The sequence below is a fragment of the Bacillus sp. AFS037270 genome (assembly GCF_002585305.1).
Genome location: NZ_NUNF01000026.1, coordinates 1 through 57,671, shown reverse-complemented (window position 1 = coordinate 57,671; position 57,671 = coordinate 1). Strand labels below are relative to the sequence as shown.

The window sequence follows — 57,671 nt, the reverse complement described above, 5'->3', positions numbered from 1 at the left end:
AGTCTTTGCATCATGGCTTTCATATTGTCAGAGCCAAAGCGGCGCATCAATTCGTCTTCCATTGATAAGTAGAACTGGGTAATACCAGGGTCCCCTTGACGCCCAGAACGTCCACGGAGCTGGTTATCAATCCGCCGGCTTTCGTGACGCTCTGTACCAATTACAGCAAGACCGCCTAGTTCGATGACACCTTCACCAAGCTTAATATCCGTACCACGGCCGGCCATGTTGGTTGCAATCGTAACAGCGCCTTTATGACCTGCTTCAGCGATGATTTCCGCTTCACGTTCATGGTTTTTCGCATTCAAGACATTATGCGGAATCCGTTTCTTTGATAAATAGTTGGAAATCAATTCTGATGTTTCAATTGCCACTGTACCAACCAAGACAGGTTGTCCTTTTTGATGGCGCTCTGCAATATCCTCGACAACTGCACGGAATTTGCCGTCCATAGTAGCGTAAATTAAATCGGCACGGTCATCACGGGCGATTGGCCGGTTCGTTGGGATCACAATAACATTCATATTATAGATGTTACGGAATTCTTCTTCTTCCGTTTTCGCTGTACCGGTCATACCAGCTAATTTTTCATACATACGGAAGTAGTTTTGGAACGTAATTGTTGCCATTGTCATGCTTTCATTTTGAACTTCAAGGCCCTCTTTTGCTTCAATCGCCTGATGCAGGCCTTCGCTATAGCGGCGCCCTTTCATCAAACGGCCAGTAAATTGGTCAACAATGACAATTTCGCCGTCTTGCACGACATAGTCCACATCAAGGTGCATGCTGACATTCGCTTTTAATGCCTGATTAATATGATGGTTTAAGGTAACATGCGCCATATCAAAGAGGTTTTCAATACCAAACGCTTTTTCCGATTTACTAATCCCTTCTTCTGTGAGCATAACGCCCTTCGTTTTCTCATCATAGGTGTAATCCACATCTTTTGTTAGCATTCTTACAAAAGCATTGGCTTGGATATAGAGTACAGCTGATTTTTGTGCTGAACCTGAGATAATCAAAGGTGTACGGGCTTCGTCAATTAGGATGGAGTCAACTTCGTCAATGACCGCATAAAAAAGCGGGCGCTGAACTTTTTGCTCTTTATAAAGGACCATATTGTCACGAAGATAGTCAAAGCCAAATTCGTTGTTGGTCCCATAGGTAATATCAGCAGCATAGGCAGCCTGCTTTTCTTCACTATCCATACTGTTAAGGTTTAAGCCAACAGTAAGCCCTAAAAATTCGTATAACTGGCCCATTTCCGTGGCGTCACGGCTAGCCAAGTATTCGTTGACAGTAACAACGTGAACACCCTTGCCAGAAATGGCATTTAAGTAAACCGGCATGGTCGCTGTTAAGGTTTTACCTTCACCAGTCTTCATCTCGGAAATGTTACCTTCATGTAGAGAAATACCACCCATTAACTGAACGTGGTATGGATATAAGCCAAGTACACGGCGGGCGCCTTCACGGACAACCGCAAATGCTTCTACAAGCAAATCATCAAGTGTTTCGCCTTTTTGATAGCGCGCTTTAAATTCTTCTGTTTTTTCGCGAAGCTGATCATCTGTTAATCTTTCTGTTTCGGTTGCAAGCTCGTCAATCTTGGCAGCCAGCTTGTCTAACCGTTTTAGTTCGCGTTTGTTCAAATCAAATACTTTATTTAAAATCCCCATACCTGATGAACGCTCCTTTATCTGAGACTAATTCACAAAAAAAATCATGTCAAAATGTTCGATAATTTTCCTTTTCATCTTACCATTTACTCATTACAGTGACAACAATGTTAAAAACAGTGTAAAAATGGTGATTCTACTATTATATATTATCTGTCATTGAACTACTAATAAAGCGGTGCTAATGATTCGATTTTCTGTCAATTTTGACAGACTGATGGCTTTTAGGTGAAAGGAAAAGGAAATATACCTAGCTCTGAATGCATCTTGCATAAATAGGGTTATAAATGTATAAAAATACCTATTTTTATTGTTTAACACCACAACGATAGTATTAATAAAACCTTGTGATAACAACATTTTTATGTTGTTTTTAGGTATAAACTTAACCTCTGAAAGTATGAAAAAATATTCACAAATTGTACATTGGAATATACTCTTGCAATGTTAGATACTACCTTTAGAGAGGTTAATATGGAAAATAAATAGATAAAAAGTCCGAAATGGGAAGGGTGAGTTAAGTGGCCATTTGGGGGAAAAAGAAAAATAGAGAAACAGATCCCGAATCTAGAGAAAAAAGAAAAAAGACGGGCCCAATACGTAAACTCTGGCAAAAGTTCAGAGCCATTGACTGGAAGAACCCAGTTAATAGATGGAAGTTATTATTCGTTTCATTAGTTGGTTGTATTGTTATTTTTGGCGGAGGATATGGGGTGCTTTCCTTTACCAATTCACCGTCATTTTGTTCAAGCTGTCATGAAATGCAGCCAGAGTATTCTTCTTATACAGCTAGCGCCCACAATCAAATTTCATGTGTCCAGTGTCACATTAAACCGGGTACGGTTAATATGCTGACACACAAAATGAAGTCATTGAAAGAAGTTTACTACCACGTTACAGGAGTACCAGAACAGATTGTTCAAACAGAAGAAGAAGCAGTGTCAAACCAAAACTGCTTACAATGTCACTCTAAAAACCGCCTTGTTACAGCGTCAGGTGACTTAAAGGTGAACCATAAAGGACATATCGAAGAAGGCATTCCATGTGTTACTTGTCACGCAGGTGTCGTTCACGCGAAAATGGCCACGCGCGGTATCAATACAGAAGAAGTTCGCGGTGAATGGACAAAGGAAAGCGCTGAAAAATTAATGGAAGAAAAATATTTGAGACCTAATATGGGAACATGTATTGACTGTCATGACAAAGTAAATAATGGCGAAAAGCCATGGAAAGATCCAGCTTACAGCGTTCCGCCTAATCCGGAGGAAGCAGCGAAAACACTGGAGGAAACGAAAACTGCTTCTGCAAGTGAAGAAAAAGCTGCTGTAAAGACAGAAACTACAAACGAGAGTACAACATCTGAAACTGTTGCAACCGCCCATGATGAAAAAACACAATCTATTATTTTGCAAGCAATTGGTAAGGAAAAGAAAGATGTTAAGCTTTCAATGGAATGTACAACCTGCCACAAGCAGACAGAAGTTCCAAAAACTCATAAAAATCTAGATTGGAATAATAGTCACGGAACTACGGCTGTACAAAAGCTAGATACATGTATGAATTGTCATCAGGATTCAAAATGGGTTAGAGAAATTCCAAAAGAGGACATTATTTCACTTCTTAAGATGGGAAATCAAAAAGTAAAGTACACACCAAACGCAAATCTTGCAAAAGAACAGGCAAGAACAAACAAATTCTGCAGTGCGTGTCACACGGATCGTCCTGCTAGTCATGGAAATAGTGATCAATGGTTAACGGCCCACTCTGCTAAAGCAAAAACCGCTGATCAAAAAGCCGGATGCTTTGTCTGCCATGATAATCAAAAACCAGTTGAAGGTTCAACGACTCCAAAAGCACCAACAGATGTTTATTGCCAATACTGTCATAGAACTGGCTTTAAATCCGCTGTGAAAAACTAGTTAAATCTCAATCTGGAGGGACGCTTTTATGGAAGAGGAAAAAGAAACGCGATCGGCCCCTCCGCGTAATCGCTACAAGTTAATAAAAATAATGACTCTTATTGTGTTGTTTCTAGCCCTGTTTTTCGCCTTAGGTGCATTTGGGCTAGAAGCATCTTCGAGTTCATCCTTTTGTTCATCCTGTCATGAGATGAAGCCTGAATACTATACCTGGAAAGCTTCTTCGCATAGTGAGGTTGAATGTGTTAGCTGTCACGTACAGCCGGGGGCCAAAAATATAGCAAAAGATAAGGAAGAAGGCATAACAAAGATTTTTGAAAAAGAAACAAATGCCTATACAGCACCAATACAAATGCCTAAAGAGATACCTAATTCTGCATGTGAACAGTGTCATGATATGAGCAAACGTCAAGTAACATCAACAGGCGATTTAATCATTCCACATGATAAACACCTTGCAAAAGATATTAAATGTACACAGTGTCACAGCGGTGTAGCACACGGGAAAATTTCCGAACGAAATGTAACGTTTAAATCAGATTATGATAAATGGGATACGTCACTTGGAAAATCGATGATGAGTGATATAAAGTTTACAAGTCCAAAAATGGAAACTTGTATAGAGTGCCATGAAGCAAGGGAAGTATCAACTGAATGTAAGACATGCCATTCGAGCGAAATGTATCCTAAATCTCATAAACAAGCATCATTTAAAGCAGGAGAACATGGAAAAGCAGCCAAGAAAGACATAGAAAAATGTAATAGCTGTCATCAATATATGTCGGATGAAGTGATACAAGGTCTGCAGAGTGTATCGCCAACTCAACAATTTTTATCTACAGGATCGATTACTACTAAGTCGATTTCAGCAGAGGAATATGCAAGAGAAAATACATTCTGTAAGGATTGCCATAATACAAGACCAGCAAGCCATGTCAAAGGATTTGTAAATTTACACGGTCCATTGGCGGAAACGAACAAGCAAAAATGTTTAACGTGTCATGATTATCAAAAAACAGGATTCAATCAAACTAGCAATGTTACATGCAGCAGCTGTCATCCTGCCAGTCATGCCGAAAAGAATTATAAACAAGGGCATCCAATTCCGTTATCAGCTACGCAAAAGCCAGTAGACATGTGTTATACCTGTCACTACAAACCAAAGTGTACAGCATGTCATAAACAATAATTGCAATTTTACTAGATTAGGAGGGCTAACATGGAAAGTGTCGTTCAACCTAATGCCCAAGAACCTTCAAGAGAAAAAGTAAAAAAAATGAAGAAGGATAAATTTACTTGGTGGCAATCGTTGATTATCCTAGCGGTCACCTTAGCTATCTGCTTATCTGCTGGTTACTATATTAGCGATAAATACCTTTGGAACAAACAAGCTGACCAGCTTGATAAACAATTAACTTATTACAAAGAACAAGTAAATGAAAAACCGAATGATCCAAAACTAAGAGTACAGCTTGGCTACACCTATTTCTTAAAAGGTGATGATAGTGCGGCAATTAAAGAATACACAACTGCGAAAAGCTTAGATAAAAACTATTATGATGCTTATCTCAATATGAGCATCGTCTATGACAAAGAAAAACGTTATGATGATGCACTGCAAATGGCTATTAAAGCAGTGAAGATCTCACCAAGGGACTATAAAGGACAATTGTTAAAAGGCCGGAGCTATAGAAAATTAAAAATGTATGATAAAGCAACAGAAGCATTACAGGAAGCGTACCGATTAAAAAATGGTAATACCGATGTTATTTATGAAGCTGGATTAGTAGCAGTAGCTCAAGGAAAGAAAAAAGAAGCAGAGCAGCTGTTCAAGGAGTCACTTTCCTTTGATCCAACCTATAAACCTGCATTGCAGGCCTTGGACAAATTAAATTCGAAAAACAAATAAGAACAGGAGATGGATTCCTTGAAGAAGAAAACCATGTATATATGGATGGGCACCATCGTTGGTCTTACTGCTGTGTTATTTGCTGTCATCTACTTTTTCAATCTTCAGGATGACGCTGTTAAGGTGGCAAGTACTGTTAAGGGCGGGCCTCCAACATTAAATTACTATTTACAGGGAGACATGGAAACACCGCTTAGCAAACCAATGGACGTTACAAAAATCGGTGAATTTGTTTATGTGTCCGATACCAATCACAAGCAGATTCAAGTGTTTGATACATCTGGAACACCTGTCTTTAAATTTGGTAAACAAGGGACTGGAGAAGGAGAATTCCAATTCCCATATGGCATTACCGGGGATAAGGACGGAAATGTTTACGTAGCTGACCTTTACAATGGTAAAATCTCTATTTTTACAGCAAAAGGTAAATTCATTAAATACTTCACTGATGAAAATAAAAGTACAGAGTTCACTAAGTCTCCTGGCGGGCTGAGAATTTATAACAAAAAGTTATATATAACCGATATTCAACAAAATAAAGTTATGGTTTATAGCCTAGAAGGAAAAAAATTGCTTGAACTTACAACAGCTTCTAGCAAAGATGATCCTTTAAATGCACCAAATGCTGTAACCATTGATGATAACCAAGATATTATTGTGGCTGACACTGGAAATCAACGTCTGGTTATTTTTAATAAAGATGGTAAATTCACTAGGATTATTAATGGCTCTACAGATGGTAAGGGTGAGTCTAAATTTGTAAATCCACGTGGCGTTGGTGTTCTGGGTGATGGGACACTGCTAATGGTGGATAACATGACTCACAATGTTTATGGGTTCGATAAGAATGGGAAACAAGTTTATCAGTTTGGCGCAATGGGAGCAGATAAAGAACAATTCTATCTGCCAAACGGATTATTTGTAGACGATAAAGGTGAAGTTTTTGTAACCGATACGGTTAACCAAAGGGTCGGCCTTTACTATTAATATTTAGTTAACATTTAAGGAGGTGATGCCCTAGAAGAACAATCCAGAGATTTTTATAAAAAAATAGAGAGAGAAAAAAAGAGATTTAAAAATGGGAGGTTTTTTGGGATGAGTAAGATTAAAATGAGTTTCTCACTAATTCTTGCAATCTTTTTAGTGGGAATCCTTAGCACTGCTGCATTCGCGAAGGATCCATATGGATTAAAACCTTATCAATCTGGTTTAGATTTAGTGGTTCCATTTAATGCTAATACGGCGAATGGAGAAACAAAGGATTCAAGTTACGATTTGGCACTAAAATTAGGAGATACAGTTGTAAAAAAATATGAAGATATTCATGTAGATGCTACAACTCTTAAGGCTAGTGTAACTATTCCTGCCTCAGTTGTTACTCCAGGAACTGTTTATACAGTAGAACTTTATGCTAGATGGGGATCAACTCCACTTTCTAAATCTACTGGGTTAGTAACGGATTCACACAATACAGGAATGTATCAAGTTCCGGATACTCATGTAGACGTAGACGGATCTGGACTTCAAAACGCTAACCAAACTGGTTACAACAATACTAGAAAACAAAGAACTGGTCAAAAAGTTCACGGTTTCTATACTAACAACACTAACTCTTGTGCAAGCTGTCACCAAACACACACAGCTGCTGACGGCGAATACTTATTATTCAAGGACGGTACTTACAGCACATGTTCTGCATGTCATGACGGTACAACAGGTGCATATAACTCATTTGCTCCAGTTTCAGAAGAAAACGCTAAGAGTATTTCAGGAACATTCAACGTTCAAACTGCAGGACACAATGGTTCCCTTCATGATGCAGACGGCTCTTTACAAGTAAGTGCTGCACCAGGTGGAAACAGCAATCCTGATACAACAAAAGGATCTGTAGGTGCAAGTACTTGGGGGGCAGAATTTGATTGTGCAAGCTGCCACGCTGCTCACGGTTCTGGTACTTCAAGTGAGAATAACTTGAACTTAGACCCAATGGGCTGGGCACAAGTAGCTTATTCTACAGCAACTAAAGATACTCAAAATGGTAAATTGTTCAAAAACCTAACCATTAATGCAACAGTTCCAACTGAATTCAGCACACCTTACATCTTAGTAAAGAAAACTCTTGCTGCCAGTGATATCTCTACTGATAAAACTAAATACGGCTACTTATATTCTCGTGCTAAATTAGCTGCTGGTGACAAAGTTATCCAAACTTACAGATGGGATGGAAGTAAATATGTTGCTGACTATTCTCTTTGGTTAAGAGATAAAGGCCACGTGGGTGCTCCATTTAGTAATGCGGATACATTCTTTAAAGATGCAGCTGGATCTGACATTACAAACACATTAACCGTTGTTTGGAAAGATGGTTTTGCATCTGGTGCAGCAGTAGATACCGTTTCAACTGCTCAAATCGCCATCGGTGTTGATGTTGAAACGACAGATGACATCGCTTCTTTATTTGATACTGCAAATGCAAACTATGTTGTAGACAGTGGTCTACAAATGAGCAAATATTGCTCTGCTTGTCACACAGACTATCTATCTACAACACGTACGAATGACACTGGAGTTTATACAACAGCTCACCGTCATAAAACAGGAGCAGACAATTTAACTTGTGTACGCTGTCACTTCGCGCACGGTTCAGAAGCTCAATTAATGAGTGATGCAAATGATCAAAACTACTTTGAAAAAGTAGCAGCAGGAATGACTCCTACTACTGCACTTGATTACTTAAAAGATCCTAACCCATCATCTGCATTAAAACGTTATACTGGTATGTCAGTATGTTATGCATGTCATGGTCAAGGTGAACAATTCTTAGGTAACCCTAACAACAAGGAAAGACCTGTTTCTGGTCAACCTGGTGCAGCAAGAGGAACTAACTACTAAAAAAAGTCACCAAATATCTGCCAATATTTGATGACCGAAAGAAAAGTGATATACCCCAAAAACAAGGTAGCAATAGTAATATTGTTACCTTGTTTTTATGGATTTTACCATAATCCTTCTATTATCCTCTCTTGTCGGAAATTTGTCAAAAAATTGCTCTATTTCCGCCCCAAATAGCCGCGTCATCATTGCTATAATTGACTTATAAACATTATTGATAATTGAAGTAACATATCCAACATAACTAAATTAACAGAAAAAGAGATGAAACGAATGAATCCTATCACAAGGTATAAAAAGGTATCTGCTAATGGTTTATTGATTTTATTATTTTTATTGATAGGCTGCGCATTCATCTCTCTGAGTAATGTGGTCTTTGCAGATGATATATCTGAAACAGGGATTGTATTCCCAGATAATACGGTACAATATGGCGAGGATTTAACCAATATCCCTAAAAATGCTAAGATAAAATTTACTATTGTGGATCAAAATCCTATTCTCCAAATAGATAAGGATAAAGCTATTAAAGTGATGCAGGGTAATACAGAAATTACAGGGACAACAACATTAAATAACCTTGAAATTCCGGGTATGTTTGCTTATAGTATCACCTTTGACCCAGATGATGACTTTAAGCTAAACCAATCCTTTATTGCAAGCATTGATCCTAGCTCAATAGGTGACCCAGCAATAAATAAAATAAATAAAAAATCATTCAAATTTACCACGAGGACAAATACTGAATGGGAGGATTTTGACGATGATTCTCATCAAACAAGTTCCAATCCGCACGGTCATTACACCTTAAATACTAATATGTGTTCGACTTGTCACAGTACCCATAAAGGGTCAACAGATACCCTTGAAGTAAAACCAAGTGACGATGCCACGCAGAACTATTGTATGGCATGTCACGATGGAACCATCAATGCACCGGCAATTGATAATCGTGATAGTAAAAATCACCATACGGCTGGAGTGGACAAAACCCAACAAGCTTCCTGTACCACTTGTCATAACCCACACCTGGATTGGAGTAAAGATAATCCTAATCTATTGAAAGACCATTATGTATATAATCACAAAACAGAAGACCTTAATAAAAGAGGATTAACTACTTTGAAAGTAGATAGTATAGAAACCTCTTGTATAAATTGTCATGAAGAATATACTGTGCTGGATACGTTATCTAGTACAACTAAGAGTATCTTTGACACGAAAACCTTTTTGAACGGTTATTATGAGTTCCTCCAGTATAAAAAATCATTAACTGCAAGCGGCAGCATGGATGATTATTCGTTATGTCTCTCTTGTCATACCGATATAAAAAAATACTATACTGATGGGGTAACAACACAGCATTCGATTACAGCACAAGACGGCAGTAAATTACAAGGTTTCTTGCCTTGTGCTGAATGTCATGAGACACATGGTTCGAATAATTCATTTCTCTTGAAAAGTACATTTGGTCACGACAATCCAACAGGTGGATTTACATTCACGGGTGATATAAAAGATTGGGATGTAAATACAGAAAAACAATTTTGTATGAAATGCCATAATGGTTCTACCTCTTTATACGGTGTAACAGCGAAGTTACCTAGTCCAGAGAATCATCCTAGTCAGACAGCAGCCTGCTCAGTGTGTCACGGAACAGGTGGTTTAAATCAAGACCGAATACTAAGTGCTGCCCATGGACCAAAGTCTGTCCCATTATCCGATCCTGTAGCAGCAACTCCATCTAGTACAACGACTGGAACAGCAGAATCAAGTACACCAGATTCTTCAACAGCGATTGAACCGACGGCAAGTACCAATTCACAAACAGATACTGGTGATACACCATCGTCCAGTTCTGGTACAACAACTTCTGGTTCTGGTACAACAACGACTGATTCCGGCTCAGCATCAGTTGATACTAGTTCACAGCAGACGGATACTAGTTCAACACCAGTCGATGAAGGTAAACCAACGACGGGAGCGTCAGAAGTAATAGCTCCATAAAAAAACGAGAGGGTTTTCCCTCTCGTTTTTTATTTCCCCTTCAACCACTTCTCCAACCCATCAACTTTCTTCCACAAATGCAAATGCATATCCGCATAAACAATCGCTTCGTTTTCATCCCCAACACCATAAAAATCAGGAGGGTAGGCAGGCAATCGTTTTTTGCCGGTTAAATAAGGAATCACAAACTTGTTTTCCTTTTTAGCACCTTTCAAGAGCATCTCGGCATTAGCTGTAAAACCATGCTCACATAATTCCAATAATAGCCGGTTATATAGGTTCTGAGCAGTCGTTTCTTCATATTCTTTAAGAATACCATGAGCCTTTTTAAACTCACCCAAATCCATATAAGCAACAAATAAGGAGAAACGGACACCCTGGTTGTCCATTGGGTTTAATTCAAGCAATTCTTCGTATTGCCGGGCTGCCTCTGCTACTTTACCCTGAACCGAAAGGGCCTCGGCATAATGAAGTTTTGCCCGCATGAATGGTCTTGTTTCGAGCAATCCCCAAAAATAACCCTTGTTCTCCTTGAAAAAGTTCTTACCTAGGTCTCGCTCGCCGGCTTGAATTCCTTTTTCATATAATAATATCGCTTCCTCTAAGCTCTTAGTTTTTTCGGCAAGAATCACGTAGGCGTCAACACAATTCGGATTCAGCTTTAACGCTTCTTCTGCCAATTTATACCGCTGCTTACCATCAGTTTGGAAGGCGTCATAAATCAAGTTGCGTGCATGTTCCTCATCACGCCTTGATACTTTTCGCACGTTGGTTTTCTTCGTGTGCTTATCTGCAGCACTTGGGAGTGTCTTAACAGTAGAGGTGCTATCCGTTTTCTTCGCATCTTGAGCCGCTTTATTTGCAGGGAATTCTATCACAGGTGCTATTTGAACGAGAGGTGTCTCAATTGTATCATCTTCCCCATAGAGGATTCCGATTAACTCAGCCATTTCCTCTGCTAATTCGAATTCTAAATCAGATACAACCGAGGAAATACTTCCGGCGGAAACTCCATATTGTTTAGCTAGATCCTTTTGAGTAAATTGTTCTATTGGAGCAACCATTGCCAATAAATAATGAAGCGCGGCTACATATATATTTGGATTTTGGATTCGCTTTTGTTTTTTTTGACAAAAATGATGCCAAAGAATCAAGCCTGTATCTAAGACTTGTGGCGGCAGCTGCATTTGCAGCTTGTCCTTAAAAAGATCTGCTACTTCCTTGTAAATAGGAGCGGGCCAATCCATTTGGTCGACTTCCACTAAACCGCCAACCATTGGCAGCTCGCTTAGCACCAACATAAAAAGATTTGTCATATACTCTTGAGGTGTGTCGTACTCTTCCTCAAAACTGCAATCCTCGATGTAGGAAATAGCAAGCTCTGGTTTGAGCCCCTCTAGTTCTAATGGTGCCGGGAAAAATACATATTGATGTTCAAATGGGAGCAGAATCCCCGTAAAAAACGAGCCTTCTTTTACTTGAATGAAGTCTGTTAAATTAATGGTCTCAAGTTGTTCCGATGTGAAGCCGTCTTCAATTGTCAGCGTGTTATTGTCGACAGACAAAACTTTCCCGGCGATGGTTCTTGCATCCGTCCATGTTTGTAAAATATGTCTTAATTTAGGACGTTTCATTTTTCCAGCTTCGGCACGAATGAATTTTTCTATAATTGTTTCCCCATCATCCAACTCTTCAAACAAGGAAAACCATACGGAATGAATCATTTCATAGAATTCCCGTTCTTGGTCTGTTTCGATGTCTAGCATCTCTTCAAGCAGTTCAAAATCCTCAGCCATTTCATGACCAAAGTGATAGTAAGCAAAATGGAGGAACTGTTTTTGCAGTTCCTCTATTTCATTGACAAGCACCTCAGTGATGGAAATAGCGTCATTCGCTCCGCAGCACTTTTTATACTTTTTTCCACTCCCGCAAGGACAAGGTTCATTACGATTTATTTTCTCCATTCGCCTTTGCTCCTTCTCAATAAATTGGCTCCCGTACTGTAGTTAGTTATTTATTTATGTATGAGTTTCTAGTTAAAATCCGGATTGTTCCTATTTAATAGTACCATCTTTGACACAATGAAATATATAAATACTAAGGATATTTAATGGAATTTTATGATTTGTAATGGAGTGATTTATGAAAAATAATAGGGATGAATGGCCAAATTTTGAATTTATTTAGGTTAACACGCTATAATGGATAGGGACTGACTAATTTAAACAACATAACGGATTAATTTTTATAGAGGTGAAGAAAATGGAATTAGCAGAAATTCGGAATGAGCTTGAGAAAACAGCTAAGACATTAGCGGACTTTAGGGGGTCTCTTTGACCTTGAAAATAAAGAAGCCAGAATTGCCGAGCTAGATGATGAAATGCTTCATCCTGATTTTTGGAATAATCAGGAAAAGGCGCAAACCGTTATCAGCGAGGCAAATGCTTTAAAGGATCAAGTGAACGAGTTCATGGAGTTAAATGACTCCTATGAGAATCTCGAACTAACCTACGAACTTGTCAAAGAAGAAAATGATGAGGAATTAAGGGCAGAGCTCGAAGAAGAGCTGGAACAATTAACAAGCCGTTTAAATCAGTTTGAACTTCAGCTCCTTTTAAGTGAGGAATATGATAAAAATAATGCCATTCTTGAGCTGCATCCTGGTGCCGGCGGGACGGAATCACAGGACTGGGGCTCGATGCTGCTGCGGATGTATACCCGCTGGGCGGAAAAGAAGGGCTTTAAAGTGGAAACACTTGACTATCTCCCCGGTGATGAAGCAGGGATCAAGAGTGTCACATTGTCGATTAAAGGCCATAATGCTTATGGCTATTTGAAAGCAGAAAAAGGGGTTCACCGGCTTGTTCGGATTTCGCCATTTGACGCTTCAGGGCGACGTCATACCTCGTTTGTTTCCTGTGAAGTCATGCCTGAATTTAATGAAGAAATTCAGGTCGAAGTCCGTACGGAGGATTTAAAAATTGATACGTACCGTGCAACGGGTGCAGGTGGACAGCATATCAACACAACAGATTCGGCGGTCCGGATTACCCACCTTCCAACAGGAGTTGTCGTTACCTGCCAATCGGAACGTTCACAGATTAAAAACCGTGAGTCGGCGATGAAAATGTTAAAAGCGAAGCTGTATCAACGGGAAATTGAGCGTCAGGAGCAAGAACTTTTGGAAATCCGCGGCGAACAGAAGGAAATTGGCTGGGGAAGCCAAATCCGTTCCTATGTCTTCCATCCTTATTCCATGGTAAAAGACCATCGGACGAATACGGAAAGTGGAAATGTGCAGGGGGTTATGGACGGAGATTTAGATCAATTCATTAATGCTTATTTGCGTTCACGAATTTCATAATCATGAAAAAGCCTTTGCCGATTTGCTCAGCAAAGGCTTTTTTGCCGGTAAATAGTTGGTATCCGCCAGAAACTGGCCGCCATGCGCCAGTAAAGTAAGCTGGGGAATCTCCAGGAACTATGCTCAAAATGAATATTGAATTAATACCTCTCATGAAAACACAAATAAAGGCAAAAGCTACAATTAGCTAATGAAATTCACCTCAGGGAGTTTCACTTTATTACCACTTTACCACGTTAACTTAATGCCATTTACACCAATATTTATGAAATGCTATACTCACTTTCAGATTTAGATAGAAAATAGAGGAGAATCTGGGTATGAACGTATTTAACAACCTAACACAAACCTATCCGAAACTGAGAGTGGCGTTTGAATATATTCTCGTGTTAATAGGAGCGGCAATCATCGCCATAACCTTTAATGTGTTTTTGCTCCCAAACCAAGTCGCTTCAGGTGGAGTAAGCGGAATTAGTACCATTTTAAAGGGCGTATTTGGATGGGAACCAGCCTATGTTCAATGGGCCTTTAATATTCCGTTATTTATTGCTGGTGTTTCCTTTTTAGGAAAACAATTCGGTGTGAAAACTCTTGCCGGAACCATCTTTCTTCCATTTGTTGTTTTTCTGACGAAACATCTTGAACCTTGGACACATGATGCCCTTCTTGGAGCATTATTTGGAGGAATAGGCGTAGGACTTGGGCTTGGAATTGTTTTCCGAGGAAATGGCTCCACTGGCGGCACCGATGTAGCTGCTCAAATCATCAATAAATATACCGGTTTTACCCTTGGCAGATGCGTTGTCATGATCGATGGGTTGATTGTTCTTACAGCTGCGGCTGTCTTTGATATTGAAAAAGGATTGTATGCGTTAATTGCCCTATTTGTAACAAGTAAAACGATCGACCTTGTTCAGGTAGGATTTAACGGTTCAAAAATGGCTATGATCATTACGAATAACCAAGATGAAGTTCGTGAGGGAATCCTGAATAAAATTGACCGTGGAGTGACAAAACTATCAGCATATGGTGGTTTTACAGACCATGAACGGCCAGTGCTCATGTGCGTGGTAGATCAAACGGAGTTCACAAAATTGAAACATTTGGTCAAAACCCTTGACCCATCTGCATTCGTGATTGTTATGGACGCTGCCGAGGTGCTTGGTGAAGGTTTCAAACGCGCATAGGATTGGTATAATAGTACATTGATGGAAACATTTACTTAAAAGGGGGTAATGTGATGATGAAGAAATTGTTAACCCTATTACTTGGAACCTCTCTTGTGATGGGACTTGCAGCTTGTGGCGGCGGTGACAACAAGGATACGTCAAAAGATAATGGCGGCGGTACAACGGAAACCTCAAATGCAGGTGATGCCCAAAAGATCTACGATCAAAAGTGCTCTAGCTGTCACGGCGGCGATATGAAGGGTGCGATGGGACCAAACTTAACGAAGGTTGGCTCAAAGTATTCAAAAGATGAAATTCTAGACATACTTAAAAACGGTAAATCAGGCGGAATGCCGGCAAAAGTGGTAACCGGCGATGATGCTGAAACCATGGCAACATGGCTTGCAGCGAAAAAATAAGGAATATACGAAAACGTTCTGTTACGATAAACAGGGCGTTTTTTATTTGCAAATTTAGATGAATAAGTTGAGAATAGTGAAAATTTTGTCAAGTTTTGTTTTTTGATTGAAAAGAAACTGTAATACAATTACCACTTTTTTTAGCGAATTATGATGTTATAATAAAAACATGCGAGATTATGCACATATTGTTTGTTATTTTGGTCCATTGTGTAAAAAATACGAAGATTATTGTCGAATTTTATTCGAACTAACTTCCAATATAGGTGATAATAAATGATCGAATTACAAGATGTATATAAGAAGTATCCGAATGGTGTAACAGCTATAAATGGTATAGATGTCAAAATTAATCAAGGCGAATTTGTCTACGTTGTTGGTCCAAGTGGTGCCGGTAAGTCGACCTTCATTAAAATGATGTATCGTGAAGAAGTACCATCTACAGGAACGATCACGATGAATGGCGTTAACCTTGCCAAATTAAAAATGAAAAAAGTGCCACTGTTTAGACGGAATTTAGGCGTCGTTTTCCAGGACTTCAAACTCCTTCCATCCCTAACGGTGTATGAAAATGTGGCATTTGCACTTGAGGTAATTGAGGCCCAGCCAAAATTTATCCGCAAGCGAGTAATGGAAGTACTCGACCTTGTTGGTTTAAAGCATAAAATTAAAATGCTGCCAACAGAGCTGTCCGGTGGTGAACAACAGCGTGTTTCAATTGCCCGCTCGATTGTGAACTCTCCAAAAGTTGTTATTGCGGACGAGCCAACTGGTAACCTTGACCCGGAAACATCATGGGAAATCATGAAGATTTTTGAAGAAATCAATAATCGAGGAACAACTGTTGTGATGGCAACTCATAACAGAGAGATCGTAAATACATTAAAACATCGCGTTATTGCTATTGAAGGCGGCAAGATTGTTCGCGATGAGCAAAGAGGTGACTACGGTTATGAAAATTAGAACAATTGGCCGTCACGCCCGTGAGAGTTTAAAAAGCATTAAGAGAAACGGCTGGATGACTTTTGCATCCATTGGTGCCGTTACCGTTACACTAATCCTAGTCGGTGTCTTTTACGCCATTATGATGAATCTTAACCGAGTGGCCCAAACGATTGAAGAGGATGTAGAAATCCGTGTTCATATCGATGTGGCTGCTAATCAACAAAATCAGCAAACGTTAAAAAATGAGATTGCTAGTATCCCAGAAGTAAAAAGTATCGAATTCTCGCCGAAAACAAAGGAATTAGATAATCTAGTAAAAAATCTTGGTGAGGACGGAAAAGCGTTTAAGCTTTTTGAACAAGATAATCCGCTAAATGATGTCTTTATCGTCAAGACGAAAGACCCTGCTGATACGATGAAAGTGGCGAAGCAGATTGAAAAAGACAACTTTGTCGCAAAGGTTAAATACGGTCAGGGCAAGGTTGAAAAATTATTTAAGTTTATCAATGCGGCTCGAAATGTTGGGATAGTTCTTGTCATTGGCTTATTCTTTACGGCTATTTTCTTAATCTCGAATACGATTAAGATTACGATTATTGCGAGACGAAGAGAAATTAAGATTATGAGATTAGTAGGAGCAACGAATACCTTTATACGCTGGCCGTTCTTCCTAGAAGGTCTATGGCTCGGAATTGTTGGTTCCATTTTACCGATTGTACTGATTTCGATTGCCTACTATCGTGCCTATGATTATTTAGGACCTAAGCTTCAAGGGACTTTTATTAAGGTATTGCCATTTGACCCATTTGTCTATCAACTTTCAGGCATATTAATTCTAATGGGTGCCTTAATAGGTGTTTGGGGCAGTGTCATGTCCGTACGTAAGTTTTTAAAAGTTTAATTTGTAAGGAAGGACGGCACGCTCTGTCCTTCCTTCAGTTATGAATAAAGATTGTCGATAACGAGTTACCTGTGTAAAGAGAGATGGAGGAACAATTGGATGAGGAAAACAGTAATGAGCCTTGCCGTTACGGCAACGGTTGGGTTTGGAACCATTTTTGGAGGAACATCTGTTATAACAGAAGCTGCATCAATCTCCAGCTTAAAAGGCGAACAAAACAAAATCCAGGAACAACGCTCCGGTATAAATTCTACTATTAATCAAAAAAACAATCAGATTAGTGAATTACAGAATCAGCAGGCAGATGTAAAAAGTGAAATCACAAGAATAGATTACGCGATTACCGACTCAACCAATAAGATTAAAGAAAAAACAGCGAAGCTTGAAAGCACGAAGGCTGAAATTATGAAACTTCAAGGCCAAATGGAGGTCATCAAAGACCGGATTGAAAAACGGAATGTTTTGTTGAAGGACCGCGCCCGCAGCTATCAAGAAACAGGCGGTATGGTTAACTATATCGATGTTTTAATGGGTTCGGAAAACTTTAGTGACTTTGTTGATCGTGCCAATGCTGTCGTGACGATTATGCAGGCGGACCAGGCCATCTTAAAAGAGCATGAGGCAGATAAACAAGAATTAGAAACAAAACAAAATGAAGTCAAAACAAATCTTGCCAGCTTGGAAAAAATGGTGTCGGATTTACAAACACTGAATCAACAATTAAGTGCCCAAAAGGCGGAAAAAGATAAATTATTAGCAAGCCTAAAGGAGCAGGAAAACGAAGCACATGAAGGCGTGATGGATTTACAAGAGCAAGATGCCCTTCTTGCAGCTCAACAGGCAGCTATTCAAAAAGCAATCTCGATGGAGCAGGAAGCACAAGCGAGAGCAGCTGCAGAAGCGGCTGAAGCTGCAAAGCGCAAGGCGGCTAGCAGCAGTAATACAAGTTCTAGCAGTAGTTCTAGCCATGTAAGTTCAGGAGCGACACCTGGCGTATCGAGCGGCTATTGGACACAGCCTGCTGTCGGTTATTTAAGCTCTGGTTTTGGAGTACGTGGCAGTGAAAGACACGCCGGTGTAGACATTGCCAATCGTGCAGCAGTGCCAATTGTTGCCGCAGCTGATGGTGTCGTCATTCGATCCTATTTATCTAGCACATATGGAAACTGTATCTTTGTCTCCCACTCTATTAATGGACAGGTTTATACCACTGTCTATGCCCACATGACCACCCGTATGGTCGGCAGTGGAGCAGTCGTGAAAAAAGGCCAGCAAATTGGCGTCATGGGTAACACTGGCGCATCTCATGGCCAGCATTTACACTTTGAACTTCATAAAGGTCCGTGGACACAGGATAAGCGCTTTGCAATTAATCCTGTCGGCATTGTGCCGCTCCCATAACATCAAAAGGAAGGAACCGACTGGTTTCTTCCTTTTTCGTTTTTATAAGTTGGCTGCTGATTTCCGCTCCAGCCCCGTACTCCCACAGGCGTCTTACGCTCCAATCTACATGTCCCAAAATAAACAATAACGTTTAACACTAAAGGCTCATCCCGCTTTTTAATCATAACTCGTCCTTTCCTTACATATAAGTTAATAATCGGGCAGGAGTTCGGTGGATTTTTGAGAAATAGATAGGACAGGCATTTTTTTACTTGAGGAGGATTCGGGATGAATCGTAGATGGATTGCCCTGTTAATGACGGGTTCACTGCTGACAGGAGCAGGGGGCACATATGCTGGAATGACTTATTTTAATAAAACAGCTGCCACATCCAAATTGGAGCAAGCAGTCAGCCCTAAAGAACAGGCTGCCGCTGCCGAGGAAAATACAGACAATCTTGTAAAGGTAGAACAGGCCTATGATCTCATTTTAAACCGCTACGTGGAGAAAGTGGATCGGGATCAATTAGTTGAAGGAGCCATCCAAGGGATGCTGTCCGTATTAAAAGACCCGTATTCGGTGTATATGGACAAGGATACCGCTAAGCAATTCACGCAAACATTAGAATCATCTTTTGAAGGTATTGGTGCCGAGGTTGGTATGGTGGACGGTAAAATTGTTATTGTCTCCCCTTTTAAAAATTCTCCGGCTGAAAAAGCAGGCATCAAGCCGAATGACCAAATTTTAAAGGTCAATGGAAAAAGTGTGGAAGGTCTCGATTTAAGTAAAGCAACTCTCAAAATTCGGGGGAAAAAAGGGACCACTGTTGAATTAGAAATAGCCAGAAAAGGCCTTAAAGATCCACTGACGATTGACGTTAAGCGGGACGAAATTCCACTCGAGACCGTTCATTCTTCGATCAAGAAACAGGATGGGAAAAAGATCGGCTATATTGAAATTACCACGTTCTCAGAGGATACCGCTGCCGATTTTAAGAAGGATTTAAAGGCGCTTGAGAATGACAATATCAAAGGGTTGATCCTTGATGTGCGCGGTAACCCTGGCGGCTTGTTAGACAGTGTCGGAGAAATTTTAAAAGAGTTCGTTCCAAAGGATAAACCATATGTGCAAGTAGAGCAGCGAAATGGTGAAAGGCAACGTTTCTTCTCAACCCTTTCAAAGAAAAAGGATTATCCAGTCCTTGTCCTTGTTAACAAAGGCAGTGCATCTGCATCTGAAATACTGGCAGGTTCTCTCCAGGAGGCGGACGGATATAAGCTTGTTGGGGAAACGACATTTGGCAAAGGTACTGTCCAGCAGGCGATCCCAATGGGAGATGGCAGCAATATTAAGCTGACATTGGCTAAGTGGCTGACACCGGATGGAAACTGGATTCATAAGAAAGGGATCAAACCGAATGTTGCGATCCAGCAGCCGGCTATTTTTGATACCCATCCCATTCAGGTCGATAAACCGCTGGTGGAGGATATGAACAATGAACAGGTGAAGAATGCTCAGGAAATCTTAGATGGATTGGGATTTGAGCCTGGCCGGAAAGATGGTTATTTTAGCGAAGAAACAAAGGTAGCGGTGAAGGGCTTCCAGCAGGAACATAATCTACCGGCTAATGGGAAAATTGATGAAAAGACAGCTGCTAAGCTGGAAGAAGCAGCTGTGAAGGAAATGAAAAAAGAGAAAAATGATTTGCAGCTGAAAATGGCACTGAAGTTAATTTCAAATTAAACGACCTGACAGGGGCTTTTAGCCTCTGTTTTTTTATGGAAGTGAATCGTGGTTCAGAGCTGGTTTGGCGGGAATATTGTCTAGTTAGGCGGAATTATCCAGAATTTCCGCGGAAATAGTGGCGGGTTGCGCGGAAATACTTCAGAAATTCGCCGAATTCCTACAAAAGTTGGCGGAATCCTCCAATCTGAAACCAAAATGAATGGATATTTTAACTCATTTTTTTTTTTCTAAAAACTAGCAATTTGTTTTATGTTATTAATTTGGTAAAATAAAGTTTAAGAGATTTTTATTTCATATATCTAGAAATTTAATAGAGGCAGGTGGCAGGACATGGTAGAAACGTGGCTTGTGGAGCTTTTGAAAGGGACAGGCAGGTTCTTTCTTCATCCTGTTTTATACTATCTCGTTTTCCTTGCAGGTGTATTAGGAGTCATGAGGGTAAAACGTGAACGGAAAAATTTTCATATTCGAGCGGAGGACGCCTATTTTGAACTTCGGCAGTTATTTCCATTGGGAATGGTGATTGGGCTTGTGCTGTCGATCGTGACGATTGCAGCAGGAATCGCGGTTCCATTTGCAGCCATTTTGCTTATTGCTGTTTTCACGCTAATTTGGTCGTTGACAACTAATATACGTCTGATCTCACCGGTGTATACAATTGGGGCTGCATTTTTCGCAATCATTATCATTGCACAAAATAACTGGTCGGTTCCGCTTTTTTCACAGACGTTTTCTTCGATTGGTGATAATGTCTATCCGTCAATGGTTGTCATTCTCGGATTATTGTTACTGGCAGAAGGTATCTTGATTTTTAAAAATGCCAGTAAAGGTTCTTCCCCTAAACTGGCAAAAAGTAAGCGTGGACAGGTAGTTGGGGTCCATGAGGTCAAACGCCTTTGGATGGTGCCCTTGTTCTTGCTGATCCCCGGAAATGCCCTTCATCTACCTTTTGATTGGTGGCCTGTTTTCCATTTGGGGACGAAAGAGTATTCACTAATCTTTGTTCCCTTTGCGATTGGTTTCCACCAGCAAATTAAAGGAATGCTTCCAAAGGTGGCGATTCAGCTTCACGGCCGCCGGGTTATCATCCTTGGCGCGCTAATTTCACTGCTTTCGGTGGTAGGCTATTGGTATCCATTGATTTCGATTGTTGTAGCCGCACTGGCTGTCATTGGCCGCGAACTGTTAGCACTGTTTGCTTATTTGAAAGATGACAGTATGACGTCTTATTTTTCCAAGAAGAATAACGGTGTCATGATTATTGGGGTTATTCCAGAATCACCGGCGAGTAAGATGGGACTTCAGGTCGGCGAAATTATCTCGAAGGCCAATGGTGTTGTGGTCCGCGACGAACAAACCTTTTATGAAGCACTGCAAAAAAATCGCGCCCACTGTAAGCTCGAAGTGTTCGACACAAAAGGCGAAATCCGCTTTGTGCAGCGTGCTCTTTATGAGGGAGACCACCATGAGCTTGGCGTCCTGTTTGTTCAGGATGAAAGGAAGTATGATGAAAAGATTTGCTAAGTAAAATCTATTTGTTTGTAGGCTATGACCTAAGAGGAACCAAATTGGTGCCTCTTAGGTTTTTTTCTTGAAAGATAAGAAATTATAAATTTCGACTTCGAAAATTGTCCAGCTCCAGGCGCCATCGGCTCGAGGTCACAAGCCGATAGGCGGGCGCCTTACCCTTTCCCGAAGCAATCTGATTACTGATTTTTGAGTATTTTTATAAGCTCACTTTGTTCCTCTTTTAACGACTGAATTTCTGCCTCTAACCTTTCTATCTTCTCTATAAAAGGTGTCAATGCCTCTTGAAGCATTGAACGTAGACGATCACTTTTTTCGATATCCATTATGTCCTCCTTAAATCCAATGATTTTTTCATTTCAATCTTTTCTTATTTGGAAAGCTTATTTAACACTACATACAGACTAACAGGTTCGCTGCTAGTATTGATAAAAGAAAGTTCCTCATTATCACTGGTGTGAATTACATCTTTTTCTGTTACCCCTATTTCTTTCCCGTCAATGATAATCGTGCCGCTTCCGGACACCACAAGCAGATAGACCTCCGCGCCAGGGTGTTTATGTGCGGGCAGTTTTTGTCCGGGAAAGAAGTTTAGGACAAATGCAGTACTGCTGTCATTATTATAAATAACCCGTTTTGTAAATTTGTCCTCACTAAATTCCTGATAGGTCTTAATCGATTGCTTGTCCATAATGTCCCTCCTTTTGTTCTCTATCTATAATATAAATGAAAAACATTAACAATTAAGTGAACTGAATCACGCATTTATATATTATTCTCTGAATAAATTCCAATATGTAAACTATGTTTAATATGGCGATCAAGCCAATTATAATGATTAGTCTACAAAATCCATCACATTACCTTCAAAAAAAAGTTGACTTGATAAAAATAATGTTATATGATTATCTCGAATTAAAAATAAACAACTTTGAGATACTCACATCTAAGATATAACATCAAGAAGGCGGTGCTAACAATGGGTTTTTTAAATCGATTATTTGGTAACACACCAGAGGAGGAAAATAAAATGACAAAATTAAATATCGGGATTATTTTAGGAAGTACACGTCAAGGACGCGTTAGTCCACAAGTAGGAGAATGGGTAAAAGGAATTGCTGACAAACGCGGCGATGCTAATTACGAAATCGTTGATATCGCAGACTTCAACTTACCATTCTTAGGAACTACTGACGGAACTGAACCAGGGATTGCTGCATGGAATCAAAAACTAGCTAGCTTAGATGGTTTCGTATTCGTTGTTCAAGAATACAACCACAGCATCACAGGCGCTTTGAAAAATGCTCTTGATTTTGCACGAGAAGCTTGGAATGACAAAGCTGCTGGTATCGTAAGCTATGGATCAACTGGCGGTGCTCGTGCGGCTGAACACTTACGCGGCATCTTAGGTGAATTAAAAGTGGCAGACGTTCGTACACACCCAACTTTGTCATTATTCACTGACTTCGAAAATGGCAGTGTCTTCAAACCAGCTGAACTACACCTTACAAATGTAACTGCAATGCTTGACGAAGTAGTAAAATGGAGCGGAGCATTAAAAACAATTAGAAATTAAGTTTCTCCCTATTGCAACTAATATAAAGGTGTCTGATATCTAAAAGGTGTCAGGCACCTTTTATACTATATGGCTGTTTAAAATCGGAATTTGCTGGAATAAATACCATCTTCACGGTTAATCCTAAAATGGGAAATTCTTATCCGTGAAAGGTGGATTAGCCATGACTCATAGTTGGTTAAAAGGCTTGGAACTTCAACTTGTAGAAGTACTTACGATGGAAGGAGCCGCTGCCATCCTTTTTTATTTCACGTTCTATTCATTCATTGGCTGGCTGCTCGAAAATAGTTATAACTACGTCATCAAACGGGAATTTTTTAAGGAGAATTTTTTATTTGGCCCCTTTAAACCGATGTACGGGGTCGCCCCTGTGCTATTGGTCTACTTAATTCCACAGGGTTCCCATTGGGTATACGTACTCCTTCTATGTTTTATCATCCCCACCCTTGTTGAGTATGCAAGCGGGACACTGCTGCAGAAATTATTTCAAAGACAATGGTGGGATTATTCAGAAACACCGTTCCAGCTGCATGGTCATATTTGTTTACCTTTTTCCATCTGCTGGGGATTTTTATCACTACTTTGTATAAAGTGGATTCACCCCGGAATGGTTTCGCTATATGGTAGCATAGAGCCTCTATGGGCCTGGATCTGGTCAGCTGTAGGACTCTACTTCCTTGCCGATCTCGTCCTCGCGATCCGAAAACACACCCTCCAGGAAATCGTTGGTGCCTGACACCGTTTCCAATCCAAACACTCCTTCTATATTAAATAATGGAAGGGGTGTTTTACATTTCCATCTCCATTTCCATTTCTAACGAAGAACCCCTGGTATTTTAAGGAATATTTCGAGATAGAAATCATATAATCTATAGTTCAGATAAGCGTTGTAAAAAGGTGACTTTCTCCATGTGCCCATCAGGATTATTCAGAGGGAGGAAGAGAAATATGCTAGATGTTTTTTTGATTGAAGGTCAGTTGGTGTGGAACATCCCATTAATGGCAGGTCTTTTTTGTATGGGTGTTTTATATGTGGCTCTATTGCGTACGCATTCAGAACTCAAAGTCCATCCTACCCAGCCATTATTATTCTTCTCCTCTTTATTCTTACTCTATCTCACAATGGGCAGCCCCTTATCGACACTCAATCATTTATTATTCAGCTTGCATATGATCCAGATGAGTATATTATTTTTTGTCATCCCACCACTTTTTTTACTAGGTATTCCAGAAACCCACACACCGATTATTAAAGGAATAAGTCTGTCCCCATTTGCTGCATTAGTTACCTTTGCCATCATGTTTTTCTTCTATCATCTTCAAGCTGTTTTAACGTTTCTAACCTTAAATCCGTTCATCCACAATAGTTATCTGTTCCTGCTATTACTTTTATCCTTCATGATTTGGCGCCCGATTGTAAGGGAGCAGAATAAACAATATGCCTTCTTAAGTGGAATTTTACTGCTGCCGGCCTGCGGCCAGCTCATTTTGAGTGGACTTTTTGGAAGTGTAACCAATCCTCTCCTAAGCGAAATGATGACAAGTCTATGCATTACACCTGCTGGGCTAAATTCACTCGGTATATTTCCGTCAGCATTTAACTCAAGGATTGATCTCATAATTGCCGGAATACTGATGATGGGCATGCATAAATTCGCTTTACTCCTAACGGCTCGGTTGAAAAATAAAGTAATAGAACGTGATTTGACTGGGAATGGCTGAGGGCTGTTCTTTTTTTTATGAGATAGGACAAAATATAAAAACATTAGCTTTGAGAATTGTCCAGCTTCAGAGCCCAGCGACTAGTGGACTTCGCTCTTTTCCCTACGATAAGTCAACATCGAATCGACTTGAGCTCCGTGTTGTCTAGCTACAGCGCCTAGGGGCTCGGGGTCATAAGACAAGCCGTCAAAAAGGCTAAAGAGCAGCCTTCTCGCCGGCTTGTCTTATGCCTGTCGCCCCTAACCAAGGCGCTTCCGCATTTCGGTTTTCCTTTATCTCAGTCAAAGCGCTCAGTCCTGTCGTGCGCTAAACGGGATCTTTCGCTTTTCTAGATTAAAATTTAATTAAATCAAGTAAAATAATAAAAAATAGTGCTAAATTGAAGAGGATATAGTAAATAAAGTTTCTCTACCTTACTAAAAAAGGGGGGCAAAACATGCAGCAACAGCAGCAAATTTTGGTTGTTGAGGATGAACGACAAATTGCCAAAATTTTAAAAATTGAACTCGAATATGAAGGTTACGAGGTAGTAGTCGCCTATGACGGGAAAGAAGGCTTACAGGCGGCATTCACCGAAAAACCGGATTTAATCCTATTAGATGTCATGCTTCCTGAAATGAATGGGATTGAGGTGTTAAGAAGGATTCGAAAAGAAAACAACCTCGTTCCAATTATATTGTTAACAGCCCGAAACCTGACGATGGACAAGGTGACAGGTCTTGACCAAGGGGCCAATGACTATATAACAAAGCCGTTTGAAATGGAGGAACTATTGGCGCGAGTGCGTTCCACCCTCCGACAAAATTCAATTGCTATGAAGGCATCTCAACCGGAAGAATCGGTTTTATCGTTTGAAGACCTAACTGTCAATCGAGAAACACGAGAAGTGACCAGAGGGGACGTATCGATTACCCTAACCCCGAAGGAATTTGATTTGCTCGTTTATTTGTTAATTAATAAAAATAAAATTGTCACTAGAGAAAATATCCTGTTTCATGTCTGGGGATATGAATATGAGGGAGAAACAAATGTCATCGATGTGTTTATCAGACATTTACGAAAGAAAATCGAAGAAGGCTTTAGAGGCCCAACCATTATTCAAACAGTGAGGGGAATTGGCTATACCATAAAGGAGAATTAAGCAATGAAGATTACAACCAAAATAAACATCATGACAACTGCTTGGATTCTCTGTGTATTAGTGGCTGTGAATGCGGTTGTCTTTTTTTCATTTATGAAAATAACCGTGAACATGGAAGATCAAGAGCTTTATCAAAAAGCAGATACCCTGATAAAGGAGATGAACCTGGACAAATCTTCTGCCCTAAAAAAAGATCAGTTAACACCTTATTTAACCATGCATTCTTTTATTAGGATTGTTCAACCAGGTTCAAAAATGACTAATGAAGTAACCAATGATAAAGAATTGGCAGCAAAAATCAAGCCTAAATTTGTTAATGAAAAAGAAGCGGTAAGAAAGACAATCAGGCAAAAAAATCATGAAGAGCAAATTTTAATGGTCAGGGTCCCGATCCATTCCAGCGGTCAAATTACGGGGACACTGGAGATAGGCGAGAAATTATCAGGACTCGAATTGGCGAAGGATGTATTACTATCGATACAAATCTCTAGTACCATTTTAGGAGCCTTATTAGCGATGCTTGGCGGCCGTTGGCTGTCCAATTTGATTATGAGGCCGATTTCTAACATGATTAACACGATGGAGGACATCGAACAGAGCGGCATTCCGAAAAAAATTGTCATCCAGCATGATACACGAGACGAACTGCAAAAAATGGCGGTAACCTTCAATCGGATGATTGGCAGATTAGAAGAAAATCTCGAAAAACAACGACAATTTATTTCCGACGCTTCCCATGAATTAAAAACCCCGCTGACAGTGATCAAGAGTTACGCGGACCATCTATTAAGACGCGGAATCCGTAATGAGACCGAGGCGCTGGAAGCAATTGAAACCATCCATTCAGAAGCCACTAGGATTCAAAAAATGACCGAAAGATTTCTGAACCTAGCTGATACAGAATCAGGGAATCACTTGGATGCCAAGCCCATTGATTTAGTTATTTTATGTCAGAACATCATCAAACAGCTTAAAAGTGCTTATAAGCGGGAAATTAATCTTTACTTCGCAAATCCATCTATTACGGTGTCAGCGGATGAGTTAAAGCTAAAACAAGCCATCATTATTATCATTGATAATGCCATCAAATATAGTACAGACAAAATTGATGTGTATCTGAACGAGAACGAACATAATACCATCATTAAGGTTAAAGATTACGGAATTGGCATACCGGAATATGAAATTAAAAATATCTTTGAACGATTTTACCGAGTGGACAAGGCTAGAAGCCGTGAAACTGGGGGAACAGGCCTAGGTCTTGCCATTGCGAAAAATATCATGAAACAGCATCATGGTGAAATTAAAATCAGCAGTACGGAAGGTGTAGGAACAGAGGCAGAATTATTTTTACCGAAAAGCTGAGAAAGGAACAATAATGAAAATATTATGGCTAAGCATCGGGTTAATGATCTTGTTCATACTAGTTTATGCGATATTACCAACAGTGCTGATTCGTATAAATAGTTGGGGTATCAAGAAAAGGCTTCAGTCTGAGAAAATCGCGATTACTTTTGACGATGGCCCTAATCCCATTTATACCCCACAGTTGTTGGACCTGTTAAAAAAGTATCATGTCAAAGCTACTTTTTTTGTGGTGGGCAATAAGGTAAAACGCTATCCGGAGATCATAAAACGGATGAACGAGGAAGGACATACGATCGGGATTCATCATTTTCATCATGTCTCAAGCTGGATCTGCTCACCTTTTCGCATTAAAAAAGAGCTAGCCTTAACAGAACGGGCTATTATGGAATGCACAAATGAAAAGGTCGCTTTTTATCGGCCGCCATGGGGTCATTTCAACCTTTTTAGCTTGATAATTAGCAAACCTTACAAAAAGATCATGTGGTCGCATATTTTTGGAGATTGGAAAAGAGAGAAGGCCAAAGACGGCCTGTTGGAAGAGTTGCGGACAGTGGTAGAACCGGGGTCGATCCTTTTGCTTCATGACTGCGGGGAAACACTGGGAGCTGATCAAGATGCACCTGGCTATATGATTAACAATCTAGAAATCTATTTAAAGGAAGCTATCGATAACGGGACGAAATTTATTACATTAAAGGAATTATAATATGACTATAGAATCGATCCTACATTATTTCAATTTATATGGTTACGTCGTGATCTTTATCTGTTTATTTTTCGGCATCGTCGGGATTCCTGCTCCGGAGGAATCTCTGCTCTTTTTAATTGGGATATTGTGTGGAGAGCATAAACTTTCATTTGAATTAAGTTTGCTGGTGGCAATCCTTGGGGTGTTTACCGGTATGCTTTCTGCCTACGCCTGCGGGAAATATTTAGGCTACCCATTTGTTAAAAAGTTTGGCAAGTATGTAGGGATTACTGATGAACGCTGGGAAAAAGCCGTTGGTTTCTACTCGAAAAATGCCCAGAAAACCATTCTATTTGGATTTTACATGCCGGGACTAAGGCAAATCAGCCCGTATTTTGCCGGGATCACCAAAATACCTTTCCGGAAATTTGGACTGCTCTCCCTAGCAGGCACGCTTTTGTGGACGATCCCAGTTATGTCAGCAGGATTTTTTGCAGGAAAGGCCTTTTATATTAATCCAGCGTATATTCCATGTGTAGGAATCGCTTCGTTTCTCTTATTTATGACTTACGTATGGTTACGGAAACGAAAAAGAGCCCGTTTAACGTCAGAGATATCAAAAATAAAAGAATAAACAGCCTGAGCCCTAGATAGATTATGGACTCAGGTTTTTTATTTATTAAATTTGGAGGAAATAGGTAAAGTATGTCGTAAAAGTAATGGTGACTAAAAAAATGAGAGTTGTTTCTGATGAAGAATTTTATTGTGATGAAGTAATAATTGGTGAGACAGCAGTAGAAAAAGGTTTGGGAAGATATTTATAAAAGATATCTTTGGAGGGATTAAAAATAATGCAGGCTTATTTATTTGTACACTTTAAGGAAAAGAGAACACCGGATGGGGAACAGGTTTACTTCGGGGTTAGTAAGGATGGCTTTAGGTGGGAAGAAGTTAATGATGGAAATCCTGTTTTATGGAGTTATTATGGTGATAAAGGCGTTAGAGATTTTACGATAACTAGAACCAAAGAAGGTAAATTTGTTATTTTAGCAACAGACTTAAGTTTGTCATACGGTATGCTGAATCAGTATCAACATTCATGGGGTGAAATCAGCAGAAACGGAAGCAAAAGTCTGGTTCTTTGGGAGTCTGATGATTTGATTCACTGGTCAGAGCAGAGAATGATCAAACTTGGAGATGAAAACTTCGGCTGTTTGTGGGCACCGGATGTTATTTATGATAAGAAAAATAATGATTACGTCATTCACTGGTCTTCATCCCATAGCATCAATAACTATGGAGAAAAGGGAATTTACTATTCGCGAACAACAGATTTTGTGAATTTTACAAAAGCGCAAGTTTTGTATCAGAAAGAAGACAGTGGCGTCATTGATTCTGCAATGTATGAGGAAGAGGGAAAGTATTATTTATTCTTAAAGAGTGAAAAGAATCCTTCTAGAATTATTCTTATGGAATCAGAGAATATTAATGGACCATTTGAGAAGATTGAAGAATTTGACAAAAGCATGGAGTCACTGCAAGAAGGACAATATGAAGCTCCAACTGCAGTTAAATTAGAAGATGACAGATGGTGCTTATTCTTAGATTTTTATGGTTGTTCTGCAGAAGAACAAGGTTATGTTCCGTTCATAGCAGACAAAATGTCAAAAGGAAGATTCATTCGTTCGGATCAATCGTTTAAGTTCCCGTATGGCTTTAAACATGGTACCATCTTGACGATTACCATGGAAGAATATGAAAGATTGAAATCTTATAAAAAATTGCCATCAGAGTATTAGGCATAGGGCTCAGTTCAAGTTGAACTGGGCCATTTTACTTAAAAAATCACTGAAGGCTTGATTAAAAATCTATTAAAAACCCATCTTTTACAAAAATGAGTGGTACAGTAAATAGGACATAAAGTAAGGAGCTGGACAAAATGAAAAAAATCTTGTTTTTACCACTCTTACAAATGCCATCAGGTCATCATCAAGTTGCTGAGGCATTAATGGATAAATTAAAAAATCATACTCCCAATCTTACGGTTAAGAAAATAGATTTACTAAGCTATACCAATAAATCACTCGAAAAAATGATTTCCAACGGCTATCTAAATTGGATTCGCTATGCACCGGAAACCTATAATCTCGCATACAACCATTTTTTCTACATTCCAGATACAAAAAGGCCGGCTTTTAAATGGTACCAGCCACTCTTTTTGAAAAAAATGGAACAATTGCTGCAAGAAGAACAACCGGATTTACTTGTTTGTACTCACGGGTTCCCGTCCTATCTGCTCAGCCTTTTAAAGAAAAAAGGCAAATGCAGTACCCCCGTTATCAATGTTTACACCGACTTTTTTGTCAATAGCGTTTGGGGCAAGACGGGGATTGACGCCCATTTCGTTCCAAGCCAACAGGTAAAAGAAACACTATCCAAGAGGTTTCAAATTCCCAAGCACCAGATGATGGTAACCGGTATTCCTGTTCATGAAGAGATTACTAAAGTCTCCAAGGTTCATAAACCCCTAAACGGGCGGCCGAAAATACTAATTGCCGGAGGAAATAGCGGGCTAGGCGGAATACGAAAGCTTTTGGAGGAAATAAAAGATTCTAGTGAATTAGATTATCTCGTATTATGCGGCAAAAATAAGAAATTGTATGAAGAGATTTCCTCTTGGAAACTCGAACATATAAAGCCCGTGCCATACCTCTCTTCAAGGTCAGCCATGAATGACCTTTATGAAGAAGTGGATGCGGTCATGACAAAGCCGGGCGGTGTGACGGTAAGTGAAACATTGCACAAAAAGCTTCCTACCTTTGTTCATTCCATGCTCCCAGGACAGGAAAAAGTCAATATGCGCTTTTTAAAAGAACAAAAGCTGGTATTTGTCATTGATCAGGAACAACCAATCGAACAGCAATTATTAACGGTGCTGCACGACCCTAAAAAAATGAATGAATGGGAGCAAGCCATCGATTCCTACCAAAAAGGGATCGAGCTCGATTGCCAGGAAGCCATTGTTGAAGCAATTCTAGATGTGTTGTACCAGCAGCCGCAAAGTGCAGTATCGGAAGTCATCCGGACGTCGGCCGTTTTACAACGTGCTGGTGCACAATAAGGAAGGAGGATATGGGATGTCTCATTTAGATTACTCAGCTTTTCAAATCATTAATCATCTGGCGGTAAGTGACCGATTTTTAAACCCATTGATGATTTTTCTAGCAGAAAAAGCGCAATATCTCTTTTTTATAGCCATTATTTTTTATTGGTTTTATCCAAAAGCTAATAACCGAAAAATGATCGTGGAGGCGATCCTGTCCGCCTGTATCGCCCTTAGTCTCAATGGGGTGATCGGTCACTTTTATTATCGGGCCCGTCCCTTTGTGGCCCATCATGTTAACTGGTTGATTCCCCATGCGAGAAATGCTTCGTTTCCAAGTGACCATGCGACAGCTGCATTTGTGATCGCAACAGCCATATGGATCTGGATCAAACGGGATGGCTGGATCTGGCTGGTTTTAGCCGCAGGGATCGCCGTGTCCCGCGTATGGACAGGCGTCCATTATCCATTGGATGTCACTGCGGGAATGCTGATTGGGGTTAGCGTTGCCTTGGCAGTACACTATCTATTTGCTCAATCAGATAAACTGAACCAATTTATAGAAAGAATCATTGGGGTGTATGAAAGTGTGGAAGGGACTATCCTGAAAAAGACTAATTTGCTTAGAAAGAGATAGGCATCAGGAGGAAATGTTCTCTTAGCCATGAGAAAGCTTTGCAGAAAAATAAAACTAGATTCAGAAAACACATCTATCATGTTGGCAATCTGTCTCATCATGGTATATGTGTCCCCTCTATTTATCTTGGGGGAAAATGCACATATTAGGGTCCATGATAATTTGGACTCGAATATTGCTTGGTACAAAGTACTAAAGAATAGCGGCCAATTATTCGGCGGTATTCATTCCGTCATTCCGCAAGTCATCAATGGCCTTCCGCGAAATGCATTTGGGACAGAGTTTAGCGGGATACAGTGGCTCCATCACCTTTTTCCATCGATGCTCGCCTACGCGCTAAGTCAAATCATTACAAGACTGTTTGCCTTTCTCGGAATGTATCTTTTGATAAAACGGCACTTTGTGAAAGCAGAAGAGGCCCGTCCAATCCGTGTCTGGGTATCGCTTGCGTTTGCCTTAACTCCATTCTGGCCATCAGGGATGTTGAGTACACTGGGAATGCCGCTAGCGCTGTGGGCGTTTATGAATATCCGGGAGGGACGCTATTCGTGGAAAGAATGGCTAACACTGATTCTGTTGCCACTCTATTCCAGCTTTGTGTTAGGATTTTTCTTCTTTTTATTTATGATGGGACTCCAGTGGATGAGAGATCTGCTCGTCAAGCGGAAACTAAACGGGGTGTTCTTCAGCAGTATTGTATTAATGACGGTTATTTACTTATTAATCGAGTACCGTCTTGTGGATTCATTGGTATTTCCGGATGCGCCAACAAGCCGAAATGAATTTGTCAGTTCGAAGCTGGGTTTTTGGCATACCATCCGACTCATAGGTAAGAATTATTTTCTTGGCCATACCCATGTGTTAACCCTTCATACCTTGGTAATCGTGCCGCTTTCCTTCATTGTTATCGGTTTTCTTTGGAAAAAGAAGGATCGGAACGAGGCAGACAAACGATATGTCTACCTATTTATCTTTAATATTCTGCTTTCCACTTGGTATGCCTTTTGGTTTTATAAAGGGTGGCAGCCTCTTAAAGAGAGGTTCTCTTTATTAAATACCTTTAATTTTGCCCGGTTCCATTTTCTAAGGCCGCTCGTCATCTATTTGATGTTTGCAGTTGGGGCGTTCATTTTGTGGCAAAAAGGCAAGCGGTGGAAGTCTTTTGTCAAAATATGCTTAATTGTTCAACTGATTGTCTTATTCTGTGCAAACGATGAAATTGTATATCGTGTCGCCGGGAAGCCATCCGTTAAACAGTTTTATGCGACTGAGCAGTTTAAAGAAATCGCTGATTATATTGGCAAACCGAAGAGCAGTTACCGGGTCGCAAGTATCGGAATTCACCCGGCCATCGCCCAGTATAATGGCTTTTATACGTTGGATACGTACAATAATTTTTATCCGTTAACCTACAAACATGAGTTTAGAAGAATTATTGCAGGAGAGCTGGACAAAAGCCCGACATTAAAGAAATACTTTGATCAGTGGGGAGGCAGGTGTTATCTGTTTGTCGCTGAACTAGGGAAACACTATGAATTTAAAAAAGATTCGAAGGTGAAGATTCATCACTTGCAGCTGAATACCAACGTTTTTAAACAAATGGGCGGTAGGTACATCTTTTCGGCTGTACCAATTTTAAATGCCAAAGAAAATCATCTAGAACTGAAAAAGACCTTTAACCAAAAAGATTCAGCCTGGAAAATTTACCTTTATCAAGTCATGTAAGGAAGGAAATTTCAGATGAATAAACCGATTTTAACCATCGTGGTTCCATGCTATAACGAAGAAGCGGTATTGAATGAAACCATGTTGCAATTGACTAAAGTAATGGAACATTTAATCGAGGAATTGCTTGTTTCAAAAAATAGTAAACTATTATTTGTTGATGATGGCAGTAAGGACCAAACTTGGAATATGATTGAGAGCGAGTGCGAGAAAAATAGCTTTGTTACCGGGCTGAAGTTAGCCGGAAATGTTGGTCATCAGAACGCACTCATTGCCGGTCTCGAAACTGCCAATCAATACTCCGATTGCGTAATCTCGATCGATGCCGACCTTCAGGATGATATCAATGTGATTGAAACCTTTGTTGAGAAATACTGGGAAGGGATCGATATTGTTTATGGCGTGAGGGATAGCCGCGAGACAGATACCTTCTTTAAGCGGAACACAGCATTGTTCTTTTACCGTTTCATGGAGCGGATAGGAATTAAACTCATCCCCAACCATGCCGATTTCCGGCTGATGAGTAAACGGGCATTAGATGAACTGTTGAAATATAAGGAGACCAATTTGTTTTTGCGCGGTCTGGTTCCCTTAGTCGGATTTACTTCAGCAAAAGTCTATTATGACCGAAAAGAAAGGCTAGCCGGGGAATCGAAATACCCGTTGAAAAAAATGCTGGCCTTCGCCTTTGATGGAATGACTTCCTTCAGTGTAGCGCCGATTCGCTTTGTTACCTTTTTAGGTTTTCTCGCTGTAATCGTTAGTGCTTTGGTTGGCAGCTACGCGATTGTTCAAGAGCTCTTAGGGCATACAGAGTCTGGCTGGACATCGTTAGTGATTTCGATCTGGTTTGTTGGTGGGCTGCAGTTAATGGGAATCGGGATGATTGGTGAATATATTGGTAAAATTTATCGTGAAGTGAAGCGCCGTCCAAGGTATGCGATTGAAGTGGACCGTTTCACATATATGATTAAGGAAAAACTACAAGAGCCTGTTTTTAAATAATGAAAAGGACCCATTGGGTTCTTTTTTTGTGTTAAAAGGGTATATATGTAATCTTAATTCTCATAAAGTTCGGACAGGCCAGTTTAAAAATTCATGAAGCGAGTCCGAAGTGGCCCGAGGTTCGGACAGGCCAGTTTAAAAATTCATGAAGCGTGTCCGAAGTAGCCTGAGGTTCGGACAAGCCAGGTCAAAAATTCATGAGGTGAGTCCGAAGTAGTTCGAGGTTCGGACAGGCCAGCTCAAAAATTCATGAAGCGAGTCCGAAGTAGTCCGAGGTTCGGACAAGCCAGGTCAAAAATTCATGAAGGGAGTCCGAAGTAGTCCGAGGTTCGGACAGGCCAGCTCAAAAATTCATGAAGCGAGTCCGAAGTAGTTCGAGGTTCGGACAGGCCAGCTCAAAAATTCATGAGGTGAGTCCGAAGTAGTTCGAGGTTCGGACAGGCCAGGGCAAAAATTCATGGAGCGAGTCCGAAGAAGCCTCAGGTTCGGACAGGCCAGGTCAAAAATTCATGAAGCGAGTCCGAAGTAGTTCGAGGTTCGGACAGGCCAGGTTAAAAATTCATGAAGCGAGTCCGAAGTGGCCTCAGGTTCGGACAGGCCAGCTCAGAAATTCATGAAGGGAGTCCGAAGTAGTTCGAGGTTCGGACAGGCCAGCTCAAAAATTCATGAAGCGAGTCCGAAGTAGTTCGAGGTTCGGACAGGCCAGGTCAAAAATTCATGAAGCGAGTCCGAAGTAGTTCGAGGTTCGGACAGGTCAGGTCAAAAATTCATGAAGCGAGTCCGAAGTGGCCTCAGGTTCGGACAGGCCAGCTCAAAAATTCATGAAGCGAGTCCGAAGAAGCCCGAGGTTCGGACAGGCCAGCTCAAAAATTCATGATGTGAGTCCGAAGTAGTTCGAGGTTCGGACAAGCCAGGTCAAAAATTCATGAAGCGAGTCCGAAGTGGCCTTAGGTTCGGACAGGCCAGCTCAAAAATTCATGATATGAGTCCGAAGTAGTTCGAGGTTCGGACAAGCCAGGTCAAAAATTCATGAAGGGAGTCCGAAGTGACCCGAGGTTCGGACAGGCCAGCTCAGAAATTCATGAAGCGAGTCCGAAGTAGTTCGAGGTTCGGACAAGCCAGGTCAAAAATTCATGAAGCGAGTCCGAAGTGGCCTTAGGTTCGGACAGGCCAGGTCAAAAATTCATGATGTGAGTCCGAAGTAGCCCGAGGTTCGGACAAGCCAGGTCAAAAATTCATGAAGGGAGTCCGAAGTTTGACAGAACAGGTCATAAATAGCACAGACTTATAATAAAACGTTTTTTATTCTAATAAATAACGAACTACCCACTTTATTAATATCTCCAAAATTAACACACAATTTCATTGACATTCAAACACTCATTTGAATATCATATAATCAAACGATCATTTGAATGAAGAAGGTGACTAGAAATGAAAGAACAGGATGTTTGCGAAGTTACCTGTATCGATAGCGAGAAAACCACCCGAGTCAAACAGCAGATCACGAACGGAAATATCGTCGATGTAACCAAGCTTTTTAAAGCTTTATCAGACGAAACCCGTTTGAAAATTGCTTATGCCTTAACACTTGAAGAAGAGCTATGTGTTTGTGATGTTGCCCATATTGTCGGGGCGACTACTGCAACAGCTTCCCACCATCTGCGTCACCTAAAAGGCCTTGGCCTTGCAAAATACCGTAAAGAGGGAAAGCTTGCCTATTATTCCCTTGATGATGATCACGTCAAACAATTAATCCATATTGCTTTTGCACATCAGAAGGAGGTGGCTGGCCGTGAGTGAAGCGTCTGAGAAACAAGTCTATCGTGTTCAAGGCTTTTCCTGAACAAGCTGCGCCGCCAAGTTCGAAAAGAACGTACAGCACCTGGATGGTGTTGTTGATGCCAAAGTAAATTTCGGAGCTTCCAAGCTCACAGTCTATGGAAACACAAGCCTTGAAGAACTGCATAAAGCAGGTGCTTTTGAAAAATTAACACTTGTCCCTGAAAAAGAAAAGCAAGCCGTTATCCCAACAGAGCCGTTTTGGAAACGCTACTCTCTTTTAGGATTATCACTATTATTCCTGCTTGCAGGCTATATTTTTTCGGAAAATATCCTTTTTGCCGCCGCTATTTTAATAGGTGGATATCCACTGTTTAAAACAGGCTTAACAAACTTAACACGCTTTGATTTCGACATGAAAACGCTCATGACGATTGCAATCATTGGTGCCGCCATTATTGGTGAATGGCGAGAAGGGGCAGTAGTTGTCATCCTCTTCGCGATTAGTGAGGTCCTCGAGGGCTATTCCATGGATAAAGCCAGAAATTCGATTCGTGCACTGATGGAACATGCTCCTACAGAAGCACTTGTCGTCCGCAACGGAAAAGAACTTCTTTTAAAAGCGGAAGATATCGAAATTGGCGATCATATGCTGGTGAAACCCGGCCAAATGATAGCGATGGATGGGGTAATTATAGAGGGAACATCCACGATCAATCAAGCTGCGATCACAGGTGAATCAGTTCCGGTTGAAAGAGGCGTTGAGGATGAAGTATTTGCCGGTACCCTCAATGAAGCAGGCTTTTTAAAAATAAAAGTAACGAAACTGGTGGATGACACAACGATTGCGAAAATCATTCATTTAGTTGAAGAAGCACAGGCGGAAAAAGCCCCGTCACAACAGTTTGTTGACCGCTTCGCTAAGTACTATACGCCAGTTATTATCCTTGTAGCCGTACTTGTAGCCGTTGTTCCTCCCCTGTTCTTTGGTGCAGGCTGGCAGGAATGGATCTATCAGGGGCTCGCGGTATTAGTGGTTGGCTGTCCTTGTGCACTAGTCATTTCAACGCCTGTTTCCATTGTTACCGCAATTGGCAACGGAGCACGAAATGGCGTGCTCATCAAAGGCGGGAGTTTTTTAGAAGAAGCAGGAGCATTGAAGGCTATTGCGTTTGATAAAACCGGAACACTAACCAAAGGGGTTCCAGTAGTGACGGATTTCGTGAACTTCACATATGATGAAAAGCTCCTAGGAGTGGTTGCGGCACTTGAGAGTAAATCACAGCACCCACTTGCTTCTGCCATAATAAAAAAGGCAGCGCATCTTCCGCAGAATTATGTGGTAGAGGATTTCTTGTCCATTACAGGAAAAGGAATAAAAGGGGTTGTAGATGGAACGGAATATCGTGTTGGCAACGTGAAGTTATTTGAAGAAGTGCCAGAAGCTGTATTAGAAAAAGTTTCTTACCTGCAAGAACAAGGAAAGACCGTTATGATTGCCGGAAATGATCAAGAGATACTTGGTTTGATTGCGGTCGCTGATGAGGTTCGTGACAGCAGCCGACTTGTCATTGAACGACTCCAGCAGTTAGGCATTAAGCAAACCATATTGCTTACAGGAGATAACCATATCACAGCTGAAGCGATTGCCCGTGAGACGGGAGTTAATCAAGTAGAATCAGAGCTGCTTCCGGAAGATAAATTAACGTTTATAAAAAAATTAAAAGCTCAGTACGGCAGGGTTGCTATGGTTGGTGACGGAGTGAACGATGCACCGGCACTGGCTGCTGCTACCGTCGGAATTGCGATGGGCGGGGCAGGAACCGACACTGCCCTCGAGACTGCCGACATTGCTTTGATGAACGACGATTTAAAGAAACTTCCTTTCACCATTAAATTAAGCCGTAAAACGCTGCAAATTATCAAGCAGAATATTACTTTATCGATTGTTTTCAAATTGCTTGCTCTCCTCTTAGTCGTTCCGGGCTGGCTGACCTTGTGGATCGCCATTTTTGCGGATATGGGTGTGACATTGCTTGTGACCTTAAACGGGTTACGATTATTAAGAGTTAAAGATAAAGAATGATGAATTGAAAAATAAAGATTTGAAAAGACTAGCCTTAATCGGAACATTTTCGTTTTAGAAAGAGAAGAGAGCGACTTAACTTTTAAGAGCTCTGGGGGGATCAACATGGGTCATCATCACCATCACGGCCATTCACACGGCCACTCGCATGGACATTCACATACAAGTAATAAAAAAGCACTATTAAGTTCTTTCCTTTTAATAGCTGCCTTTATGATAGTAGAAGTGATTGGCGGTATTGTTACAAACAGCCTTGCACTATTGTCGGATGCAGGCCATATGCTGAGCGATGCGGCTGCACTTGGATTAAGCTTTTACGCTTTACAGCTTGGTGAGAAAAAGGTCTCACAGGAAAAAACCTACGGCTATAAGCGGTTTGAAATTATTGCTGCCGCCTTAAATGGTTTAACGCTTGTGATTATCTCTATTTATATCTTTTTTGAGGCCTTTCAACGCTTTTTCAATCCGCCGGAAGTCCAGAGTACCGGGATGCTAATGATTTCTGTGACCGGATTATTAGTCAATATCATTGCGGCTTGGATTTTGATGAAGGGTGACAAGGAAGAAAACCTGAATGTCAAAAGCGCCTTCCTCCACGTACTGGGTGATATGCTCGGTTCGGTAGGAGCAATTGTTGCCGCCCTGCTAATCATGTTTTTAGGCTGGGGGATTGCCGACCCGATTGCCAGTATCATTGTTGCTGTACTAATTCTCATCAGTGGTTACCGGGTAACAAAAGATTCTTTTCATATCTTGATGGAAGGGGCCCCGTCCCAGATTGATATATCTCAAGTGAAAAAGGCATTGTGCAAGATCCCTAACGTTAAGGAGATTCATGACCTGCACATTTGGACCATTACTTCAGGATATCCTGTTCTTAGCTGTCATATGACGATTTTTGACGATGGCGTGCATGATAAAATCCTGTCACAATCGCAAAAAATACTTCATGATGAGTTTCATATTGAACACAGTACCATTCAGGTTGAGAAAGAAGCTAACGGATGTCCAAGTCCACATGGGACATGTAATTAAGTAAATTACTCACTATACTAAAATCGCCCTCCTTTAAATGAGAAGGGCGATTTTTATTACGCGCTTTGCGGAAATTGTTCTTTCCCAGTTTTTTTAAAGAACCATTTCTGCAGCATTGGAATAACCCAACGATCTACTCCAATTTTTCCAGCATTCGTTCCTGCCACCAGAATAAACATTCCTAGTAAAACCATTTGAGGATTCGTACTAGTTGTGCCAGACAACATATAGGCAAAGTTCATCGTAAGTCCCATAAGAGCAGAAAATGAAGTAAAAATCCCCAAAATTAATGCCGCCCCTACTAAAAACTCTCCCCATGGAACCATTACATTAAATAAATCAACATATGGAATAGCAAACTCATTTAAAAAATGTCCCCACCAAGGTTGAACAGAAGGGTGATCACCTGACATATTTTTTACTGCTCCAACCATAAAGCCGCTTGCATCAAATTTCCCACCGGAGATTTTCCCCCAGCCAGCAGTTAACCATTCCCATCCAAGATAGAGTCGAAATACAGTAAGTAGAAATGGGACATAACGGTTTTCCTTTAAAAATTGAATAAACATAACAAAACCCCCTGAGTCAATGATATTGATAATCATTATCATTTATCTCGTTGTGTTTATCAATAAGAAAATAGTACTGATTAATTTTTCAAATTACAGTAGATTTTTCCTATTAAATAGTAAACCATATAGTTTTTTAAACGAAATGAAAACTTATAAAAATTAATGGTCAAGTTTCAAAAGTATGATAGTAAGTTTTTCTTCATATTTGTGGTAAAATGTTCTAACTTGGTAAAAAGTTAGATTAAAAAATGCATACATACTAGGGGTGTAAAAGTTTGAAGAAATCTGTGGATTCAATGGACAAGCGTTTTAAAATTGCCCATAAAGAAGCACTAATTGGCGTTATTCTCGTTATCATCAATTTTATCATTTGGTATGGATTTGGCTACGGACTCGGCTCAGCTAATGTCAAGGACTATACATACGTATTGGGTCTGCCGGCCTGGTTCTTTTACAGCTGCATTCTCGGCTCCATTGTTATGATTATCCTTGTGATTTTCACAGTAAGATATCTCTTCCAAGACATCCCCTTTGATGTAGAGGAGGAGAACAAGTGAACTGGGCTGTTATTACACCATTAATTATTTTCTTATTGATTATCTTTGCGGTAGGAATTTGGTCAAACAAATTGGTACTCAAATCCGAATCTTTTTTAGAAGGGTATTTCTTAGGGGAACGTCAAATGGGAGGGTTCATCCTAGCCATGACCATGGTGGCCACTTACGGCAGTGCCAGCAGTTTTATCGGCGGTCCTGGAATTGCCTATACTCAAGGGTTAGGCTGGGTTCTACTTGCCATGGCCCAGCTTGTAACCGGTTATTTTACCTTAATGGTCCTCGGGAAAAAATTTGCCATCGTGGCCCGTCAGTATAAGGCGATCACCTTAATCGACTTTCTAAAGGAACGGTATAAAAGTAAAACGGTTGTGATCTTGTCAGCGGCAAGTATTATTATTTTCCTTTTTTCATCGATGACGGCGCAATGGATTGGCGGGGCGCGCCTAGTAGAATCGCTGACTGGCATGCCTTATTCAACCGCCTTACTGATTTTTGCCTTTTCTGTTCTTGTGTTTGTCATTGTCGGCGGCTTCCGAGCGGTTGCACTCACCGATACGGTTCAAGGTGTCGTGATGTTTGCAGGAACGTTGATTTTATTGATTGCAACGATTAAAGCAGGCGGAGGGGTTTCGAACATCATCTCTGATTTAGCGGCGGAGAATCCAAACCTCATCAGCCCGTTTGGCGCACAGCACAATTTAACCCCGGCCTACGTTTCATCGTTTTGGATTTTGGTTGGCGTTGGGGTTGTCGGCCTTCCGCAAATTACAGTCAGGGCGATGTCTTACAAAAATTCAAAAGCTATGCACAATGCGATCATTATTGGGACGGTTGTGGTCGGCTTTATCATGCTCGGGATGCACTTGATTGGCGTGTTTGCAAGACCAGTACTCCCAGGGATAAAAATCGGTGATACTGTGATGCCATTGTTATCAATGAAAGTTTTGCCGCCGTTTGTTGCTGGAATTGTACTAGCAGCCCCAATGGCTGCGATTATGTCAACAGTCGATGCTTTGCTGATCTTGGTGAGCTCTGCTTTGGTAAAGGATATCTATTTGAATTACATCAAGCCGGATGCCGAGGACAAACAAATTAAAAAGGTGAGCTTCAGTGTAACCGCCATTATTGGGATTATCGTGATTATTCTCGCATTAAGTCCTCCCGATTTAATTGTATGGCTGAATCTATTTTCTTTTGGCGGACTGGAATCTGTGTTTATTTGGCCAGTTATTTTAGGCTTGTATTGGAGTAAGGGCAATAAGTACGGAGCAATCACATCAATGATTATTGGAATGGGTTCTTATATTTTATTAGATCGTTTTTATCCGAATGCCTTTGGACTGCATACGGTTGTCATGCCGATTGTTCTGTCACTGTTAGGATTTATCATTGTTAGTCTAGTATCACAGCAAAAGGAAGCGGCTGGCTTTGAGAAGGCAAAGGTTTAAGGAATATTTTAGTTGCAATTTTATGGATTAGTTTTTAGAATTAATAATTAACGAGATTTATAAATGAGGTGTGCCCATGTTTGAGATTATTAGGATATTTTCGGCACTAACTATGCCTGGATTACTGGTTTTGCTTTTTTCACGGGTCACTTACAATCGCGTTATCGGCCTTGTTTTAACCGTGGCACTGATTGCTGGGTCAGTTTACAAAGGCTATACCGACACCTTTTACCTGATTGTTATTGATGCCTTTTCACTTACAGCCGGCTTCTGGCTGGCAGCCAGGATGAAACCGCGGGCAGTTAAAAATAGCTAGAACCTATTCACAAATGTAAGTCTGTCGATTAACGGCAGGCTTTTTTCTAATTGAAAAACTTAATCAAAAAAACGAATACTAGTTCGCATATTATTGGTTTGTTTTTGGTGGATTGTGGTAGAATGTTAATAGGAAATTTACGAGAAGACACTTTTTAGCACCATCCCGGACAATAAACAGTTTTTTAGCTTAAGAGTGATTTTTTTTACGGGAGGAAAGAAATGTGAAAGATCAATTTGAATTAGTTTCAAAGTACTCGCCCCAAGGTGATCAGCCCGAAGCGATCCGCCAGTTAGTAGAAGGGATTAAAAATAATAAACGCCACCAAACGCTACTTGGTGCGACCGGTACAGGGAAGACCTTTACGGTTTCGAACGTCATTAAAGAAATAAACAAACCAACCCTTGTAATCGCCCATAACAAAACATTAGCCGGACAGCTCTATAGTGAGTTTAAGGATTTTTTTCCAAATAATGCGGTAGAATACTTCGTCAGTTACTATGATTACTATCAGCCGGAAGCCTATGTGCCGCAAACCGATACCTTCATTGAAAAAGATGCCAGTATCAACGATGAAATTGACAAGCTGCGCCACTCGGCGACCTCATCCTTATTTGAACGGAAAGATGTCATCATCATTGCGAGTGTGTCCTGTATCTATGGTCTCGGTTCGCCGGAAGAATACCGCGAGATGGTGTTATCGCTTCGCACAGGCATGGAAATTGAACGGAATCAGCTCCTGCATCGTTTAGTGGATATCCAATATGAACGAAATGATATCGATTTTAAAAAGGGAACCTTCCGTGTCCGCGGGGATGTCGTTGAGATATTCCCAGTCTCCCGTGATGAACATTGTGTCCGTGTCGAATTTTTCGGAGATGAAATTGACCGCATTCGCGAAGTCGATGCGTTAACAGGTGAAATCATCGGCGAACGTTCGCATATCGCCATTTTCCCGGCATCCCACTTCGTAACACGTGAAGAAAAAATGCGTCTAGCCATTGAGAATATTGAAAAAGAACTCGAGGAACGGCTTGCTGAATTAAGAGCAGAAGATAAACTGCTCGAGGCCCAGCGGATTGAACAGCGTACCCGCTATGATTTAGAAATGATGCGGGAAATGGGCTTTTGCTCAGGGATTGAAAACTACTCCCGTCATCTGACCCTAAGGCCGGCAGGTTCAACTCCCTATACATTGCTCGACTATTTTCCGGAAGATTTCCTGATCATCATTGATGAGTCGCATGTTACCTTACCGCAAATCAGGGGTATGTTTAATGGTGACAAGGCCCGTAAACAAGTGCTGGTCGACCACGGCTTCCGCCTTCCATCGGCACTCGATAACCGGCCGCTGACCTTTGATGAATTTGATAAGCATGTCCACAATGCCATTTTTGTCTCGGCCACACCAGGTCCATATGAACTCGAGCATACACCGGAGATGATTGAACAAATTATTCGCCCGACAGGGTTACTTGATCCAACGATTGAAGTCCGTCCAATCGAAGGGCAGATTGATGATTTGATTGGTGAAATACAGGAACGGGTTAAGAAAAATGAACGTGTCCTCGTGACGACGTTAACGAAAAAAATGTCAGAGGATTTAACTGATTATCTGAAAGAAATTGGGATTAAGGTTCAATATTTACATTCAGAAGTCAAGACACTCGAGCGGATTGAAATTATTCGGGAACTGCGTCTAGGAAAATATGACGTTTTGATCGGGATCAATTTGCTCAGGGAAGGACTCGATATTCCCGAGGTTTCCCTTATCACGATTCTCGATGCTGACAAAGAAGGCTTCCTCCGTTCGGAACGGTCGTTAATTCAAACGATCGGCCGGGCCGCCCGAAATGCCAATGGCCATGTTATCATGTATGCAGATAGAATCACTAATTCGATGGAGCTGGCAATTAGTGAAACGAAGCGACGCCGGGCCATCCAAGAAGAATACAATGAAAAACACGGCATTACACCGCAGACGATTCAAAAGGAAATTCGTGATGTCATCCGTGCGACCCAAGCTGCTGAGGATCAAGAAGAGCAAAAAGGCGCAGCATCCTTCGGCAAGATGAGTAAGAAGGAACGAGAAAAACTAATTATGACAATGGAAAAAGAAATGAAGGAAGAAGCAAAGGCACTCAACTTCGAACGTGCTGCCGAGCTTCGTGATTTATTATTGGAATTGAAAGCGGAAGGATGACGGTTAAATGGCAATGGAAAAACTAATTGTGAAAGGCGCCCGCGCCCACAATTTGAAAAATATAGATGTCACCATTCCGAGAGATAAGCTTGTGGTATTGACGGGACTTTCCGGTTCAGGAAAGTCCTCGCTCGCATTTGATACGATTTATGCTGAAGGGCAGCGCCGTTATGTGGAATCCCTGTCTGCTTATGCCCGCCAATTTCTCGGTCAGATGGATAAGCCGGATGTAGATATGATCGAGGGATTATCCCCGGCGATTTCGATTGATCAAAAAACAACAAGCCGAAACCCGCGTTCTACAGTAGGGACGGTAACGGAAATCTATGATTATTTACGATTACTTTTTGCAAGAGTCGGACATCCCACTTGTCCGAATCATCATATTGAAATCTCCTCACAAACCATTGAGCAAATGGTCGACCGGATTCTCGAATATCCAGAGAGAACCAAAATGCAAATCCTTGCACCCGTTGTGTCGGGACGAAAAGGAGCCCATGTAAAGGTATTGGAGGACATCAAAAAACAAGGGTTTGTCCGGATTCGTGTCGACGGAGAAATGCTTGATCTTGGTGATGAAATCGAATTAGACAAAAATAAGAAGCATTCTATAGAAGTTGTAGTGGACCGAATTGTCGTCAAGGAAGGCATTTCAGCCCGTGTTGCTGATTCTCTTGAGTCGGCCTTAAAACTAGGAGAAGGAAACGTCATCGTCGATGTAATCGGCGAGGAAGAGCTGTTGTTCAGTGAGAACCATGCTTGTCCCATTTGCGGATTCTCGATTGGTGAATTAGAACCTCGGATGTTTTCCTTTAACAGTCCATTCGGGGCCTGCCCCGACTGTGATGGACTCGGCTCTAAACTGGAAGTGGATCTTGATTTAGTCATACCTAATAAGGATTTGACACTAAAACAGCATGCGATTGCCCCGTGGGAGCCAACCAGCTCACAATATTATCCGCAGCTGCTTGCGGCGGTTTGTGATCATTATGGAATCGATCTGGATGTACCTGTTAAAGACATCCCCGAACACCAAATGGAAAAAATTCTCTATGGATCAGGCAAGGATAAAATTTATTTCCGTTATGAAAATGATTTTGGACAGCTTCGTGAGGGACATATCCAATTTGAAGGTGTTATGCGCAATGTCGAGCGCCGCTATAAGGAGACAAGCTCAGACTTTATCCGTGAACAAATGGAAAAATACATGGGTCAGCAGCCATGTCCAACCTGTAAAGGCTACCGTTTGAAAAGGGAATCGTTGGCCGTGTTAATTAACGGGTCCCATATTTCTCAAGTAACAGACCTATCGATTAAGGATGCTCAAGCATTTTTCTCAGAGTTAAAGCTTTCGGATAAAGAAATGCAAATTGCTGCGTTAATTTTCCGTGAGATCAGTGAACGGCTAGGTTTCTTAATTAATGTTGGTCTAGATTATTTGACCCTAAGCCGTACCGCAGGGACACTCTCCGGCGGTGAAGCACAGCGGATCCGGCTGGCGACACAAATTGGCTCGCGCCTAACCGGCGTATTATACATTTTGGATGAGCCGTCCATTGGTCTCCATCAGCGGGATAATGACCGGTTAATCGGTACGATGCAAAACATGCGTGATATCGGCAATACCTTGATTGTTGTCGAGCACGATGAAGACACGATGCTTGCTGCTGATTATCTCATTGATATTGGCCCTGGCGCAGGTATACATGGCGGTGAGATTGTTTCCGCAGGAACTCCTGCAGAAGTAATGGCCGACCCAAACTCACTGACAGGTCAATACCTGTCCGGGAAAAAGTTCATCCCCCTTCCGCTTGAGCGTAGTAAGCCGGATGGCCGCTATATCGAAATCAAGGGTGCATCTGAAAATAATTTAAAAAATGTCAATGTGAAGTTTCCGCTTGGCTTGTTTATTGCTGTGACTGGCGTATCAGGGTCCGGGAAAAGTACCCTTATTAACGAGATCCTTCATAAATCATTGGCGCAAAAGCTGAATAAGGCGAAAACCAAGCCTGGAGCCCACAAGTCGGTAAAGGGAATGGAACATTTAGAAAAGGTAATTGATATTGACCAATCCCCGATCGGCAGAACGCCGCGCTCGAATCCAGCCACGTATACGGGTGTGTTCGATGATGTTCGTGATGTGTTTGCGTCGACGAATGAAGCGAAGGTGCGCGGGTATAAGAAAGGCCGCTTTAGTTTTAATGTTAAGGGCGGCCGCTGTGAGGCCTGCCGTGGTGACGGAATTATTAAAATAGAAATGCACTTTTTACCTGATGTTTATGTTCCATGCGAAGTATGCCACGGCAAACGTTATAACCGTGAAACATTGGAAGTGAAATATAAAGGGAAAAATATTGCGGATATCCTCGATATGACCGTTGAGGCAGCAGTTGAATTTTTCGAAAATATTCCAAAAATCAGCCGTAAGCTGCAGACCATTTTAGATGTAGGTTTGGGCTATGTTAAACTTGGCCAGCCGGCAACGACCCTGTCAGGCGGAGAGGCCCAGCGTGTTAAACTTGCCTCAGAACTGCACCGCCGTTCAAATGGTAAAACGTTCTATATCTTAGATGAGCCGACGACCGGGCTTCATGTAGACGACATTTCCCGTTTGCTTGTTGTCTTACAGCGTCTGGTTGAAAATGGCGATACTGTTCTGGTCATTGAGCATAATCTCGATGTGATTAAGACGGCCGATTACCTTGTCGACCTCGGTCCTGAGGGTGGAGATAAGGGCGGCACCATCGTCGCGACGGGAACTCCTGAAAAAGTAGCAGAGACTCCCGAATCTTATACCGGAAAATATTTAAAACCAATCCTAGCGCGTGACCGCGAGCGGATGAAACAGCAAATTGAAGAGAAGAGTGCTATTAAAGCATAGAAAGAGTTGAAATCAGCAGGTTAAAACCTGGCTGGTTTCGGCTCTTTTTTTTGTGTCTTGCAGAAAAATAGTAAAGTAGGCGGAATAAAGTTTGAAGTTGGTGGAATAAATCTGAAAACTGGCCGAATAAAATAGAATGTTGATGGATTAAATTAGCAATTATTGAGTTTCGAGCCAGCAGGAACTAGGTTGGCGGAAAAAATCCAGAATTAGACGGAATTAATCCAATATGTTGCGGAATTAATCCGAAAATAAGCGGAAAAAACCAAAAATCAGACGGAATCAATCCAAAAGTCCGCGGAAAATCTCCCCGCCCCCCACCCAAGCTGCGCTTAAAAATAACAATTATAAAAGAAACCTTTTCGATACTAAACTCGTAATAAAAGATAGAGGTGATAAACGTATGGAAACCCGAAAGGTTTTATCAAGTCTATGCTACTTTAGTATTTTTTTCGCCGGATTTATTTTTCCTTTAGCCGTCTATTTAGCCACGGGAGACGAAGGAACCAAAAGGCATGCCAAAAAATCACTATTATCACACCTAATTCCATTAATTCTGACACCGCTCCTAGTGTTGGCGGTATTCTATGATTTTACTTCACAACAAGACGCCATCCCTGTTTTTACCGTTATAAGTATCATCGCTCTGAGCTTACTTTGGCTTGCAGTGGTCATCTGGAACATTGTCAAAGGCGTAAAGGTATTAACAGCTGAATAAACTGAAATGACAAATTCATTCATAGAGGTGGAAAAAATGAAAGAGGAAAGAAAACGAATTTTACAAATGGTCGAGGAGGGGAAACTAAAGGCTGATGAAGCCTTAAAGCTTCTAGAAGAACTGGAAAAAACAGAGCAAACCATGGAGCAAAAACAGGCGCAACTTGTCAATGAGCTGTCCACCACTGTCCAATTCGAGGAAGCAAAAAAAGAAGAGCCGTTCCAAGCGAAATATCAATCTACAAAGGAAAGATTCTTTGAATTTGTTGATTTTGCTTTTAAAAAGATTAAAGACTTAGACCTAGATCTAAACTTCGGCCAATCCGTAGATATCTCCCATATATTCCATCAAGGGGACGCCACTATAAAAGATATCGACATTGACGTCGCTAACGGAGCCATCAAGCTCGTTGGATGGGAGCAGCCTGACGTCAGAGTCGAGTGTCAGGCAAAGGTATACCGAGTGGAAAACCAGGACCAGGCCCGGCAAAACTTTTTACGAGATGTCCTTTTCACCGTGGAACATGAGAAATTACGTTTTAGTACTCAGCAGAAATGGATGAAGGTCGAAGCCATTGTGTACGTACCGAAAGCCGTTTATAACCGGGTACGGGTCAGATTGTTTAATGGTCCGGTTACAGGGGAACAAATAAATGTAGATGAACTGCGTGTAAAAACGGCTAATGGAAAAATTGCCCTTGACCGCTTCACCGGTAAGAATACAGAACTGGAAACAGCGAATGGAAAAATTAAGCTGAAAGGCAGTCAATTTGATAAAGTCGAAGCAGAAACAATAAATGGCGCCATCCAACTTGACGGTGAGTTTAAAAAGCTTGAAATGGAGTCCTTTAAAGGAAATATCAGTTTAAATCTACATGGAAGCCAAGCTGAATTGATTCAGGCCAAAACGGCTGCGGGCGGAATCGACCTCTATATCCCTGAGGGGCTGCCGGTAAATGGGAATTTAAAAACCAATCTTGGCGGATTTCACGTCAACTTAGTCGGCATTCAGGTGCTGGAGGAGAAAAGTGAAATGATCCAAAAATCACTGCGCTTCCAATCCATTAACCACCCAGAAAAACTGGCACACATTTATGCCGATACAAAAACAGGTTCCATCACGATCCACCAATCACAAGAAGAAAAGTAGGAGATTTACCTAAATGAGATGGCTGCTAGGTTGTTTGATAAATGCGGTATTATTTATGGCACTCGCCGGTTATTTTCATGAAAGCTTTCAATTAACCGGCTTCGTGGCCGCACTAGAAGCGAGCGTTTTATTATCAATCTTAAATGTACTCGTCCGTCCGCTGTTGATTTTATTTACCTTACCGGTCACAATCTTAACCATGGGACTTTTCCTGTTCGTCATCAATGCCGTTACACTTGAGCTAACGGATTATTTGATGGGCACAGCCTTTGAAATCAATGGTTTTGGCATGGCCCTGTTCTTTGCCGTACTGATGTCGCTCGTTAACGTCCTCATTCAAAAAACACTGTTTGAGCCATCAAGAAAGGCCAAGAAATAACCTAAGAAGGTGCACTCCTTTCCAATGGGATTGCACCTTTTTCCTTTTTTACGCAACTATCATTTGGTTCTTTTTCAAAAAATGCTAAAATAGGAGATATGAATTCTTCTTATTCTAATTTTTTTAAAAATACATCCGTTTGAGGAGGAAATCTTCTTGCCAAAAGTACGTACCAAAGATATCTTTGAAAAATTTAATCTCGAATTAATCAGTGGTGAAGAAGGGATTAACCGCCCGATTACCATGAGTGATATATCGCGTCCGGGGATTGAAATGGCCGGCTATTTCGAGTTTTATCCGGCTGAACGGATCCAGCTGTTAGGGAAAACCGAATTATCCTTTTTTAGAGAACTTTCTCCGAAAGACCGCGCCTCACGAATGGAACAACTTTGTACAGATGTGACTCCGGCAATCATTGTTACAAGAGGTATTGATGTGCCTGAGGAGTTAATTGAGGCATCCGAACGAGAGTCTGTTCCTGTGTTAAAGACAAACATGGTAACGACCCGTTTCTCAAGCCGTTTAACCAACTTTTTAGAAAGTAAGCTTGCGCCGACAACCGCTGTTCATGGTGTTTTGGTCGATGTTTATGGGATTGGCGTGTTAATTACAGGGAAAAGCGGCGTTGGTAAAAGTGAAACGGCGCTCGAACTAGTAAAGCGCGGGCACCGGCTCGTGGCCGACGATTGTGTTGAAATTCGCCAGGAAGACCAGGATACATTGGTCGGGACTTCACCGGACTTAATTGAACATCTATTAGAAATCCGCGGTTTGGGGATTATCAATGTGATGACCTTGTTCGGTGCAGGAGCGGTCCGCAGCAATAAGCGGATTACGCTCATTATGAATCTGGAAATTTGGGATGCAAAAAAGCAATATGACCGCCTTGGCTTGGATGAGGAAAAAATGAGGATTATTGATACCGATATTCCAAAACTAACAGTTCCAGTCCGTCCAGGACGAAACCTGGCTGTTATTATTGAAGTAGCTGCGATGAATTTCCGTTTAAAACGGATGGGCGTCAATGCGGCGCAGCAATTTACCGACCGCCTGTCAGATGTAATTGAAGAGGGAGATCACGAGTAAGGGGAGAAAGAGATGAACGAAACCATACAGCCATTAAACCCAATTGCTTTTTCACTTGGCCCGATTCAGGTGCATTGGTATGGGATTATTATCGGCTCCGGATTGGCACTTGCTTTGTATCTGGCGATTAGAGAGGCCAACCGAAGAGGATTACCTAAGGATACATTTGCCGATTTAATGCTTTGGGCCATCCCCATCGCGATCATTTCGGCGCGGATTTACTATGTGATATTTGAATGGGATTATTATAGCAGTCATCCAGCAGACATCCCGAAAATTTGGAATGGCGGGATTGCTATCCATGGAGCGCTAATTGGTTCGGTTATCACCACCATCGTTTTTGCCAGAAAAAGAGGGATTTCTTTCTGGAAGATTGCTGACATTGCTGCTCCTAGCATCATTTTAGGACAGGCGATTGGCCGCTGGGGTAATTTTATGAACCAGGAGGCTCATGGCGGCGAAGTAACAAGGTCATTCCTTGAGGGCTTGCATTTACCAGATTTTATCATCAACCAAATGTATATTAATGGGACCTATTATCACCCAACCTTCTTATATGAATCAGTTTGGGATTTCATCGGCTTTTTATTATTAATCCTGCTGCGCCGCGTGAATTTCCGCCGCGGGGAACTGTTTTTATCTTATGTTATTTGGTATTCGATCGGCCGCTTTTTCGTCGAAGGACTTAGAACAGATAGTTTGATGCTTGGAAGCCTTCGAATGGCGCAAACCATTTCGATTGTGTTGATTGTAGTAGCTTTAGGAATTTTGGTTTATCGACGCACAAAAAATCCTACCGAGGCGCATTACTTAGATCAAACGAATTAAAATAGCTGGCATTAGGCTAATGAGAAAGGAATTCAGCAATGACCAACAAAATCACAACCATACTTTTTGATTTAGATGGGACTTTAATCGATACGAATGAATTAATTATTTCGACTTACTTGAACACGCTTGAAAAATATTTTCCAAGCAAGTATAAACGCGAGGATGTGCTTCCTTTCCTTGGCCCAACACTCCATGAGGTATTTGGAGGTATGACCCCGGAACCGGAACAGGTCGAGGAAATGATTGCGGCTTATCGTGAGTACAATATCTCCAAGCATGATGAACTAGTGAAAGAGTTTGTAGGGGTGACAGAAACGATTCAGACCTTGAAGGAGCGCGGTTATAAGCTAGCCGTAGTGACAACCAAGCGTCTGGACGTAACACTTAAAGGTTTACGTCTGATGAATTTGGAGCAGTTTTTTGAAATAATTGTTGCTTACGAACATGTGAAAAAGACGAAGCCAGATCCAGAACCGATTTTAAACGCCTTGGAGCAGTTGAATTCAACTCCTTCAGAAACGATGATGGTCGGCGATAATTACCATGATATTTTGGCGGGTAAAAATGCCGGTACGTTAACAGCCGGTGTGGCTTGGTCGATTAAGGGCCGTGACTACGTAGCCAGTTATGAACCTGATTATATGTTAGAGAACATGACTGACTTATTAACCATTCTCGGAGAGTGAGAAGGATGAGAAATACGACCCGCTATCCTGTAGAGGGGGCGAACTCTTTGTGGCACGTCTACAAGACGGTGCCATTTTGGAAGGTTGTTAGAAATTTTATTGTCATTCAGCTGGCGAGATATACACCATTTTTGAGTATGAAAAACTGGTTATACCGTAAATTTCTAGGGGTTAAAGTGGGGGAGCAAACCTCCTTCGCTCTAATGGTGATGCTCGATGTCATGTTCCCCGAGAAAATTAGTGTCGGCCGCAATACGGTTATTGGCTATAATACGACCATTCTCGCCCATGAGTATTTAATTAAAGAATATAGGCTTGGGAATGTCGAAATTGGGAATGAAGTCATGATCGGGGCCAATTCGACGATTCTTCCTGGTATAACGATAGGGGATGGAGCGATCATCTCAGCTGGGACATTAGTTCATAAGGACGTTCCGCCTGGATGTTTCGTCGGAGGAAACCCGATGCGAGTGATTTATACGAAAGAAGAACTGGAAAAACGCTGGGCAGAGGACCCTATATATAGAAATGTAAAAAAGTCTAGTCGAATTTGATTAGGCTTTTTTACATTGTTCAAATTAATTTTACAAAAATTAGGAAATAAGACTCGTTTTTGTTCGTGATTCGGAACGATATAATAATAGAGTATGGATAGTTATAGGATTCAGACAAAGTAGTTTAGTAGTTATTACTCTATTAAAAATGTTTGTCGATATTTGGCTAACAGGAAAGTAAATGTGAACTTCCTCGATCATTGATGGAACGGGCGCCAATTGACAAAATTTTTCTGAATCTTAAAAAGGAGAGGGTTAATAGAAAGATAAAAAATGGAGGTCTTAGCTAGAAAATTTAATCAAAGGGGATAGGTGAAGAGGCGAATGAAAAAAAAGAATATTAGTAGATATAGTAAATTAGCCGCAACAGCTTTAATACTCAGCACAATTGTATCACCGTCAATACCTTACAAGGCAAAAGCAGCGGAGACAGCTAATACCGCCACTCTAAGGATTTTGGAAACAACGGACCTGCATGATGCTGTAATGGCTTATGACTACTACCAAGATACCTCGATTGGCATTAACTACGGTTTATCAAAGACCGCCACATTAATCCAGCAAGCAAGAGCAACGGCAGATAACTCGATGTTATTTGATGCTGGTGACTTACTCCAGGGAAATCCGATGGCAGATTATGTTGCAAAGGTTAATCCACTATCAGATGACGAGGTCCATCCAATGTTTAAAGCTATGGAGCTATTAAACTATGATGGAGGGATCGTTGGGAACCATGAGTTTAATTATGGTTTAGATTTTCTAGATAAAACCTTAACACATGCTCCATATCCAATCGTCAACGCAAATATCTATAAAGATGATCATGACAGTGATCCAACGAATGATCAAAATTATTTTACTCCATATCAAATCATTCCTAAAAAGATAAAAGACAAAAACGGTGTCGAACAAACGGTTAATGTAGGAATTGTTGGTTTTGCACCGCCGCAAATTCTCCAATGGGATAAAGATAACCTTCAAGGAAAGGTTATTGTCAAAGATATCGTTAAAACGGCAGACAAATATGTTAAAGAAATGAAGGCAAAAGGTGCAGATGTGATTATAGCCATTGCCCACTCCGGCTGTGATGTCACAAATGAAGGTCAAGAGGATGCCGAAAATGCCGTATTTTCACTAAGTAAAGTTGCCGGCATCGATGCGCTATTATTCGGACATGCCCACTATGCATTTCCAGCAGGTAAAGAGTTTCACCAAGGCAGTAAACTTGAAAATCCAGATTTAGCAGGCCTTGATACTACTAAAGGTACGATTAACGGTATACCTGCAGTAGAAGCAGGATTTTGGGGTAATAACTTAGGTGTTCTTGACTTAGCATTAGTTCAAAATGCGGATGGAACATGGACAGCCGATAAGGCTGCTTCAAAATCAGTAGATATGCCAGTAACAGCTACAACTGCAGTTGATACTAAAATTGTAGATGCCGTTAGTGATGAACACGAAGCAACACTTCAATATGTACGTGGGAAAATTGGTGAAACAAGTGCACCCATGTCCAGCTATTTCTCTCGTGTAATGGACGACCCAACCATCCAAATTGTAAACAATGCACAAACAGATTATGTGAAAAATTGGATTGAAAAGAACCGTAAAGACCTTAAAGATTTACCAATCATTTCTGCCGGTGCACCATTCAAAGCGGGCCGCCAAGGGGCAACCGATTATACAAACATTTCAAAAGGCGACCTTTCAATTAAGAGTGCCAATGACCTTTATTTGTATAACAACACATTAAAAGCCGTCGAATTAACGGGCGCAGAAGTGAAAGAATGGTTAGAGATGTCTGCGTCACAATTCAACACCATTGATCCTACTAATGCCAACGCACAAGAATTAATCGATTATGGATTCCAGCCATTCAATTTTGATGTTATTGATGGAGTTAAATACCAAATCGATGTTACACAACCAGCAAGATATAACTATACGACAGGTGTTGTTTCTAACCCAGATGCTCACCGTATTATTCATTTTACCAATATGGATGGATCAGCGATTGATCCAAATCAAAAATTTATTGTTGCGACTAATAACTATCGTGCAAGCGGCGGCGGGAACTTCCCAGGAACGAAAGGTGGAAAGGCAACTATTGTAGTTGATTCGCCTTTAGAAAACCGTCAGATTTTAATGGATTATATTAAGGCACAAGGGGTTGTAAATCCAGTTGCAGATAATAACTGGAAAATCGCTCCTGTTGGTGGAGTAGCGAAGACATTAACCTTTAAATCGTCACAAGCTGCAAAAGATGTTTTAGCATCTACTCCAAATATTAAAGATGTAGGTCCATTATCCGATGGCTCCGGTTTTGAACAATACGCGCTAGATCAAGATGTTCACGTTCAATTACTAGGCATCAACGACTTACACGGACAACTAGACTATAAAACTACTGTAGCTGGAAAACCTGCCGGCGGAATTGAATATCTAGCTGGTTACTTAAAGGAAAGAGAAGCAACAAATCCTTCTAACACCTTAATGGTGCAAGCAGGAGATGCAGTTGGTGCAAGCCGTCCTGTATCCGCCTTATTACAAGATGAGCCAACCATCCGAATCCTAAACGAACTTGGCTTTGATGTTGGTACCATTGGTAACCACGAATTTGACGAAGGCGTAACAGAGATGCTTCGCTTGATTAACGGCGGTGCCCATCCAAAAACCGTTGAGAAGTATGGTGTGTTTGAAGGAGCGGACTTCCCTTATGTAGCGGCAAACGTCGTGAAGGAGGATACAAACGAGCTTATCTTGCCTCCATATGTGGTTAAGGAAGTAGACGGAGTGAAAGTTGGCTTTATCGGTGTGGTAACAACGGAAACACCTAGCATCGTAACGCCAAGTGGAGTTGCCGGAGTTAAATTTACAGATGAAGCTGAAGCTATCAACAAGTATGCTGCTGAATTAAAAGCCCAAGGAATTAAATCGATTGTCGTTCTGGCACATGATCCTGGTACTTCAGCGACAGATGGTACTAACCCAACAGGAAAAGTAGTCGATATTGCCAAGGCAGTCGATGATGAAGTGGATGTTATTTTTGGAGCACATGACCATAAATACTTAAACTCCACAGTTGACGGAAAACTGCTTGTTCAATCTTATTCTTATGGAACAGCATTCTCTGATGTCGATTTAACCATCGACCCAGTTACACAGGATATTGTTGGGAAGAAGGCAGAAATTGTGACCACGTTCCAAGATGCAGTCCATCTTGATGCAAAAATCAAAGCAGAGCTTGATCGATATCAGGCAGATGTTGCTCCAATTACAAGTCAAGTAGTAGGGGAAGCAGCGGCGGCAATTACTCGTACTGCCAATGATTCAGGGGAAACAGCGCTTGGTAATCTAATTGCTGATGGTATGAAAGCTACAACGGGTACTGACTTTGCCTTCATGAATGTTGGCGGTATCCGTGATGATATCAAAAAAGCAGGACCAATCACATGGGGCGATTTATTTGCGATCCAGCCATTTGGCAACGACATCGTCACAATGAATATCACTGGTGAGCAAGTAAGAACATTATTAAATCAACAGTTTGCAGCCGATCGAAACCGGATCATGCAAATTTCTGGTTTAAAATACACTTGGTCCAATAACTTACCACTAGGACAAAAAGTAATCGATATTTATCTGCCAGATGGATCAAAAATTGATCCAAATGGTGTCTATTCTGTAACTGTCAATAACTTCATGGCAGACGGCGGTGATGGATTCGTTGTTCTTAAGCAGGGTACAAACCGTACAACATGGTCATCTGACCTTGATGCATTTGTAAACTATATTAAGTCCTTTACCGCGCCAATTTCTGCACAAATTGAAGGCAGAATCTTAATTGATAAGGTTGCACCTGCCGCACCAGTTGTTGATGAAGTAACCGATCAATCTACAAAAGTTACCGGAAAAACAGAAGATGGTGCAAAGGTGGAAGTAAAAGCTAATGGTCAAGTCATTGGTACAGCGGCCGCAAACTCCGATGGAACGTATCAAGTAAGCATTTCACCATTAAAAGCAGGTACTGAAGTAACCGTTACAGCAACCGATGTGGCAGGGAACACAAGCACTGAAACAAAAGTGGTTGTGAAAGATGTTACGGCTCCAGATGCGCCAGCAGTTGGACAAATCATAGCTCCAGCGAAGAGCGTAGCTGGAAAAGCGGAAGCAGGTTCAACCGTAAAAGTTTATAATGGAAAAACACTGCTAGGCAGTGCTGTAGCCGGTCAAGATGGAGTATTCACCATCTCATTTAAATCGGCTCAGACACATGATACAGTGTTAACCTTTACAGCAACAGACGCAGCTGGAAATACTAGTAAAGCAACTTCTGTAAAGTTAGTAAAAAGCAATCCGAAATTCCAGTAATATATGAATGAAGCACCCCTGAATGAAAGTTCAGGGGTGCTTTTTGTGGTATAGGGAATTATAAATTTACTACTTGTGGACAACTTTTACTGGTTTAGAAACGTCCAGCTCCAGCACCTAGCCCCTCGAGGTCATAACCCAATCCGTTCAAAAGGTTAAAAAGCAACCTTTCGGCCGGATTGGCTTATGCTT

General features: G+C 41.1%; 48 protein-coding genes (1 of these 48 running past the window's edge). 42 read left to right on the top strand and 6 right to left on the bottom strand.

Annotated elements, in window-relative coordinates; all coding sequences use genetic code 11:
• Positions 1-1,679 carry the 5' portion of a preprotein translocase subunit SecA gene (gene secA / locus COD92_RS13570; protein WP_098530912.1) on the bottom strand. The gene continues 832 nt to the left of window position 1, outside the view, so the window shows 1,679 of its 2,511 coding nt (coding positions 1-1,679); its start codon is at positions 1,677-1,679; the stop codon falls past the left edge of the window.
• A 521-nt stretch (positions 1,680-2,200) separates the two neighbouring features.
• Here secA and COD92_RS13565 point away from each other — a divergent pair.
• The 6 genes from COD92_RS13565 (at position 2,201) to COD92_RS13540 (ending at position 10,406) form a co-directional block, all read left to right on the top strand.
• The gene (locus COD92_RS13565) at positions 2,201-3,598 is read left to right on the top strand and encodes a cytochrome c3 family protein (protein WP_098530913.1); all 1,398 of its coding nucleotides are present in this window, start codon (positions 2,201-2,203) and stop codon (positions 3,596-3,598) included.
• Between the two features lie 28 nt (positions 3,599-3,626).
• The gene (locus COD92_RS13560; RefSeq protein ID WP_098996394.1) at positions 3,627-4,787 is read left to right on the top strand and encodes a NapC/NirT family cytochrome c; all 1,161 of its coding nucleotides are present in this window, start codon (positions 3,627-3,629) and stop codon (positions 4,785-4,787) included.
• A 30-nt stretch (positions 4,788-4,817) separates the two neighbouring features.
• Positions 4,818-5,507 carry a tetratricopeptide repeat protein gene (locus tag COD92_RS13555; protein WP_098530915.1) on the top strand — a complete coding sequence of 230 codons (690 nt, stop codon included), beginning with the start codon at positions 4,818-4,820 and terminating at the stop codon, positions 5,505-5,507.
• Positions 5,508-5,525: 18 nt separating this feature from the next.
• Positions 5,526-6,494 (top strand): 6-bladed beta-propeller, encoded by a 969-nt coding sequence (locus COD92_RS13550; RefSeq protein WP_098996393.1) that lies wholly within the window; start codon positions 5,526-5,528, stop codon positions 6,492-6,494.
• 108 nt (positions 6,495-6,602) lie between these two features.
• On the top strand, positions 6,603-8,399 hold the full coding sequence (locus tag COD92_RS13545; protein WP_098996392.1) for a cytochrome c3 family protein: 1,797 nt from the start codon (positions 6,603-6,605) through the stop codon (positions 8,397-8,399).
• Positions 8,400-8,672: 273 nt separating this feature from the next.
• On the top strand, positions 8,673-10,406 hold the full coding sequence (locus COD92_RS13540) for a cytochrome c3 family protein (RefSeq protein ID WP_176550433.1): 1,734 nt from the start codon (positions 8,673-8,675) through the stop codon (positions 10,404-10,406).
• A 29-nt stretch (positions 10,407-10,435) separates the two neighbouring features.
• On the opposite strand, the gene COD92_RS13535 is transcribed toward COD92_RS13540, so the two are convergent.
• The gene (locus tag COD92_RS13535; RefSeq protein ID WP_098996391.1) at positions 10,436-12,370 is read right to left on the bottom strand and encodes an SEC-C metal-binding domain-containing protein; all 1,935 of its coding nucleotides are present in this window, start codon (positions 12,368-12,370) and stop codon (positions 10,436-10,438) included.
• A gap of 298 nt (positions 12,371-12,668) precedes the next feature.
• Between COD92_RS13535 and prfB the strand changes: the two genes are divergently transcribed.
• From prfB to COD92_RS13505, 6 genes are all read left to right on the top strand, one after another.
• Positions 12,669-13,770, top strand: a protein-coding gene (gene prfB / locus COD92_RS13530; RefSeq protein ID WP_098530920.1) for a peptide chain release factor 2 whose coding sequence is annotated in 2 segments (ribosomal slippage) — positions 12,669-12,740 and positions 12,742-13,770 — 1,101 coding nt in all. Because the reading frame shifts where the segments join, the coding sequence is not laid out codon by codon here.
• A gap of 320 nt (positions 13,771-14,090) precedes the next feature.
• A complete protein-coding gene (locus COD92_RS13525; RefSeq protein WP_098530921.1) occupies positions 14,091-14,957 on the top strand; it encodes a YitT family protein in 867 nt (288 codons plus the stop codon).
• 53 nt (positions 14,958-15,010) lie between these two features.
• Complete coding sequence (cccB, locus tag COD92_RS13520) at positions 15,011-15,358, top strand: cytochrome c551 (protein ID WP_098530922.1); 348 nt, start codon at positions 15,011-15,013, stop codon at positions 15,356-15,358.
• 276 nt (positions 15,359-15,634) lie between these two features.
• Entirely contained in the window at positions 15,635-16,321 is a 687-nt protein-coding gene (gene ftsE / locus COD92_RS13515) for a cell division ATP-binding protein FtsE (protein ID WP_098530923.1), read from the top strand.
• Positions 16,311-17,204 carry a permease-like cell division protein FtsX gene (gene ftsX, locus COD92_RS13510; RefSeq protein WP_098530924.1) on the top strand — a complete coding sequence of 298 codons (894 nt, stop codon included), beginning with the start codon at positions 16,311-16,313 and terminating at the stop codon, positions 17,202-17,204. Before ftsE ends, ftsX begins: the two co-directional genes overlap by 11 nt.
• Before the next feature lie 99 nt (positions 17,205-17,303).
• Positions 17,304-18,605: a murein hydrolase activator EnvC family protein gene (locus COD92_RS13505; protein ID WP_098996390.1), complete on the top strand. Its 1,302-nt coding sequence runs from the start codon at positions 17,304-17,306 to the stop codon at positions 18,603-18,605.
• Between the two features lie 2 nt (positions 18,606-18,607).
• On the opposite strand, the gene COD92_RS31935 is transcribed toward COD92_RS13505, so the two are convergent.
• Positions 18,608-18,772 carry a hypothetical protein gene (locus tag COD92_RS31935; RefSeq protein ID WP_176541227.1) on the bottom strand — a complete coding sequence of 55 codons (165 nt, stop codon included), beginning with the start codon at positions 18,770-18,772 and terminating at the stop codon, positions 18,608-18,610.
• Between the two features lie 103 nt (positions 18,773-18,875).
• On the opposite strand from COD92_RS31935, the gene COD92_RS13500 reads away from it, so the two are divergent.
• A complete protein-coding gene (locus COD92_RS13500) occupies positions 18,876-20,330 on the top strand; it encodes a S41 family peptidase (protein WP_098530926.1) in 1,455 nt (484 codons plus the stop codon).
• Positions 20,331-20,663: 333 nt separating this feature from the next.
• On the top strand, positions 20,664-21,857 hold the full coding sequence (locus COD92_RS13495) for a PDZ domain-containing protein (protein WP_098996389.1): 1,194 nt from the start codon (positions 20,664-20,666) through the stop codon (positions 21,855-21,857).
• A gap of 182 nt (positions 21,858-22,039) precedes the next feature.
• Here the strand turns inward: COD92_RS13495 and COD92_RS31575 are convergent, their stop codons facing one another.
• Positions 22,040-22,186 carry a GapR family DNA-binding domain-containing protein gene (locus COD92_RS31575; RefSeq protein ID WP_141561103.1) on the bottom strand — a complete coding sequence of 49 codons (147 nt, stop codon included), beginning with the start codon at positions 22,184-22,186 and terminating at the stop codon, positions 22,040-22,042.
• A gap of 44 nt (positions 22,187-22,230) precedes the next feature.
• On the bottom strand, positions 22,231-22,551 hold the full coding sequence (locus tag COD92_RS13490; RefSeq protein WP_098530928.1) for a cupin domain-containing protein: 321 nt from the start codon (positions 22,549-22,551) through the stop codon (positions 22,231-22,233).
• 288 nt (positions 22,552-22,839) lie between these two features.
• On the opposite strand from COD92_RS13490, the gene COD92_RS13485 reads away from it, so the two are divergent.
• From COD92_RS13485 to COD92_RS13415, 15 genes are all read left to right on the top strand, one after another.
• Complete coding sequence (locus COD92_RS13485) at positions 22,840-23,436, top strand: NADPH-dependent FMN reductase (protein ID WP_098530929.1); 597 nt, start codon at positions 22,840-22,842, stop codon at positions 23,434-23,436.
• 163 nt (positions 23,437-23,599) lie between these two features.
• Positions 23,600-24,172 carry a putative ABC transporter permease gene (locus tag COD92_RS13480; RefSeq protein WP_098996388.1) on the top strand — a complete coding sequence of 191 codons (573 nt, stop codon included), beginning with the start codon at positions 23,600-23,602 and terminating at the stop codon, positions 24,170-24,172.
• A 212-nt stretch (positions 24,173-24,384) separates the two neighbouring features.
• Positions 24,385-25,158, top strand: a complete 774-nt coding sequence (locus tag COD92_RS13475; RefSeq protein ID WP_176550432.1) for a cytochrome c oxidase assembly protein — start codon at positions 24,385-24,387, stop codon at positions 25,156-25,158.
• Positions 25,159-25,594: 436 nt separating this feature from the next.
• Positions 25,595-26,299, top strand: a complete 705-nt coding sequence (locus tag COD92_RS13470; protein ID WP_098996386.1) for a response regulator transcription factor — start codon at positions 25,595-25,597, stop codon at positions 26,297-26,299.
• 3 nt (positions 26,300-26,302) lie between these two features.
• Entirely contained in the window at positions 26,303-27,664 is a 1,362-nt protein-coding gene (locus tag COD92_RS13465) for a sensor histidine kinase (protein WP_098996385.1), read from the top strand.
• Positions 27,665-27,677: 13 nt separating this feature from the next.
• Entirely contained in the window at positions 27,678-28,373 is a 696-nt protein-coding gene (locus COD92_RS13460; protein WP_176550431.1) for a polysaccharide deacetylase family protein, read from the top strand.
• Position 28,374: 1 nt separating this feature from the next.
• On the top strand, positions 28,375-28,989 hold the full coding sequence (locus tag COD92_RS13455) for a DedA family protein (RefSeq protein WP_098996384.1): 615 nt from the start codon (positions 28,375-28,377) through the stop codon (positions 28,987-28,989).
• Positions 28,990-29,206: 217 nt separating this feature from the next.
• Complete coding sequence (locus tag COD92_RS13450; protein WP_098996383.1) at positions 29,207-30,154, top strand: glycoside hydrolase family 43 protein; 948 nt, start codon at positions 29,207-29,209, stop codon at positions 30,152-30,154.
• Positions 30,155-30,294: 140 nt separating this feature from the next.
• On the top strand, positions 30,295-31,476 hold the full coding sequence (locus tag COD92_RS13445; protein WP_098996382.1) for an MGDG synthase family glycosyltransferase: 1,182 nt from the start codon (positions 30,295-30,297) through the stop codon (positions 31,474-31,476).
• Between the two features lie 16 nt (positions 31,477-31,492).
• A complete protein-coding gene (locus COD92_RS13440) occupies positions 31,493-32,095 on the top strand; it encodes an undecaprenyl-diphosphatase (RefSeq protein WP_176541230.1) in 603 nt (200 codons plus the stop codon).
• A gap of 27 nt (positions 32,096-32,122) precedes the next feature.
• A complete protein-coding gene (locus tag COD92_RS13435) occupies positions 32,123-33,820 on the top strand; it encodes a DUF6044 family protein (RefSeq protein ID WP_176541231.1) in 1,698 nt (565 codons plus the stop codon).
• Between the two features lie 15 nt (positions 33,821-33,835).
• Positions 33,836-34,825, top strand: a complete 990-nt coding sequence (locus COD92_RS13430; RefSeq protein WP_098530938.1) for a glycosyltransferase family 2 protein — start codon at positions 33,836-33,838, stop codon at positions 34,823-34,825.
• A 1,434-nt stretch (positions 34,826-36,259) separates the two neighbouring features.
• Complete coding sequence (locus tag COD92_RS13425) at positions 36,260-36,628, top strand: ArsR/SmtB family transcription factor (protein ID WP_098530407.1); 369 nt, start codon at positions 36,260-36,262, stop codon at positions 36,626-36,628.
• Entirely contained in the window at positions 36,615-38,693 is a 2,079-nt protein-coding gene (locus COD92_RS13420) for a heavy metal translocating P-type ATPase (RefSeq protein WP_218011281.1), read from the top strand. The genes COD92_RS13425 and COD92_RS13420 overlap by 14 nt, the downstream gene beginning before the upstream one ends.
• 105 nt (positions 38,694-38,798) lie before the next feature.
• Entirely contained in the window at positions 38,799-39,728 is a 930-nt protein-coding gene (locus COD92_RS13415; protein ID WP_098530405.1) for a cation diffusion facilitator family transporter, read from the top strand.
• A gap of 56 nt (positions 39,729-39,784) precedes the next feature.
• On the opposite strand, the gene COD92_RS13410 is transcribed toward COD92_RS13415, so the two are convergent.
• A complete protein-coding gene (locus COD92_RS13410) occupies positions 39,785-40,297 on the bottom strand; it encodes a DoxX family protein (protein ID WP_098530404.1) in 513 nt (170 codons plus the stop codon).
• A gap of 299 nt (positions 40,298-40,596) precedes the next feature.
• Between COD92_RS13410 and COD92_RS13405 the strand changes: the two genes are divergently transcribed.
• The 13 genes from COD92_RS13405 (at position 40,597) to COD92_RS13345 (ending at position 57,479) form a co-directional block, all read left to right on the top strand.
• Complete coding sequence (locus COD92_RS13405) at positions 40,597-40,857, top strand: YhdT family protein (RefSeq protein WP_098530415.1); 261 nt, start codon at positions 40,597-40,599, stop codon at positions 40,855-40,857.
• On the top strand, positions 40,854-42,305 hold the full coding sequence (panF, locus tag COD92_RS13400; RefSeq protein ID WP_098530403.1) for a sodium/pantothenate symporter: 1,452 nt from the start codon (positions 40,854-40,856) through the stop codon (positions 42,303-42,305). The genes COD92_RS13405 and panF overlap by 4 nt, the downstream gene beginning before the upstream one ends.
• A gap of 76 nt (positions 42,306-42,381) precedes the next feature.
• On the top strand, positions 42,382-42,621 hold the full coding sequence (locus COD92_RS13395) for a CsbA family protein (RefSeq protein ID WP_098530402.1): 240 nt from the start codon (positions 42,382-42,384) through the stop codon (positions 42,619-42,621).
• Positions 42,622-42,844: 223 nt separating this feature from the next.
• Positions 42,845-44,824, top strand: a complete 1,980-nt coding sequence (uvrB, locus tag COD92_RS13390; RefSeq protein WP_098996380.1) for an excinuclease ABC subunit UvrB — start codon at positions 42,845-42,847, stop codon at positions 44,822-44,824.
• A gap of 7 nt (positions 44,825-44,831) precedes the next feature.
• Positions 44,832-47,705, top strand: a complete 2,874-nt coding sequence (gene uvrA / locus COD92_RS13385; protein ID WP_098530400.1) for an excinuclease ABC subunit UvrA — start codon at positions 44,832-44,834, stop codon at positions 47,703-47,705.
• Positions 47,706-48,108: 403 nt separating this feature from the next.
• Positions 48,109-48,423 (top strand): magnetosome magnetite crystal formation protein family, encoded by a 315-nt coding sequence (locus COD92_RS13380; RefSeq protein WP_098530399.1) that lies wholly within the window; start codon positions 48,109-48,111, stop codon positions 48,421-48,423.
• Between the two features lie 36 nt (positions 48,424-48,459).
• Positions 48,460-49,572, top strand: a complete 1,113-nt coding sequence (locus tag COD92_RS13375) for a DUF4097 family beta strand repeat-containing protein (RefSeq protein ID WP_098530398.1) — start codon at positions 48,460-48,462, stop codon at positions 49,570-49,572.
• A gap of 13 nt (positions 49,573-49,585) precedes the next feature.
• Positions 49,586-49,951, top strand: a complete 366-nt coding sequence (locus COD92_RS13370) for a phage holin family protein (RefSeq protein WP_098530397.1) — start codon at positions 49,586-49,588, stop codon at positions 49,949-49,951.
• A gap of 156 nt (positions 49,952-50,107) precedes the next feature.
• On the top strand, positions 50,108-51,037 hold the full coding sequence (gene hprK, locus COD92_RS13365) for an HPr(Ser) kinase/phosphatase (protein WP_098530396.1): 930 nt from the start codon (positions 50,108-50,110) through the stop codon (positions 51,035-51,037).
• 12 nt (positions 51,038-51,049) lie between these two features.
• A complete protein-coding gene (gene lgt, locus COD92_RS13360) occupies positions 51,050-51,865 on the top strand; it encodes a prolipoprotein diacylglyceryl transferase (protein WP_098530395.1) in 816 nt (271 codons plus the stop codon).
• A gap of 38 nt (positions 51,866-51,903) precedes the next feature.
• Positions 51,904-52,554 (top strand): pyrophosphatase PpaX, encoded by a 651-nt coding sequence (ppaX, locus tag COD92_RS13355; protein ID WP_098530394.1) that lies wholly within the window; start codon positions 51,904-51,906, stop codon positions 52,552-52,554.
• Between the two features lie 5 nt (positions 52,555-52,559).
• Entirely contained in the window at positions 52,560-53,108 is a 549-nt protein-coding gene (locus tag COD92_RS13350; RefSeq protein ID WP_098530393.1) for an acyltransferase, read from the top strand.
• Positions 53,109-53,432: 324 nt separating this feature from the next.
• Positions 53,433-57,479 (top strand): bifunctional 2',3'-cyclic-nucleotide 2'-phosphodiesterase/3'-nucleotidase, encoded by a 4,047-nt coding sequence (locus COD92_RS13345; protein WP_098530392.1) that lies wholly within the window; start codon positions 53,433-53,435, stop codon positions 57,477-57,479.
• The last annotated feature ends 192 nt before the right edge of the window (positions 57,480-57,671 follow it).

What these genes read in the sequence shown, in the direction of transcription:
- COD92_RS13560 (WP_098996394.1), top strand. Translation starts at nt 3,627, where the DNA reads ATGGAAGAGGAAAAAGAAACGCGATCGGCCCCTCCGCGTAATCGCTAC.
- COD92_RS13555 (WP_098530915.1), top strand. Translation starts at nt 4,818, where the DNA reads ATGGAAAGTGTCGTTCAACCTAATGCCCAAGAACCTTCAAGAGAAAAA.
- COD92_RS13545 (WP_098996392.1), top strand. Translation starts at nt 6,603, where the DNA reads ATGAGTAAGATTAAAATGAGTTTCTCACTAATTCTTGCAATCTTTTTA.
- COD92_RS13540 (WP_176550433.1), top strand. Translation starts at nt 8,673, where the DNA reads ATGAATCCTATCACAAGGTATAAAAAGGTATCTGCTAATGGTTTATTG.
- COD92_RS13535 (WP_098996391.1), bottom strand. Translation starts at nt 12,370, where the DNA reads ATGGAGAAAATAAATCGTAATGAACCTTGTCCTTGCGGGAGTGGAAAA.
- COD92_RS13525 (WP_098530921.1), top strand. Translation starts at nt 14,091, where the DNA reads ATGAACGTATTTAACAACCTAACACAAACCTATCCGAAACTGAGAGTG.
- cccB (WP_098530922.1), top strand. Translation starts at nt 15,011, where the DNA reads ATGATGAAGAAATTGTTAACCCTATTACTTGGAACCTCTCTTGTGATG.
- ftsE (WP_098530923.1), top strand. Translation starts at nt 15,635, where the DNA reads ATGATCGAATTACAAGATGTATATAAGAAGTATCCGAATGGTGTAACA.
- ftsX (WP_098530924.1), top strand. Translation starts at nt 16,311, where the DNA reads ATGAAAATTAGAACAATTGGCCGTCACGCCCGTGAGAGTTTAAAAAGC.
- COD92_RS13505 (WP_098996390.1), top strand. Translation starts at nt 17,304, where the DNA reads ATGAGGAAAACAGTAATGAGCCTTGCCGTTACGGCAACGGTTGGGTTT.
- COD92_RS31935 (WP_176541227.1), bottom strand. Translation starts at nt 18,772, where the DNA reads ATGATTAAAAAGCGGGATGAGCCTTTAGTGTTAAACGTTATTGTTTAT.
- COD92_RS13500 (WP_098530926.1), top strand. Translation starts at nt 18,876, where the DNA reads ATGAATCGTAGATGGATTGCCCTGTTAATGACGGGTTCACTGCTGACA.
- COD92_RS13495 (WP_098996389.1), top strand. Translation starts at nt 20,664, where the DNA reads ATGGTAGAAACGTGGCTTGTGGAGCTTTTGAAAGGGACAGGCAGGTTC.
- COD92_RS31575 (WP_141561103.1), bottom strand. Translation starts at nt 22,186, where the DNA reads ATGGATATCGAAAAAAGTGATCGTCTACGTTCAATGCTTCAAGAGGCA.
- COD92_RS13490 (WP_098530928.1), bottom strand. Translation starts at nt 22,551, where the DNA reads ATGGACAAGCAATCGATTAAGACCTATCAGGAATTTAGTGAGGACAAA.
- COD92_RS13485 (WP_098530929.1), top strand. Translation starts at nt 22,840, where the DNA reads ATGGGTTTTTTAAATCGATTATTTGGTAACACACCAGAGGAGGAAAAT.
- COD92_RS13480 (WP_098996388.1), top strand. Translation starts at nt 23,600, where the DNA reads ATGACTCATAGTTGGTTAAAAGGCTTGGAACTTCAACTTGTAGAAGTA.
- COD92_RS13475 (WP_176550432.1), top strand. Translation starts at nt 24,385, where the DNA reads ATGCTAGATGTTTTTTTGATTGAAGGTCAGTTGGTGTGGAACATCCCA.
- COD92_RS13470 (WP_098996386.1), top strand. Translation starts at nt 25,595, where the DNA reads ATGCAGCAACAGCAGCAAATTTTGGTTGTTGAGGATGAACGACAAATT.
- COD92_RS13465 (WP_098996385.1), top strand. Translation starts at nt 26,303, where the DNA reads ATGAAGATTACAACCAAAATAAACATCATGACAACTGCTTGGATTCTC.
- COD92_RS13460 (WP_176550431.1), top strand. Translation starts at nt 27,678, where the DNA reads ATGAAAATATTATGGCTAAGCATCGGGTTAATGATCTTGTTCATACTA.
- COD92_RS13455 (WP_098996384.1), top strand. Translation starts at nt 28,375, where the DNA reads ATGACTATAGAATCGATCCTACATTATTTCAATTTATATGGTTACGTC.
- COD92_RS13450 (WP_098996383.1), top strand. Translation starts at nt 29,207, where the DNA reads ATGCAGGCTTATTTATTTGTACACTTTAAGGAAAAGAGAACACCGGAT.
- COD92_RS13445 (WP_098996382.1), top strand. Translation starts at nt 30,295, where the DNA reads ATGAAAAAAATCTTGTTTTTACCACTCTTACAAATGCCATCAGGTCAT.
- COD92_RS13440 (WP_176541230.1), top strand. Translation starts at nt 31,493, where the DNA reads ATGTCTCATTTAGATTACTCAGCTTTTCAAATCATTAATCATCTGGCG.
- COD92_RS13435 (WP_176541231.1), top strand. Translation starts at nt 32,123, where the DNA reads ATGAGAAAGCTTTGCAGAAAAATAAAACTAGATTCAGAAAACACATCT.
- COD92_RS13430 (WP_098530938.1), top strand. Translation starts at nt 33,836, where the DNA reads ATGAATAAACCGATTTTAACCATCGTGGTTCCATGCTATAACGAAGAA.
- COD92_RS13425 (WP_098530407.1), top strand. Translation starts at nt 36,260, where the DNA reads ATGAAAGAACAGGATGTTTGCGAAGTTACCTGTATCGATAGCGAGAAA.
- COD92_RS13415 (WP_098530405.1), top strand. Translation starts at nt 38,799, where the DNA reads ATGGGTCATCATCACCATCACGGCCATTCACACGGCCACTCGCATGGA.
- COD92_RS13410 (WP_098530404.1), bottom strand. Translation starts at nt 40,297, where the DNA reads ATGTTTATTCAATTTTTAAAGGAAAACCGTTATGTCCCATTTCTACTT.
- COD92_RS13405 (WP_098530415.1), top strand. Translation starts at nt 40,597, where the DNA reads ATGGACAAGCGTTTTAAAATTGCCCATAAAGAAGCACTAATTGGCGTT.
- COD92_RS13395 (WP_098530402.1), top strand. Translation starts at nt 42,382, where the DNA reads ATGTTTGAGATTATTAGGATATTTTCGGCACTAACTATGCCTGGATTA.
- uvrA (WP_098530400.1), top strand. Translation starts at nt 44,832, where the DNA reads ATGGCAATGGAAAAACTAATTGTGAAAGGCGCCCGCGCCCACAATTTG.
- COD92_RS13380 (WP_098530399.1), top strand. Translation starts at nt 48,109, where the DNA reads ATGGAAACCCGAAAGGTTTTATCAAGTCTATGCTACTTTAGTATTTTT.
- COD92_RS13375 (WP_098530398.1), top strand. Translation starts at nt 48,460, where the DNA reads ATGAAAGAGGAAAGAAAACGAATTTTACAAATGGTCGAGGAGGGGAAA.
- COD92_RS13370 (WP_098530397.1), top strand. Translation starts at nt 49,586, where the DNA reads ATGAGATGGCTGCTAGGTTGTTTGATAAATGCGGTATTATTTATGGCA.
- lgt (WP_098530395.1), top strand. Translation starts at nt 51,050, where the DNA reads ATGAACGAAACCATACAGCCATTAAACCCAATTGCTTTTTCACTTGGC.
- ppaX (WP_098530394.1), top strand. Translation starts at nt 51,904, where the DNA reads ATGACCAACAAAATCACAACCATACTTTTTGATTTAGATGGGACTTTA.
- COD92_RS13350 (WP_098530393.1), top strand. Translation starts at nt 52,560, where the DNA reads ATGAGAAATACGACCCGCTATCCTGTAGAGGGGGCGAACTCTTTGTGG.
- COD92_RS13345 (WP_098530392.1), top strand. Translation starts at nt 53,433, where the DNA reads ATGAAAAAAAAGAATATTAGTAGATATAGTAAATTAGCCGCAACAGCT.